The sequence below is a fragment of the Nocardioides nanhaiensis genome (assembly GCF_039542785.1).
Taxonomy (GTDB): Bacteria; Actinomycetota; Actinomycetes; order Propionibacteriales; family Nocardioidaceae; genus Nocardioides; species Nocardioides nanhaiensis.
On the sequence record NZ_BAABIM010000004.1, the window covers coordinates 225,703 to 281,815 of the forward strand.

Annotated in this window: 56 protein-coding genes and 1 riboswitch (2 of these 57 running past the window's edge); of the genes, 27 read left to right on the plus strand and 29 right to left on the minus strand. The window is 71.4% G+C overall.

Features of this window, described 5'->3' with window-relative positions; all coding sequences use genetic code 11:
• The 7 genes from ABD948_RS18120 to ABD948_RS18150 all read left to right on the plus strand — a co-directional run.
• Positions 1-270, plus strand: partial view of a TadA family conjugal transfer-associated ATPase gene (locus tag ABD948_RS18120; protein ID WP_345268477.1) — the end only. It extends 1,368 nt beyond the left edge of the window; 270 of the gene's 1,638 nt are visible here — the last part of the coding sequence; the start codon falls outside the window, past its left edge; it ends in the stop codon at positions 268-270.
• Positions 271-278: 8 nt separating this feature from the next.
• A complete protein-coding gene (locus ABD948_RS18125; protein WP_345268480.1) occupies positions 279-2,180 on the plus strand; it encodes a type II secretion system F family protein in 1,902 nt (633 codons plus the stop codon).
• A gap of 1 nt (position 2,181) precedes the next feature.
• Positions 2,182-3,099: a type II secretion system F family protein gene (locus ABD948_RS18130; RefSeq protein ID WP_345268482.1), complete on the plus strand. Its 918-nt coding sequence runs from the start codon at positions 2,182-2,184 to the stop codon at positions 3,097-3,099.
• 25 nt (positions 3,100-3,124) lie between these two features.
• Positions 3,125-4,702: a sensor histidine kinase gene (locus tag ABD948_RS18135; RefSeq protein ID WP_345268484.1), complete on the plus strand. Its 1,578-nt coding sequence runs from the start codon at positions 3,125-3,127 to the stop codon at positions 4,700-4,702.
• Positions 4,699-5,358 carry a response regulator gene (locus tag ABD948_RS18140; RefSeq protein ID WP_345268486.1) on the plus strand — a complete coding sequence of 220 codons (660 nt, stop codon included), beginning with the start codon at positions 4,699-4,701 and terminating at the stop codon, positions 5,356-5,358. The genes ABD948_RS18135 and ABD948_RS18140 overlap by 4 nt, the downstream gene beginning before the upstream one ends.
• A gap of 389 nt (positions 5,359-5,747) precedes the next feature.
• Positions 5,748-5,966, plus strand: coding sequence for a Flp family type IVb pilin (locus ABD948_RS18145; RefSeq protein ID WP_345268488.1), 219 nt, complete (start codon positions 5,748-5,750; stop codon positions 5,964-5,966).
• Positions 5,967-5,987: 21 nt separating this feature from the next.
• Positions 5,988-6,209, plus strand: a complete 222-nt coding sequence (locus ABD948_RS18150; RefSeq protein ID WP_345268490.1) for a Flp family type IVb pilin — start codon at positions 5,988-5,990, stop codon at positions 6,207-6,209.
• Positions 6,210-6,341: 132 nt separating this feature from the next.
• Here the strand turns inward: ABD948_RS18150 and ABD948_RS18155 are convergent, their stop codons facing one another.
• From ABD948_RS18155 to ABD948_RS18170, 4 genes are all read right to left on the minus strand, one after another.
• Positions 6,342-7,595 carry a M48 family metalloprotease gene (locus tag ABD948_RS18155; protein WP_345268492.1) on the minus strand — a complete coding sequence of 418 codons (1,254 nt, stop codon included), beginning with the start codon at positions 7,593-7,595 and terminating at the stop codon, positions 6,342-6,344.
• Positions 7,592-8,800: a hypothetical protein gene (locus ABD948_RS18160; protein ID WP_345268494.1), complete on the minus strand. Its 1,209-nt coding sequence runs from the start codon at positions 8,798-8,800 to the stop codon at positions 7,592-7,594. The genes ABD948_RS18155 and ABD948_RS18160 overlap by 4 nt, the downstream gene beginning before the upstream one ends.
• A 62-nt stretch (positions 8,801-8,862) precedes the next feature.
• Positions 8,863-9,873, minus strand: a complete 1,011-nt coding sequence (locus ABD948_RS18165; RefSeq protein WP_345268496.1) for a C40 family peptidase — start codon at positions 9,871-9,873, stop codon at positions 8,863-8,865.
• A gap of 26 nt (positions 9,874-9,899) precedes the next feature.
• Positions 9,900-10,078, minus strand: a riboswitch (cyclic di-AMP (ydaO/yuaA leader).
• A gap of 134 nt (positions 10,079-10,212) precedes the next feature.
• Positions 10,213-10,419 (minus strand): hypothetical protein, encoded by a 207-nt coding sequence (locus ABD948_RS18170; RefSeq protein ID WP_345268498.1) that lies wholly within the window; start codon positions 10,417-10,419, stop codon positions 10,213-10,215.
• Positions 10,420-10,576: 157 nt separating this feature from the next.
• Between ABD948_RS18170 and ABD948_RS18175 the strand changes: the two genes are divergently transcribed.
• Complete coding sequence (locus ABD948_RS18175; RefSeq protein ID WP_345268500.1) at positions 10,577-12,550, plus strand: LTA synthase family protein; 1,974 nt, start codon at positions 10,577-10,579, stop codon at positions 12,548-12,550.
• Here the strand turns inward: ABD948_RS18175 and ABD948_RS18180 are convergent.
• From ABD948_RS18180 to ABD948_RS18195, 4 genes are read right to left on the minus strand one after another with little or no spacing between them, the layout of a single operon-like run.
• Complete coding sequence (locus ABD948_RS18180) at positions 12,511-13,461, minus strand: lysylphosphatidylglycerol synthase domain-containing protein (RefSeq protein WP_345268502.1); 951 nt, start codon at positions 13,459-13,461, stop codon at positions 12,511-12,513. The genes ABD948_RS18175 and ABD948_RS18180 overlap by 40 nt on opposite strands.
• Complete coding sequence (locus tag ABD948_RS18185) at positions 13,458-14,156, minus strand: O-methyltransferase (RefSeq protein WP_345268504.1); 699 nt, start codon at positions 14,154-14,156, stop codon at positions 13,458-13,460. The genes ABD948_RS18180 and ABD948_RS18185 overlap by 4 nt, the downstream gene beginning before the upstream one ends.
• 11 nt (positions 14,157-14,167) lie before the next feature.
• Positions 14,168-16,237, minus strand: a complete 2,070-nt coding sequence (locus ABD948_RS18190) for a hypothetical protein (protein WP_345268506.1) — start codon at positions 16,235-16,237, stop codon at positions 14,168-14,170.
• Positions 16,234-17,157, minus strand: a complete 924-nt coding sequence (locus tag ABD948_RS18195) for a glycosyltransferase family 2 protein (protein WP_345268508.1) — start codon at positions 17,155-17,157, stop codon at positions 16,234-16,236. Before ABD948_RS18195 ends, ABD948_RS18190 begins: the two co-directional genes overlap by 4 nt.
• A gap of 128 nt (positions 17,158-17,285) precedes the next feature.
• Between ABD948_RS18195 and ABD948_RS18200 the strand changes: the two genes are divergently transcribed.
• Positions 17,286-19,058, plus strand: coding sequence for a DEDD exonuclease domain-containing protein (locus ABD948_RS18200; RefSeq protein ID WP_345268510.1), 1,773 nt, complete (start codon positions 17,286-17,288; stop codon positions 19,056-19,058).
• Here the strand turns inward: ABD948_RS18200 and ABD948_RS18205 are convergent.
• Complete coding sequence (locus ABD948_RS18205) at positions 19,048-20,160, minus strand: acyltransferase family protein (RefSeq protein WP_345268512.1); 1,113 nt, start codon at positions 20,158-20,160, stop codon at positions 19,048-19,050. The genes ABD948_RS18200 and ABD948_RS18205 overlap by 11 nt on opposite strands.
• A gap of 51 nt (positions 20,161-20,211) precedes the next feature.
• Here ABD948_RS18205 and ABD948_RS18210 point away from each other — a divergent pair, with 51 nt between their 5' ends.
• The 3 genes from ABD948_RS18210 (at position 20,212) to ABD948_RS18220 (ending at position 23,885) form a co-directional block, all read left to right on the plus strand.
• Positions 20,212-20,490: an Lrp/AsnC family transcriptional regulator gene (locus ABD948_RS18210; RefSeq protein ID WP_345268514.1), complete on the plus strand. Its 279-nt coding sequence runs from the start codon at positions 20,212-20,214 to the stop codon at positions 20,488-20,490.
• Between the two features lie 181 nt (positions 20,491-20,671).
• Positions 20,672-23,215 (plus strand): fibronectin type III domain-containing protein, encoded by a 2,544-nt coding sequence (locus tag ABD948_RS18215; protein WP_345268516.1) that lies wholly within the window; start codon positions 20,672-20,674, stop codon positions 23,213-23,215.
• Positions 23,216-23,261: 46 nt separating this feature from the next.
• On the plus strand, positions 23,262-23,885 hold the full coding sequence (locus ABD948_RS18220) for a YgjV family protein (protein WP_345268518.1): 624 nt from the start codon (positions 23,262-23,264) through the stop codon (positions 23,883-23,885).
• Between the two features lie 12 nt (positions 23,886-23,897).
• On the opposite strand, the gene trpD is transcribed toward ABD948_RS18220, so the two are convergent.
• Positions 23,898-24,929 (minus strand): anthranilate phosphoribosyltransferase, encoded by a 1,032-nt coding sequence (gene trpD / locus ABD948_RS18225; RefSeq protein WP_345268520.1) that lies wholly within the window; start codon positions 24,927-24,929, stop codon positions 23,898-23,900.
• A 7-nt stretch (positions 24,930-24,936) separates the two neighbouring features.
• Positions 24,937-25,347: an Rv3143 family two-component system response regulator gene (locus ABD948_RS18230; RefSeq protein ID WP_345268522.1), complete on the minus strand. Its 411-nt coding sequence runs from the start codon at positions 25,345-25,347 to the stop codon at positions 24,937-24,939.
• A 99-nt stretch (positions 25,348-25,446) separates the two neighbouring features.
• Here ABD948_RS18230 and ABD948_RS18235 point away from each other — a divergent pair, with 99 nt between their 5' ends.
• The gene (locus ABD948_RS18235) at positions 25,447-26,823 is read left to right on the plus strand and encodes a hemolysin family protein (RefSeq protein ID WP_345268524.1); all 1,377 of its coding nucleotides are present in this window, start codon (positions 25,447-25,449) and stop codon (positions 26,821-26,823) included.
• 12 nt (positions 26,824-26,835) lie between these two features.
• Here ABD948_RS18235 and ABD948_RS18240 read toward each other — a convergent pair whose 3' ends face one another.
• Positions 26,836-27,852: a cytochrome c oxidase assembly protein gene (locus tag ABD948_RS18240; protein ID WP_345268525.1), complete on the minus strand. Its 1,017-nt coding sequence runs from the start codon at positions 27,850-27,852 to the stop codon at positions 26,836-26,838.
• A 73-nt stretch (positions 27,853-27,925) separates the two neighbouring features.
• On the opposite strand from ABD948_RS18240, the gene ctaE reads away from it, so the two are divergent.
• The 4 genes from ctaE (at position 27,926) to qcrB (ending at position 32,394) form a co-directional block, all read left to right on the plus strand.
• Positions 27,926-28,564 (plus strand): aa3-type cytochrome oxidase subunit III, encoded by a 639-nt coding sequence (gene ctaE / locus ABD948_RS18245; protein ID WP_486348262.1) that lies wholly within the window; start codon positions 27,926-27,928, stop codon positions 28,562-28,564.
• 100 nt (positions 28,565-28,664) lie between these two features.
• Complete coding sequence (gene qcrC / locus ABD948_RS18250; protein ID WP_486348263.1) at positions 28,665-29,558, plus strand: cytochrome bc1 complex diheme cytochrome c subunit; 894 nt, start codon at positions 28,665-28,667, stop codon at positions 29,556-29,558.
• Entirely contained in the window at positions 29,555-30,640 is a 1,086-nt protein-coding gene (gene qcrA / locus ABD948_RS18255; protein WP_345268529.1) for a cytochrome bc1 complex Rieske iron-sulfur subunit, read from the plus strand. The genes qcrC and qcrA overlap by 4 nt, the downstream gene beginning before the upstream one ends.
• On the plus strand, positions 30,637-32,394 hold the full coding sequence (qcrB, locus tag ABD948_RS18260; RefSeq protein WP_345268531.1) for a cytochrome bc1 complex cytochrome b subunit: 1,758 nt from the start codon (positions 30,637-30,639) through the stop codon (positions 32,392-32,394). The genes qcrA and qcrB overlap by 4 nt, the downstream gene beginning before the upstream one ends.
• Positions 32,395-32,680: 286 nt before the next feature.
• On the opposite strand, the gene ABD948_RS18265 is transcribed toward qcrB, so the two are convergent.
• The 5 genes from ABD948_RS18265 to ctaC form a co-directional block, all read right to left on the minus strand.
• On the minus strand, positions 32,681-33,532 hold the full coding sequence (locus tag ABD948_RS18265) for a hypothetical protein (RefSeq protein ID WP_345268533.1): 852 nt from the start codon (positions 33,530-33,532) through the stop codon (positions 32,681-32,683).
• Positions 33,533-34,056: 524 nt separating this feature from the next.
• Positions 34,057-35,289 (minus strand): L,D-transpeptidase, encoded by a 1,233-nt coding sequence (locus ABD948_RS18270; RefSeq protein ID WP_345268535.1) that lies wholly within the window; start codon positions 35,287-35,289, stop codon positions 34,057-34,059.
• A 201-nt stretch (positions 35,290-35,490) separates the two neighbouring features.
• Complete coding sequence (locus ABD948_RS18275; RefSeq protein WP_345268537.1) at positions 35,491-35,907, minus strand: cytochrome c oxidase subunit 4; 417 nt, start codon at positions 35,905-35,907, stop codon at positions 35,491-35,493.
• Entirely contained in the window at positions 35,904-37,700 is a 1,797-nt protein-coding gene (ctaD, locus tag ABD948_RS18280; RefSeq protein ID WP_345268539.1) for an aa3-type cytochrome oxidase subunit I, read from the minus strand. Before ctaD ends, ABD948_RS18275 begins: the two co-directional genes overlap by 4 nt.
• On the minus strand, positions 37,697-38,575 hold the full coding sequence (ctaC, locus tag ABD948_RS18285) for an aa3-type cytochrome oxidase subunit II (RefSeq protein WP_345268541.1): 879 nt from the start codon (positions 38,573-38,575) through the stop codon (positions 37,697-37,699). The genes ctaD and ctaC overlap by 4 nt, the downstream gene beginning before the upstream one ends.
• Positions 38,576-38,706: 131 nt before the next feature.
• Here ctaC and ABD948_RS18290 point away from each other — a divergent pair, with 131 nt between their 5' ends.
• Together ABD948_RS18290 and ABD948_RS18295 are read left to right on the plus strand one after the other, a co-directional pair.
• On the plus strand, positions 38,707-39,834 hold the full coding sequence (locus ABD948_RS18290; protein WP_345268543.1) for a cysteine desulfurase family protein: 1,128 nt from the start codon (positions 38,707-38,709) through the stop codon (positions 39,832-39,834).
• On the plus strand, positions 39,831-40,070 hold the full coding sequence (locus ABD948_RS18295) for a sulfurtransferase TusA family protein (protein WP_345268545.1): 240 nt from the start codon (positions 39,831-39,833) through the stop codon (positions 40,068-40,070). Before ABD948_RS18290 ends, ABD948_RS18295 begins: the two co-directional genes overlap by 4 nt.
• Positions 40,071-40,127: 57 nt before the next feature.
• Here the strand turns inward: ABD948_RS18295 and ABD948_RS18300 are convergent, their stop codons facing one another.
• Positions 40,128-41,108: a carbohydrate kinase family protein gene (locus tag ABD948_RS18300; RefSeq protein ID WP_345268547.1), complete on the minus strand. Its 981-nt coding sequence runs from the start codon at positions 41,106-41,108 to the stop codon at positions 40,128-40,130.
• A gap of 63 nt (positions 41,109-41,171) precedes the next feature.
• Between ABD948_RS18300 and ABD948_RS18305 the strand changes: the two genes are divergently transcribed.
• The gene (locus ABD948_RS18305) at positions 41,172-41,423 is read left to right on the plus strand and encodes a hypothetical protein (RefSeq protein WP_345268549.1); all 252 of its coding nucleotides are present in this window, start codon (positions 41,172-41,174) and stop codon (positions 41,421-41,423) included.
• A gap of 176 nt (positions 41,424-41,599) precedes the next feature.
• Here the strand turns inward: ABD948_RS18305 and erpA are convergent, their stop codons facing one another.
• Both erpA and ABD948_RS18315 read right to left on the minus strand, forming a co-directional pair.
• Positions 41,600-41,959, minus strand: coding sequence for an iron-sulfur cluster insertion protein ErpA (erpA, locus tag ABD948_RS18310; RefSeq protein WP_345268551.1), 360 nt, complete (start codon positions 41,957-41,959; stop codon positions 41,600-41,602).
• A gap of 83 nt (positions 41,960-42,042) precedes the next feature.
• Complete coding sequence (locus tag ABD948_RS18315) at positions 42,043-43,116, minus strand: glycerate kinase family protein (RefSeq protein WP_345268553.1); 1,074 nt, start codon at positions 43,114-43,116, stop codon at positions 42,043-42,045.
• Between the two features lie 44 nt (positions 43,117-43,160).
• Here ABD948_RS18315 and ABD948_RS18320 point away from each other — a divergent pair, with 44 nt between their 5' ends.
• Positions 43,161-44,051: a GNAT family N-acetyltransferase gene (locus ABD948_RS18320; protein WP_345268555.1), complete on the plus strand. Its 891-nt coding sequence runs from the start codon at positions 43,161-43,163 to the stop codon at positions 44,049-44,051.
• 53 nt (positions 44,052-44,104) lie between these two features.
• On the opposite strand, the gene ABD948_RS18325 is transcribed toward ABD948_RS18320, so the two are convergent.
• Both ABD948_RS18325 and ABD948_RS18330 read right to left on the minus strand, forming a co-directional pair.
• Complete coding sequence (locus tag ABD948_RS18325) at positions 44,105-44,959, minus strand: RCC1 domain-containing protein (protein WP_345268557.1); 855 nt, start codon at positions 44,957-44,959, stop codon at positions 44,105-44,107.
• Positions 44,956-45,504: a hypothetical protein gene (locus tag ABD948_RS18330; RefSeq protein ID WP_345268559.1), complete on the minus strand. Its 549-nt coding sequence runs from the start codon at positions 45,502-45,504 to the stop codon at positions 44,956-44,958. The genes ABD948_RS18325 and ABD948_RS18330 overlap by 4 nt, the downstream gene beginning before the upstream one ends.
• 74 nt (positions 45,505-45,578) lie before the next feature.
• Between ABD948_RS18330 and nadA the strand changes: the two genes are divergently transcribed.
• Together nadA and ABD948_RS18340 are read left to right on the plus strand one after the other, a co-directional pair.
• Positions 45,579-46,757, plus strand: a complete 1,179-nt coding sequence (nadA, locus tag ABD948_RS18335) for a quinolinate synthase NadA (RefSeq protein WP_345268561.1) — start codon at positions 45,579-45,581, stop codon at positions 46,755-46,757.
• Positions 46,758-46,831: 74 nt separating this feature from the next.
• A complete protein-coding gene (locus ABD948_RS18340) occupies positions 46,832-47,278 on the plus strand; it encodes a VOC family protein (RefSeq protein WP_345268563.1) in 447 nt (148 codons plus the stop codon).
• Positions 47,279-47,302: 24 nt separating this feature from the next.
• Here the strand turns inward: ABD948_RS18340 and ABD948_RS18345 are convergent, their stop codons facing one another.
• The 5 genes from ABD948_RS18345 to ABD948_RS18365 all read right to left on the minus strand — a co-directional run bounded on the left by ABD948_RS18345 (position 47,303) and on the right by ABD948_RS18365 (position 51,215).
• Positions 47,303-48,520, minus strand: coding sequence for a sensor histidine kinase (locus tag ABD948_RS18345; RefSeq protein ID WP_345268565.1), 1,218 nt, complete (start codon positions 48,518-48,520; stop codon positions 47,303-47,305).
• A gap of 79 nt (positions 48,521-48,599) precedes the next feature.
• Positions 48,600-49,175: a PspA-associated protein PspAB gene (gene pspAB, locus ABD948_RS18350; protein WP_345268567.1), complete on the minus strand. Its 576-nt coding sequence runs from the start codon at positions 49,173-49,175 to the stop codon at positions 48,600-48,602.
• Positions 49,175-50,089, minus strand: a complete 915-nt coding sequence (gene htpX / locus ABD948_RS18355) for a zinc metalloprotease HtpX (protein ID WP_345268569.1) — start codon at positions 50,087-50,089, stop codon at positions 49,175-49,177. Before htpX ends, pspAB begins: the two co-directional genes overlap by 1 nt.
• A 53-nt stretch (positions 50,090-50,142) precedes the next feature.
• Positions 50,143-50,427 carry a PspA-associated protein PspAA gene (gene pspAA, locus ABD948_RS18360; protein WP_345268572.1) on the minus strand — a complete coding sequence of 95 codons (285 nt, stop codon included), beginning with the start codon at positions 50,425-50,427 and terminating at the stop codon, positions 50,143-50,145.
• A complete protein-coding gene (locus ABD948_RS18365) occupies positions 50,424-51,215 on the minus strand; it encodes a PspA/IM30 family protein (RefSeq protein ID WP_345268574.1) in 792 nt (263 codons plus the stop codon). Before ABD948_RS18365 ends, pspAA begins: the two co-directional genes overlap by 4 nt.
• A 96-nt stretch (positions 51,216-51,311) precedes the next feature.
• On the opposite strand from ABD948_RS18365, the gene ABD948_RS18370 reads away from it, so the two are divergent.
• A complete protein-coding gene (locus tag ABD948_RS18370) occupies positions 51,312-51,893 on the plus strand; it encodes a DUF3043 domain-containing protein (RefSeq protein ID WP_345268576.1) in 582 nt (193 codons plus the stop codon).
• 126 nt (positions 51,894-52,019) lie between these two features.
• On the opposite strand, the gene ABD948_RS18375 is transcribed toward ABD948_RS18370, so the two are convergent.
• Positions 52,020-53,036 carry an aldo/keto reductase family protein gene (locus ABD948_RS18375; protein WP_345268578.1) on the minus strand — a complete coding sequence of 339 codons (1,017 nt, stop codon included), beginning with the start codon at positions 53,034-53,036 and terminating at the stop codon, positions 52,020-52,022.
• A gap of 62 nt (positions 53,037-53,098) precedes the next feature.
• Here ABD948_RS18375 and ABD948_RS18380 point away from each other — a divergent pair, with 62 nt between their 5' ends.
• The 3 genes from ABD948_RS18380 to ABD948_RS18390 are packed head-to-tail and all read left to right on the plus strand — an operon-like array spanning position 53,099 to position 54,650.
• Entirely contained in the window at positions 53,099-53,644 is a 546-nt protein-coding gene (locus ABD948_RS18380; protein WP_345268580.1) for a GNAT family N-acetyltransferase, read from the plus strand.
• Entirely contained in the window at positions 53,641-54,324 is a 684-nt protein-coding gene (locus ABD948_RS18385; protein WP_345268582.1) for an AzlC family ABC transporter permease, read from the plus strand. Before ABD948_RS18380 ends, ABD948_RS18385 begins: the two co-directional genes overlap by 4 nt.
• Complete coding sequence (locus tag ABD948_RS18390; protein ID WP_345268584.1) at positions 54,321-54,650, plus strand: AzlD domain-containing protein; 330 nt, start codon at positions 54,321-54,323, stop codon at positions 54,648-54,650. The genes ABD948_RS18385 and ABD948_RS18390 overlap by 4 nt, the downstream gene beginning before the upstream one ends.
• Before the next feature lie 141 nt (positions 54,651-54,791).
• Here ABD948_RS18390 and ABD948_RS18395 read toward each other — a convergent pair whose 3' ends face one another.
• Positions 54,792-56,113: the 3' portion of a M4 family metallopeptidase gene (locus tag ABD948_RS18395; protein WP_345268586.1), read on the minus strand. Its footprint extends 403 nt past the window's final position; 1,322 of the gene's 1,725 nt are visible here — the last part of the coding sequence; its start codon lies off the right edge, out of view; its stop codon occupies positions 54,792-54,794.

The following is a 56,113-nucleotide window of genomic DNA, read 5'->3' on the forward strand; positions in this document are numbered from 1 at the left end:
GTCGCCTCCGCCGTCGACCTGATCGTCCACCAGGCGCGCCTCAAGGACGGCTCGCGCCGGATCACCCACATCACCGAGGTGGAGCGCATGGAGGGCGACGTGATCACCCTGCAGGACATCTTCGTCTTCGACAGCACGCCAGGGTTCGACGCCGACGGCCGCAACCTCGGCCGGCTGCGGTCCACCGGGCTGCGCCCGAAGTTCCTGGAGAAGATGTCGCACTCCAACGTCACCGTGGACCCGATGCTGTTCCACACCGACCGGATCTGAGCTCCACGATGACCCGACTGCTCCCTCGCTGCGCGGCCGCCCTCGCCGCGGCCGTGCTGCCCGCGCTGCTGCTGGCCGCGCCCGCGCACGCCGTCGACGGCGCCCTGGACTACGTGGAGCCGACGCCCGAGGGTGTGCGGCTGCTGATGTCGGTGCCGCCGGACGCCGACCTCGACCTGGCCGGCGTCACGGTCACGATCGCCGGCCAGGACGCGGAGGCCGTGGCGGTGCCCGCCAACACCGAGACGCTGGTGCGCCGCACCACGGTGCTCGCCATCGACACCAGCAACAGCATGCGCGGTGAGCGCTTCAGCGCCGCCAAGCGAGCGGCGGAGAGCTACATCAGCCAGCTGCCCGACGACGTCTACGTGGGTCTGGTGGGCTTCGCCGACGACGTCGAGGAGGTCCTGGCCCCCACCCAGGACCACGCAATCGCAGAAGCAGTGCTCTCGGACCTCGAGCTCTCCCGCCAGACCCGGCTCTACGACGGCGTGATCGCCGGCGTGCAGATGCTGGGTGAGGAGGGCCAGCGCTCGCTGCTGGTGCTCTCCGACGGCGCCGACACCAGCGAGACCCCGGTGGACGCGGCCATCGAGGCCGCCGCGGACGCCGGTGTGCTGGTCGACGTCGTCGCCCTGGAGCAGCGGCCCTCGCGCCTGGCCAACCTCGAGCGGCTGGCCGAGGCCGGTGGCGGCGTGGTGGTCAACACCGAGAGCGACGACCTCAGCGCCGCCTTCGCGGCGCGCGCCGACGTGCTGGCCACCCAGGTGCTCGTCACCGCCGACCTGCCCGAGGGCGTGACCGCCGAGCAGGCCGAGGTCGCCGTCTCGCTGCCCTCGGACCAGGGCGAGATCACGGCTTCCGCGTTCACCACCGTGCGCGGCGCCGGCGGCCTCGGCGGCGGCGCGGCCGTCGCCCAGGACGACGCCGGCTGGTCACCGCCCGGCTGGGCCATGTACGGCGGCGTGCTCGCCATCGGACTCGGGCTGGTGGTGCTGCTGGTCTCGCTGGTGCCGCGCAGCGCCGTGCCGGCCAGCGCGGAGGAGCGGATCACCGCCTACACGCGCGCCGGCGCCGGACCGAACCCCGAGGGGTCCGAGAGCACCGAGGCGCTGACCACGGCACGCGAGGCCGTCGAGGGCGTGCTCAGCCGCAACGAGAGCCTGGACGCCAAGATCTCCGCGCGGCTCGAGGGTGCGGGCAGCCGCCTGAAGTCCGCCGAGTGGGTGCTGGTGCAGGTGGCGATCTTCCTGGCCGCGGGCGCGGCCGGTCTGCTGCTCGGCGGCGGCAACCTGGTGCTCGGGCTCGTGTTCTGCGCCGTCGGCGCCGTCGGCCCCTGGCTCTTCCTCGGCTTCAAGCGCTCGCGGCGCCGCAAGGCGTTCAACGCCGCGCTGCCCGACACGCTGCAGCTGATGAGCGGCTCGCTCTCCGCCGGCCTCTCGCTGGCCCAGTCGGTCGACACGATCGTGCGCGAGGGCACCGAGCCGGTGGCCAGCGAGTTCCGCCGCGTGCTCGTCGAGACGCGCCTGGGCGTGCCGCTCGAGGTGGCCTTCGACGGCGTCGCCGAGCGCTTCGGCAGCAAGGACTTCGAGTGGGTGGTCATGGCCATCCGCATCCAGCGGCAGGTGGGCGGCAACCTGGCCGAGCTGCTCGACACCGTGGCCGCCACCATGCGCGAGCGCGAGTACCTGCGCCGCCAGGTCAACGCCCTCGCGGCCGAGGGCAAGCTCTCCGCCATCGTGCTCTCGGTGCTCCCGCCCGGCTTCCTGCTCTACCTGCTGGTGGCCCAGCGCGACTACGTGATGCCGCTGTTCACCGACGTGCGCGGCATCGTGATGCTCGTGGCCGCCACGGCGTGGCTGCTGGTCGGCATCTTCTGGATGAGCAAGCTCGTCAAGGTGGAGGTCTGAGATGACGATGCTCTTCGTGATGGGCCTCGGCCTGGTGGTGGCCTCCCTGGTGCTCGTCGCCATGGCGGTCGGCCCCCGCGAGACCGCCGGCGTCAGCCGCTCGCTGGCCGTGCTCGAGGCCATGGACAACGCCCCGGCCGAGATGACCGTCGAGCTCGACCCGCCGTTCGCCGAGCGCGTCGTCGAGCCGCTCCAGCAGCGCGCGCTGGCCATCGGACGCCGCCTCTCCGGCGGCAACGCGGCCGAGCGGATCCGCCGCAAGCTCGACCTGGCCGGCAACCCGCGCGGCTGGACCGTCGACCGCGTGGTCTCGGCCAAGGTGATCGCCGCCGTAGCGCTGGCGCTCGTGGCACTCGCCCTGACGACGGTGATGGGCACGGCCGTGGGCCTGCGCGTCCTGGCCGTGCTGGTGGGTCTCGGCGTCGGCTTCTTCGGCCCTGACCTCTACCTCTACCAGAAGTCCTACGACCGCTCCCAGCAGATCAAGCGCAGCCTGGCCGACGCCGTCGACCTGATGACGATCTCGGTGGAGTCCGGCCTGGGCTTCGACGCCGCGGTGCAGCAGGTCGCCCGCAACACCGAGGGCCCGCTGGCCGAGGAGTTCTCCCGGATGCTGCGCGAGATGCAGATCGGCCAGGGCCGCGGCGAGGCGCTGCGCAACATGGCCGACCGCACCGACGACGCCGACCTGCGCTCGTTCACCAGCGCCATGGTGCAGGCCGACGTGCTCGGCATCCCGGTGGCCCAGGTGCTGCGGGTCCAGAGCAAGGAGATGCGCATCAAGCGGCGCCAGTACGCCGAGACCAAGGCGCAGCAGGTGCCGGTGAAGATCACCGTGCCGCTGATCTTCTGCATCCTGCCGTGCCTGTTCATGGCGGTGATGGGCCCCGCGGTCATCACCATCCTCGACGGTTTCTGATCCAGCGGGCATCCTCGGGGGCACCATGCGCGCACGCCAGCTCTTCAAGCTCACCGCCTCGGCGCGGGGATTCGTCCTCGGCAGCGTCGCGGTCGGAGCACTGTTCGCCTCGCGCGACACCGTCACGCTGATCTGCCTGCTGATGCTGGCGATCTTCTTCGGGCTGGGGCAGTACGCCGCCTGGCGGCCGCGGTTCGGCGTCACCTACACCCCCGCCGTCGAGGCCTCGTTCGTCGGTCTCGTGGCCGGTCTCGCGCTGGAGAGCACCGAGCTGCTGCTGGGAGCGCTCACCGTGGCGCCGTTCGTGGCGGCCCTGCAGTACGGGTTGCGCGGGCTGGCCGCCGCCGCCTCCGCCGGCCTGCTCACCGTGCTGGTGGGCTCGGTCTTCGCCGACTCCTTCGCCCAGGGCGCGCAGGCCATGCTCACGTGGACCGTGGCCGGTATCGGACTGGGCCTGATCGCGGAGTTCCTGCGCGGCACGCTCGGCCGTGTCCCCACGGAGGTGGCGCCCTACCTGGCCGCCCAAGAGCTGTTGCGCGAGCTGATCTCGCTCTCCTCCGGCCTCAGCTCCGGGCTCGACGTCAACACCCTCGGCGGCGAGATCCTCTCCGCGGTGCGCGACGAGATCCCGGCAGACGCGCTCGCGCTCTACGTGCCCGGCGGCGACTCGGTGGTGCCGGTGATCAGCAAGTCCTCCTCGGGCGAGGAGCTGCTCGGCCCGGAGGAGCACCGGATGACCTCCGAGGCCTGGCTGCGCTCCGACGTCGTCGTCCTCGACCGGTTCTTCGCGTTCCGCGTGGGCGACCGGGCCATGGTCAGCGGCCTGCTCTCCGACCGCGTCGACCCGCACGGGCTCGACCTGCCCGGCACCATCGGCGGGCTGCGCGCCTCGCTCGAAGTGCGCTCGGTGCAGCTGGACACCGCCCTGCTGTTCGCGCGCTTCCGCGACACCGCCACCGCCGACGAGCGGCAGCGGCTCGCCCGCGAGATGCACGACGGCGTCGCCCAGGACATCGCCTCGCTGGGCTACCTGGTGGACGCGCTCGCCGCCAAGCCGGCCACCGAGAAGCAGGCCGAGCAGTTCGGCGTGCTGCGCACGCGCATCACCAACATCGTGGCCGAGGTGCGCAGATCGGTGCTCACGCTGCGCACCAGCATCGGTGAGAACGAGAGCCTCGGCGCGGCGATCGGCTCCGTGGCCCGCCACCTCAACGAGCGCTCCGGCGTCCCGATCCAGGTGACGCTCGACGAGCACCCCGGCCGGCTGCGCGAGGAGGTGGAGGCCGAGCTGTTCCGCATCGCGCAGGAGGCCATGAACAACGCCATCAAGCACGCGCACGCCTCCGTCATCGACGTGCACTGCCGGGTGCGGGCCCCCGCCGCCAGCGTCACCGTGAGCGACGACGGGCGCGGGCTCGGGCAGGCGCGCTCGGACTCCTACGGCCTGCGGATCATGCGCGAGCGCGCCAGCCTGGTGGGTGGGCGGCTCAGCATCAGCGAGAACGAGCGGGGCGGGGTGACCGTCCACGTCGAGATCGCCGATCACGAGGCAAGCCCCTCCCCTTCCACCACACCCACCTCTCCTGCGACACTGGGCACATGAGTGCTACGCCGGTGCGCGTTCTGCTGGTCGACGACCACGAGCTGATCCGCAGCGGCCTGGGTGCCGTGATCGACATGGAGGACGACCTCGACGTCGTCGGCACCGCCGCCACCGTGGCCGAGGCGGTGGCCCAGTACGAGGCGCTGCAGCCCGACGTCGTCGTCGCCGACCTGCAGCTGCCCGACGGCACCGGCCTCGACATCGTGCGCACCGTGCGCGCCAAGAGCGAGAAGACCGGCCTGATCGTGCTCACCATGCACTCCGGCGACGACCAGATCTTCGCGGCCATGGAGGCGGGCGCCTCCGGCTTCGTGGGCAAGGACGCGCCTTCCGGCGAGGTGGTCAAGGCCGCCCGCCACGCCGCCATCAGCCCCCGCTCCTTCATCTGCACCGGTCTGCTGGGCGCCATGATGCGCCGCCAGAGCGGCGAGAGCACCCGTCTCAGCGAGCGCGAGCACGACGTGCTCCTCCTGCTCGCCGACGGCCTCGGCGCCGCCCAGATCGGTGAGCGGCTCTACCTCTCCGAGAGCACCGCCAAGAGCCACATCGCGAAGATCTACCAGAAGCTCGGCGCCGCCAACCGCGCCCAGGCCCTGGTCACCGCCATGCGCATCGGCCTCCTCAGCTCCGTCCAGCGCGCCCAGCCCTCCGCCTGACACACCCCACCGCTGGTCGAGTAGCGCCGTCGCGAGCCTGCGAGCGACGGCGCGTACCGAGACCTCGTAAGACGAGTGCCCTCCCGCCCCACGCTGGTTGAACCGTGAGGCGCCCCTGCGCCGAGCCCGTCGAAACCCCGTGAGCCGACCGCCCTCCGGCGACTACGCAGCTCACCCGATCGCACCCGCAGCCGCCTTCTGGTGCTGCCCTACCGACGTGCGCACGACCGGATCTCGCCGTCCCCACATAGTCCGAAAGGACTACGTCACTCGACACGAACTCCCGATCCCCCCTGGGTATGCCAGGCGAGAGTATTTCCCACGTGAGGTTCCCGCCTCACGGAGGGAACCGCCCCCCACTCACATTCCGATTCCCGGAGGAAAACCCCATGATCGAGCAGCTCATCGCCCAGTTCCAGGCCCGCCTCGCCGCCCGTCGCGAGGAGCGCGGCGCCAGCGCCGTCGAGTACGGCCTCCTCATCGCCGGAATCGCCGCCCTGATCGTGGTCGCGGTCTTCGCGCTCGGCCCGATCATCCGCGAGGCCTTCGAGGACACCTGCGACGAGATCACGTCCGGCACCTCGACGATCTCCAACACCTGCTCCTAAGCCCGTTCGGCGATCAGCAGCATGACCGAAAGCCAGGCTGGTCGCGCTTGTGCGACACAGTCGGATTCACGCGCTGGCTTTGAGCGCGGGGCTTCTGCGGTCGAGTACGGCCTGTTGATCGCCGGCATCGCGATGATCGTCGTCCTGGCGATCTTCGCCCTCGGCCCTGTGACCGACGAGCTGTTCACCGACACCTGTGACGAGCTCGACGCTCAGAGCACGGTGTCTGCCGGCTGCTCCTAGCGTCACCCAGACCGGTCACCGCCATCAGGCGCTCCCCCCTTCGCATGGCGGCGGCGGCCAGCACCACCCGCGTTACACCAGCGGCACCAACGCACCACAGATCAACGGACGGCCCTCGCGCGCCAGGACTCCTCAGTCGGGGAGGACTCGGAAGGCGAGGGCCGTTCGTGTGAGCACCCCCGGGTGGCTGCCGAACCAGAACTGCGACCACGCCGGTGGCGACGGGTCGGCGAGGGAGCGCACGGCCAGCTGCTGCTGCACATCCACGAACGCGTCGCGGTCGCCGGTGTAGCGCAGCGCGTCCACGTCGGCGCGCAGCTCGATCTGGCGACTGATCCCGTTCTGGATCGGTGAGACCAGGAGCATCGCCACCGCGGCGAGCGCCAGCAGCACCGGCACCACCGAGGCGTCCTGTGCACCCGGCCAACCACGACGCCGTCCCAGCGCCAGCACCAGCCCGAGCAGGCCCATCGACGCCAGCGCGCCCGAGGCACCGAGCACGGTGCCGACCACCACGTCGTCGTGCCGTGCGTGCGCCAGCTCGTGCGCCACGATGCTGAGGGTCTGGCTCTGCGGCACGTCCTCGACGAGGGTGTCGTAGAGCACCACGCGGCGGGTGCCGCCGAAGCCCGAGACATAGGCGTTGAGCGTCGTCGTGCGTCGCGAGGCGTCCGCGACGAGCACGTCGTCCACCGGCACGCCCTCGGCGTCGGCGATCGCCAGCACCTCGGTGCGCAGCTCCCCATCGGGCAGCGACGTGAAGGAGTTGAACAGCGGCTCCACGACGACGGGGTAGGCGAACGAGCCGCCGAGCACCAACGCGGCCAGCAGTCCCCCGGCCACCGCAGGCCAGGCGCGGCGCCAGCGCCGCGCGCAGGCGAGCACGGCCAGCACGGCGGCCGAGGTGACGGCTACGGTCACCAACTCCCCCAACAGCACATCACGGGCAAAGCCCGACCACGTCTGGGTGCTGAGCCCGGCATCGAGCAGCAGCTGACGACGCGCAGCGGCGAGCGGCAGCGTGAGCAGGCGCCCGGCCAGGGTCAGCAGCACGACCGCCAGGACCGCCTGCACCCACCAGCGACGACCGGCCAGCCGCCCGACCACCCGTGCCACGACGCCGCGGCCGCGGCGGGTGAACCCGAACCAACAGGCCAGCGCCAGCGAGAGCACCAGCGCGCTCCAGCTCCACACCCGCGACCAGGTGGCGAACGACTCCGCCCGGGCCACCTGCTCGGCAGTCAGCACGCTGCCCACGGGCGCGGGGTCGAGCGGGCCACCCGGGACCGGGTCCCACGGCACCAGCCACCAGGCGAGCACCACGAACAGCAGGCCCCCGACCCCGGCGGTCACGGCCGAGACGCGCAGCGAGCCGGCGTCGCTCACGCGGTCAGCCGTTCCAGCTCGGCCTGCCAGGCGTCCACAAGCTGCTCCTCGCTCCAGCCGAACAGCTCTCGCAGCTCGGGCTGCAGGCGGCCGCTGCGGCTGGCGTCGTCGTAGAGGCGGACCAGCGCCTCCTGGTCGCCCCGCTCGGCGAGCACCCGGCACACCAGCCAGGCGGCCTCGTACACCGAGCCCAGGTACGTGCTCGTGCTGTCGAAGTCTGCGCTGCTGGGCAGCGCCTCGGGCAGGCCCTGGCGTCGCACCTCGCGGATGATCTGCCCCGCGGTCACGGTGTCGGGCAGGTCAACGTCGCGCAGCGCCACAAAGTCGGCGATGCCCTCCACCAACCAGGCGGGGGCCAGCGAGCTCGGCGCGGAGGTCGCCACGTGCGTCGCCTCGTGGCTCATCACCACCTGCGACTCGGTGGGGCCGAGCTGGTCGTAGACCTCCCGGTTGAGGAACACGTGCACGGGCGCCTGCGGTGCCAGCGTCCCATCCGGTGAGGTGGCCAGGGCGGCGATGCCCTCGTAGTCGGCCGGCTCCACGTCGAGCGCCGCGCCGAGCTGGTCCAGGTCGGCGGCCACCTCCACCACCAGGCCGGTGCGCCACTGCGGCAGCACACGCCGTACCACGGGCACCGCGGCCCGGGCGGCACGCGCGTAGGCGTCGACGCTGCCGGGTGAGCCGGCCACTAGGACCAGGGCGTCCTCGGTGCGATCGACGGTGAGCGGACCGGTCATCCAGATCGGCGTGCGGCGATCGCCGCCGCCGACCGAGGTGATCCACAGGTCGTCCGCGGTGGCCCGGAACCCCACCAGCACCTCGGTGCGCGCGGGGTCGGGGTCGAAGCCGCCGAACGCCCAGGCGGCGTCGACGGCCGCCGACCACCGGCCGGCGGCCACCCCGGTGACCTCGTCCACGTACCGCAGCTCGAGACCCTCCACCTGCAGCTCGGCGCCGTTCTGCGCCAGTGCACCGAGCTGGGCGACGGCCTGCGCGTCGTCGGGGTCGGCGAGCGCCTCGGCGGCCTCGACGTCACCGGACTGCACCGCCTCCACGAGACGGTCGAGAGCAGCAGCTGCCTCACCGGCCTGCGGACCGGTGGCCACCGGTGCGGGCGCCTGCGCGGTGTAGGGGTCCTCGGGGCGGGTGAGCACCCACGCCGCACCCGCGACGGCGAGGACCAGGAACAGCGAAAGGCCGGCCACCCACCAACGTGGGCGACCGGCCTTCGGCGTGGTCGTGGTGGCCAGCGGAGGCCTGCGCTGCCTCAGCCCGGCCGGACGGCGCCGACGTAGGGCATGGCGTTGACGCTGTCGACCTTGACGCCCGCGCCGGGGTTGGCGGCGTGGACGATCATGCCGTTTCCGATGTACATGCCCACGTGGCTGATCGGGCTGTAGTAGAAGACCAGGTCGCCGGGCTGCAGGTCGCTCTGCGACACCCGGGTGCCGCTGCTGTACTGCGCGCTCGAGGAGTGCGGCAAGCCGACACCGGCCTGGGCCCAGGCCATCATCGTGAAGCCAGAGCAGTCGAAGGCGTCGGGGCCGGCGGCGCCCCACACGTAGGAGTCGCCCACCTGCGCCATGGCGTACTGGACGGCGGCGGCGGCGCGGCCCGAGGCCGGCACGTTGGTGGGCACGGCGGAGGTGTCGCCGGCCAGCAGCTTCTCGCGCTGCTCCTCCTCGAGGCGCTCCAGCAGGGCCTCGGCCTCGCCGTGGCGCTCCTCGATGGTGGCCTTCTCCTCGGCGAGCTGCTCCTCGAGCGTGGCCACCTGCTGGGCGCGCTTCTCGGTGGCGGAGAGCCGCAGGTCGAGCGCCTCGGCCTCGGTGGCGTAGTCGGTGTAGAGCTGGTCCTGGAAGTCGCTGTAGGCCGACATCGTGGAGAGCTGGCTCAGGAAGGCGCCGGGGTCGTCGGAAAGGAAGGCCTGGCCGGCGGCGGAGATGTCGTTGCCCTCGTACTCGCTGACGACGGAGTCGGCGAGCCGCTCGCGGACGACGTCGAGCTGGTCGTCCTGGCGCTCGCGGTCGGCCTCGAGCGAGGTCATCTCCTCGCGGAGTCCCTCCAGCTCGAGCTCGACGTCGTTGTAGCGCTCCGAGGCCTGCTCGGCCTCGTGCCACAGGCGGTCGACGGTGGCCTCGACGTCCTCGATGTCGGGCTCGGCCTGGGCCGGGCTGCCGGGGAGGATGCCGATGCTGGTCGCGAGGGCAAGGGCCGCGAGGCCCGGAACGAGGCGGCGACGGCGGGTCGCGCGACGGTGGGCGGGCCTGTCCAGCTGCACGAGCGGGGGTTCTCCTCGACGAGTCGTACGCCTACCGGGTGAGCTGACGGATTCGGGCACGACTTGCCCTACCCCCGCTCCCACCACCGACGTGCGGCGGCGCCTCGCGGAGGATTCACCCCAGGTGGCGCGGCGCGGGCGCTGGGCCCCCGCTGCACCGGATGGTTCCCCGGTTCCGGTCACCTCGCGGTGCCCGGACTCAGCGCGGTGCCCGCGCGGGTCGGCTGACCCACTCCCACGAGCACCAGGGGGCAAAGGTAGTCCGCCGCCCCACACCGCTCCAACTCGGGCGGCCATGGTGTGGACAGACGCTGGTCGACGCGCCCTCGGCCAGCGTCCTCAGGCCGACTCGACCTCCGGGCCGTCCACCGCCTCCACCAGTCTCAGCGGCGGCACCAGCCCGCTGTGCGCCAGGACGTCGAGCGCCTGGCGCTCGTCGTCGTCGAAGACCAGCTCGGGTGGGGGGCCGAGCAGCACGGTGACCACGCAGTCGTGGCAGGACCAGCCCCGGACCACACAGGTGTCGCAGTCGATTCTCGTCGTCATGCCGTGAACCTCTCATCCGCCACCGACAGTCCTCCGCCGATGAGCGTCCACGGTCGGTGCGTGCACCGGACGAGGGGGATGACTAGTCCTTTCGGGCCGTCACATCTTGCCCCCGCGGGCGAGGTCGTCGCAGCGAGTCGACACCTACGCTCGCGGCGTGACTCCCCCGTCCAGCGCCCCCTCGATCTCCCGTGAGGTGACGGCGACCGACGACGACAGCCTGGAGCGGGTCACCGGCGGGCGAGCCACCGGGGAGATCTCCGCGGCGAGGCGACTGCGCATCCTGGTGATCGCTCTCGTGTACAGCGGGCTGTGGGCGGTGCTGTGCAACGTCGTGCTCGAGCTCTCGGTCTGGATCGGCGAGCCCGGGCCGGCCCTGTGGAAGATCCCCGTTCACAACAAGGCCATGTACCTCGGCGCCGCCGTGATCTGGATCGTCATCATGCTGGCGATCGCGGTGAGCAACAGGTTCTGGGCATCCCTGGGCACCACCCTGGCGCTGACGGTCCTGGTGGCGGTGGTGAACCACGTGAAGATGGGTGTGCGTCGAGAGCCGCTGTACCCGAGTGATGTCGCCTTCCTGAGCGAGCCCCGGTTCCTGTGGGCGATGGTCAGCCCCTGGCACGTTGCGGTGATCCTCGCCGTCATGGTGCTCATCGTCGCGGCAGCCCTCTGGACGGGGCGTCGCACGTCGCGCCTCTTCCCCCGCACCCGGCGGCGTGAGTCACCCCGCTGGTGGTGGGGCCTCCTCGTCGTACGAGGTGTGGTCGCTGCCTCCTGCCTCGCGCTGTTGGTCTCGGCGTCCCACTTCAACCAGCCGGGCAACCCGTGGCGGAATGCGTACGAGAACCAGGGCGCCGCCTGGCGCTTCTGGTACCAGATCCTCAACTATCGCGACAACGGATTCGTGGGGGGCTTCCTCTACAACACCGACGTTCCGGCCATGTCGCGTCCGCCTGGTTACAGCGAGACCGCCATGGACGCGATCGCTGCCCGCTACCGGACCGCCGCGGACCGGATCAACTCCGAGCGTGATTCTCGTGTGCTTGCCGACACCAACGTGATCGTCATCCTCAGCGAGGCTTTCAGCGACCCGACACGCTTGGCTGGCTTCGAGCTGGCGGAGGACCCCATCCCGCGGACCCGCGCAACGATGGCTGGGACCACGTCCGGCAGCATGCTCGCGCAGCTCTACGGCGGCGGCACGGCCAACATGGAGTTCGAGGCACTCACCGGCCAGTCCCTCAAGCTGTTCTCACCCCAGCTCAACACGCCGTACCAGCAGCTGGTCGCCGACCACGTCACCTACCCGTCTGCCGTGGGCTGGTTGGCTGACACGCACAGGCGCATCGCCGTGCACCCTTACTTCACGGGCATGTACAAGCGGAACAAGGTCTACGACACCCTTGGTTTCGAGGAGTTCGTCCACGACACGACCATGCAGCGTTCGGACAAACTCGAGGACGGCGACTTCATCTCCGACCAGTCGGCCTTCGACGAGGTGCTGCATCAGGTCGAGCGATCGGACGACCCACTTCTGGTCAACCTAGTGACCATGCAGAACCACGTGCCGATGTCAGGGTCCTACCATGACCCCGTCGACGTCGCCGGAGTCGAGAAGGACCAGGCTCAGCCCATCGGCGCCTACGCCCGTGGTCTCTCGTACACGGACGCCGCGTTGGCGGATCTGCTGGATTCGCTCGAATCCCAGGAGGAGCGCACCGTGGTGGTCTTCTACGGCGACCACCAGCCCGGGATCTACGGTGACGAGATCATCAGCGCCAACCCGGCGCTGGCGCCCTACCGGACAGAGTTCTTCCTCTGGGACAGCGAAGGCAACTCGCCTGCTCCTCAGCCGTTGACGAGCCCGATCCACTTCCTACCGATGGCGATGGACATGCTCGGGGCCGAGATCCCTCCTTACTACGTGCTGCTGAAGCGATTGCGGGAGGAGATTCCGGCCATGGAGGGAGAGGCCTTCTACACACCCGACGGTCGACCGCACACGGATATCGAGACGCTGAGCCCGACCGCACAACAGCTGCTCGAGGACCTGCAGATGGTCCAGTACGACTTCTCGGTCGGCGAGCGCTACGCCCTCGACGACATGTGGTACTCGAGCGCGGACTGACCATCGGTGCCGACACGGCGTCTCCGCGCCACCGACCACGCCGCGAGCGCCAGCAGGAGGTCGCCGACGGTGTGCAGCACGCGGGTCACGAGCGCGACGGCCGTGGCGGTCGGCAGCCCGAGCACGGGCGCCAGCAGCGCCACCAGCGTGACGTCGCGAGCCCCGAGACCGGCGGGCGCCACCACGACCAGGACCCCGATCGCGTAGGACGCGGTGAAGGCGCCGGCCGCCAGCCCGAGAAGCTGCCAGTCGGGCGAGGGCGCCAGCACGGTCAGGGCGGCGGCGTAGCAGCTCCAGGTGAGTGTCTGGACGGCGGCGATGCGTGCGAGGACCCCGACCGTCACCCGCAGGCCGTCAGCGCCCGCGAGCAGGGACCCACCCCGGTTGACCACCGGCGGGGTGAGCGCCACCAGCGCGCCGACCAGCACGCTCCAGAGCACCCACCGCGGCACGTCCACCGTGGTGGCGCCCAGCAGCGCGCACACCGAGGCCACCAGCCCGCCGGTGGCCAGGTTGACGCCGAGGAAGACCAGCGAGGTGCTCACCGTGGTGCGCACCGGCACGTCGTGGGCGCGCGCGAGCTCGGCGTGGGCGCCCATGGACCACACGCCGCCGGGGATGTACTTGCCCAGCTGGCCGAGGAAGAAGACGGCACGCCCCGCAGTGCCGGGCAACCGGCGTCCGAAGGCGCCCAGCAGCGCCAGCCACGCCGAGCCCGTGGCGGCGATGCCCACCAGCACCAGCGCCAGGGCCGCCAGCACCCGCCAGGGAGAGATCGAGCGCAGCGCCTCCAGCAGCTCGTCCTCGCGCCCCCACAGGCCCCACCAGGCGAAGGCCACCACCAGCGCGAGGAAGGCCCAGCGCGCCACCCGCATCCAGCGACGACGGGCCGCGGACTCCGCCTGCCTCACGCGGCCCTCGCATCGGCCGGCCGCACACGCACGAGCGCGGTGCGCGTGGGGTAGGGCAGCGCCGGCGTGCGACCGCGCGTCCACTCCACCTGCAACCGCTGACCGTGCCGGGCCAGCGCGTCGCGGTAGCGGGCACGGTCCACGTTGTCCACGACAAGCAGCCCTCCGGCTGCCACGTGGTCCAGCGCCCGGTCCAGGCAGGCCTCCCGGGCGCGGCCGTCCACCACCACGACGTCGAAGAGCCCGTCGGACGGCGTCAGCGCCGCCACGTAGTCGGTGAAGTCCAGACCCTCGAAGCCGGGCTTGGCGGAGCGAGCGCCGCCGGGTCGACGCACCGGCTCGACGACGCGCAGCTCCGCGTTCGCGGGCAGCACGCGGCGCATCTGTTCAGCCCAGGCGACGTCGTGCTCCACGCTGGTGACGGACCCGGCACGTGCGGCCAGCCAGACGGTGGAGGCGCCGGAGCCCCACTCGAAGACGCGCGCCCCTGGACGTTGCCGCAGCAGCACCTCGACGCCGTCGGCGGCCTCGAAGGTCCACCAGGGCACGTCGAGCCGCAGCATGTCGTCGAGGTCGTAGACCGCCAGCCACGAGCGCACCCACAGCGCCGTGCGCGAGCGGCGGGCAGCACGGTCCAGCAGCGCGACGACGCCCAGGCGCCCCAGCACCGCGCGCACCAGCCGCACGCATCGCACGTAGAGATCCTTCACGAGGCTCCTCCTGCCAGAGATGTCGGTGGTGGCGCCGGAGCCGCCGCCAGCGAGAGCAGCCGCACGCCTGGGCCCTCCACGTCGACGACGACCCGGCCCTCCCCGTAATGGGCTGCCACGGGCGCCGGCACCGACGCCGTCCATGACTCACCCGTCGACTCCGCGGGCAACGGCGTGCCGTTGACGCTGAGCCGCAGCGCCCCGGCACCCTCCGCGGTGCCGCTCAGCACGAGCCCGGCCCCCTCGGCCACCTCCAGCGTGAAGCCCAGCGACGGGGTGTCGTCCTCCCCCGCGGGCTCCGTGCCGAGGCCGCGGCGCGAGGGGTGGATGTCCCAACCGCCCAGCAGCGTCTCCCCACCCTGCGTCGAGCCGTCGGCGTCGTCGAAGTCCAGGCCGCCCGCCGGGTAGGCAGGCAGCACCAGGTCGCACGTGGCCACGAAGCCCATCTCCACCTCGCGCCAGTACAGCCAGCGACGCACGGTGCTGTGCTTGGTGCAGTTGCTGCCCGCCGCGTCGCTGCCGGTCTGCACGGCCAGGAAGCGGGTGGGCGTGGGCTGCCAGCCGGCCGCCCACGAGTCGTCGCCATCGCGGCGCTCCGCGTAGGCGCTCAGCGGGCTCACCACCTCACCGGCGCAGTCGTCGTGGGTGTCGCGCGACCAGCGGTACCACCGACCCTGCTCGTCCATGGTCGGCGAGCACGTCACCCAACCGTCGGCGGGCACCTCCGGGGCCAGCTCCCGCACGCTGGTGCGCCAGTAGTCGGTCTGGACGCCGTAACCGGTCAAGCGCTCGACGGTCGGCGAGGCCGCCGAGGCGAGCACCGTGGAGTAGGCGTAGGAGTAGGGGAAGAGCTGCAGCTGCACCACCAGCGGCCCCACCAGCCCGACGACGACCGCCACGGGCACGACCGCCCGCAGGACGGGCCGGCGACGCCACGATGCCCGCGAGGCCAGCAGCGCCGCCACGCCCACGGTGGCAAGCACCGCAACCGCCGGCGCCGCGAACAGCATCTGCCGTACGCCGGTGTAGATGTTGGACTGGCGCACCACCGCCAGCACGGGCAGCACGAAGGCCTGTGCCAGCACCAGCGCCAGCACCACCTCGCGGGGATCCCAGCGGCGCGAGTGCCGCCACGAGCGCCAGGCCAGACGCACGCCGACGACGGCGCCGGCCAGCGCGGCCACCAGCACCAGCGTGGGCACCTCCACCAACGTGAACAGCGGCAGGTACCACCAGTCACCGCTGCGGCCGTCGAACCGCGAGGACTCCAGGGCCCCACCCACCAGCGCCTGCAGCGGCGTCGCGAATGCCGACGGGTAGCTCACCAGCAGCAGCAGGTAGGCCACGCAGAGCGAGCCGAGCACGGCGGCGATCCGCACCCGGTCCCGTGTCACCAGCACCAGCGCGACTCCGAGCGCGAGCCCAGGCCAGATCCCTGGCCGGGTGCCGACGGCGAGCACGACACCCGCCACCAGCGCCGTGCACCCGCTGAGCAGCCGCAGGCCCGGTCGCACGGGCCGACGCGCGTCGTCGTCGGCGCGCAGCACCAGCAGGGCGAGGCCGAGCGTGGCCAGCGTGTAGCCGGTCGCGACCGGGACGTCCTTGACGTTGAACATCGAGTGCCCGGCCCACACGGGCAGCGCCAGCAGCACCGCCGCCGTCACCAGCCCCCACGTCCAGCGACGCAGCAGCAGCCGGCTCAGGCCGGCGGCCGCGGCCACCCCACCCAGCCCGATCACACCGACGCCGAGGTGCCGCACCGCGTAGGCGTGCGCCGAGGCCGAGACGGCGCCGGGGTCGCCACCCCACAGCACCGACCAGCCCTGCAGCAGCTGCATGGTCAGCGGGCCGTACACGTAGCGCTGCTCCTGCCAGGGCCCGGGCTCGTCGCCCAGCAGGTCGCCGTCGAGCAGGTACCAGCCGTGGTCGAGCCAGCTGCGCATGCGCAGCACGTGGTAGCTCTCGTCGTAGCTGACGCCCGTGCGCCACCCGCCGAGCAGCACCACCACCACCCCGACGACGACGACGCCGCCGGCCAGCGCCACCAGCGGGCGCGGCGGTCTCACGCGCGACGACCCGGATCGCGGTTGCGGGCGTTGACCACCAGCTCCGCGAGCAGGCCGAAGAGGGTCAGCTGCAGGCCCACCATCACCAGCAGCACGCCGGCGATCAACAGCGGGCGGTCGCCGATGGCCAAACCGGCCACCAGCTTCAGACCGGTCAGCCACACGAGGCACACCATGCCGGCCAGGAAGCTCAGCACGCCGATCCCGCCGAACAGGTGCGAGGGGCGGTGCTCGTAGCTCAGCAGGAAGCGCACGGTCACCAGGTCCGACATCCCACGCCAGAACCGGTTGAGGCCGTACTTGCTGCTCCCCCGCATCCGCGCGTGGTGCTGCACGGGCACCTCTGCCACGCGGTGGCCCAGCCCGTGCGCGATGACGGTGAGGTAGCGGTGCATCTCGCCGTAGAGCATCGGCGAGACGTCGCGCGCCACGTCGGCGCGCATGGCCTTGAAGCCGGAGTTGAAGTCACGGCCGGGGGCACCCGAGAGGAGCCCGGTCGTGCGGTTGTAGAGCCGCGAGGTGGTGCGCTTGACGAAGCGGTCATGGCGCTCGAGTCGGGCGCCGGTCACCAGATCGGCTCCGTCCTCCAGACGGGCGAGCAGGCGCGGCAGCTCGGCCGGGTCGTCCTGGCCGTCGGCGTCCATCATCACGACGACGTCCGCGCCCCCGTCGAGCGCGCGGGCAAACCCGTGCTGCAGCGCGGCGGCCTTGCCGAGGTTGTGGCGGTGCGTCTCGAGCTCGACGCACGGCAGGTCGCCCATCAGCCGCGCCATCACCTTGCCGGTGTCGTCGGTCGAGCCGTCGTCGACCACGAGCACGCGGCCGAGCGGGTCGAAGGCCAGCACCTCCGCGGCGATGCGCGGCACCAGCTCGACCAGGTTCTCCGCCTCGTCGAGCGCCGGCACGACCACCCAGATCATGCCGGGATGCTCACGGCGGCAGGTGAACCGCGCGTGAGGCGCACGCGGACGTGCCGTGTCCACTGGACGGAGACTCCTCGCCGCGCGCCTCGCCCGGCCTGTCGGTGGCCCCGCCTAGCGTCCCTGCTGTGAGTGCAGCACCCGTCCCACCCCCGCCCCGTTGGGAGTCCCAGCGCAGCTTCGACCAGCTCGGCCGCCCGCTGAGCGGGGTCACCTTCACCGTCGTGGACCTCGAGACCACCGGCGGCTCGGCCGCCGCAGGGTCGATGATCACCGAGATCGGTGCGGTCAAGGTGCGCGGCGGGGAGGTGCTCGGCGAGTTCCAGACGCTGGTCAACCCGCACACCGCCATCCCGGCCTTCATCGCGGTGCTCACGGGCATCAGCAACTCGATGGTGGTCGACGCGCCCCCGATCGAGAGCGCGCTGCCGGCCTTCCTCGAGTTCGCCGCCGGCACCGTGCTGGTGGCCCACAACGCGCCCTTCGACGTCGGCTTCCTGCAGCACTTCGCCGAGCAGCAGGGCCGCCCCTGGCCCGGCTTCGAGGTCGTCGACACCGCCCGGCTCGCCCGGCGCGTGATCACCCGCGACGACGCCCCCAACTGCAAGCTCTCCTCGCTCGCACGGGTCTTCCGCTCCAGCACCGAGCCCAACCACCGGGCACTCTCCGACGCGCGCGCCACCGTCGACGTGCTGCACGGCCTGATGGAGCGTCTCGGCGGGCAGGGCGTTCAGACGCTGGAGGAGCTGCAGACCTTCACCGGCCGCGTCACCGCCGCGCAGCGCCGCAAGCGGCACCTGGCCGACGGGCTGCCGCACGCCCCCGGCGTCTACCTCTTCCGCGACGAGCAGGAGAAGGTGCTCTACGTCGGCACCTCCAAGGACCTGCGCACCCGGGTGCGCAGCTACTTCACCGCCTCCGAGACCCGCTCGCGGATGGGTGAGATGGTGCGCCTCGCCGCCCGGGTGGAGGCGATCGAGTGCGCGACACCTCTGGAGGCGCAGGTACGCGAGCTGCGGCTGATCGGGCAGCACAAGCCCGGCTACAACCGGCGCTCGCGGCACCCGGAGAAGCAGACCTTCGTCAAGCTCACCCGCGAGCCGTGGCCGCGGCTCTCGCTGGTGCACAAGGTGCTCGACGACGAGGCCGACTACCTCGGCCCGTTCGGCTCCAAGCGCACCGCCGAGCGCTGCCTGGCCGCCCTGCACGAGACCTTCCCGGTGCGGCAGTGCTCCGACCGGTTCGGCCAGCGCCCCTCCCGCACGCCCTGCGTGCTGGCCGAGCTGGGCCGCTGCCTCTCCCCCTGCGACGGCTCCACCGACCACCTCACCTACGGGGCCGTCGTGCGTCGACTCCGCGACACCCTGCTCGAACGACCCGACGACGTCGTCGAGGTGGTCAACGCCCGCATGGCGGCCCTGGCCGCCGACGAGCGCTTCGAGGAGGCCGGCACCCACCGCGACCGGTTGGCCGCGTTCGTTCGCGCCTCCGCGCGCACCCAGCGGCTCACGTCTCTCACCGCCTGCGCCGAGGTGGTGGCGGCCCGCAAGGAGGACGACGGCCGCTGGGCGGTGCACGTGGTGCGCCACGGCCGCCTGGCCGCGGCCGGCGTCATCCCGCCCGGCGCCGAGGCGCACCGCTTCGTCGACCACCTGCGCGCCAGCGCCGAGACCGTCATCCCCGGCCTGGGCCCGGTGCCCGCCGCCTCGGCGGAGGAGACGGAGAAGGTGCTGAAGTGGCTGGAGTCCCCCGGCGTGCGCCTGATCGAGGTCGACGGCAGCTGGACCTGCCCGGTCGGCGGCGCCACCCGCCACCTGGCCACCGCGGTGGTGGAGCCGGCCCCGTTCGACGAGGACGGTGGCCCTCCCGCGCGGTCACGCAGGCAGCACATCACGTGCTGAGTCCAGAGGGCTCCCTTCGTCTAGGGCGCCGATGCTCCTGCATCCACCTCAACGCGGGCGCCTCGCAGGCCTTCCAAGAGATCCACGCCATCGCTGTTGCAAGCGGTGCGGCAGCCAGGGTTAGCGGGACCCAGTGATCCACGCCGTGGCGCACGAGCACGACCTGCAGCGGAAATCCGTACAGGTAAGTGCCATACGACAGGTCCACGTTTGGTCGCGCCCATCGGCGCGCACCCACGGCCAAGCTGGCCCACAGACACAGGTAAGCGACTGAGGGAGCCCCGAGGAGGTGGTAGTTGGGCATCAGCAACGACGAGAAGAGAACCACAGAAGCGACGGCGGCGAGATTCCCCGACACCGGCACCCTGGCCCTGACCAGCCAGATCAGCGCTCCGAGCGCGAACATGAGACCCAAGCGCGGCACGGCGCTGACCCACAACGTACCGGGGATGGCGGACCACACCCCAGCGACAGTCAACACCAGCAGCCAGGACCACAGCACGCACGCGATCGCGGCCACCGTCGCCGCAGTTAGCGCCCTCCGAGAGCCCAGCACAAGCATCGACGCGTAGCAGCAGCACTCCCACCACAGTGACCACAACGAGAGGTTGAGGTACTGACCGTCCTCAGCGAGTCCTCGGTGGCTCATGTAGACACCAGCGTTCCCCAGCGCGTATGTCGCGCGGTCGCGCAACGTCGACTCGGGCGCGACCACGGGTGCGATGACCGCGGCAGTGAGCGCTAGGCAGAGCCAAAGCCCGGGCAGCAGCCTGCTGGCCCGCGCAAGAGCGAATTCCAGCGCTCGTGGGCGCTTGGTCCAGGATCGGGCCAGTAGGAAGCCGGAGACCGCGAAGAATGCGTCGACCGGCACCTCCTCTAGCAGCTGGTGCAACGGCCAACTGAGCCACGAGCGGTCCGTCAGCAGGATTGAGTGCCATAGCAGGACGACCAACGCAAGACCCAGCCGGAGACCGTTGAGAGCGTTCGGCCGGCGCTCGAAGGCCTCGCCCATGGATTGCACGCCGAACAGCATCGACCCATTCGCGATAGCCCGGACTTGAACCAGAGACGGCGGCACGATCATCTCGATGCTGTGGTCCATCCGGACCACGGAGAGCCCCCCGTCAGGACCATGGCGGACTAGTCTCTGGCCATGATCACCGCCATCGTCTTCGTGAAGGCCGACGTCGCCCGCATCCCCGAGGTGGCCGAGCAGATCGCGGCCCTCGAGGGTGTCAGCGAGGTCTACTCGGTGACCGGCCAGATCGACCTGATCGCGCTCGTGCGGGTGCGCAACCACGACGACGTCGCCGCGGTGGTCGCCGACCAGCTGAACAAGGTGCCCGGCGTCGCCGCCACCGAGACCCACATCGCCTTCCGGGCCTACTCGCGGCACGACCTGGAGTCAGCGTTCTCGCTCGGGTTGGACTGACTCCGCCGATCGGTCACTTCTCGTAGTCCCCCGGGGCTATAGCCCACCGATGGCGCCACTGCCGGCGATGGCATCTGCCTACGGTGACGCGACTCCGGGGTCCGTCGAGGGAATGGACTGCACCTGATCCGGGGCGACCTGGGAGGCCCTGGTGCGGAGAGCAGTAGATCGAGCACGTCCGATGGCAGGAATCCGGCTGTGCGCGGTCGGGGCGACCACGGCCCTGCTGCTGTCTGTGTTGGCCACCACGACACCTGCCGAGGCGGCCACTGCCAAGCCCGGCGGGCTGAAGGCGACCGGGGTCTCCACCACCGCGCTCGCCTTCGCTTGGAAGCCGGTGAAGAAGGCGCAGTCCTACGACGTCGAGGTGGCACGCACGGCTTCGTTCGACAAGCTGGTGCTCGACGAGAACACCGAGAACACCGTCGTCACGCCGACCGATCCTCTGCCCCCGGGCCGCCTCTACTGGCGGGTTCGCGCCGAGGTCAACGGCAAGACGGGCAAGTGGGCGACCTCGAGCATCGTCCAGCAGCAGCGGCCCGGCCCCGTCCAGCTACTCCCGGCGCACGCCTCGACCCTCGAGCAACCCGCCTCGCCGCCGACGCTCATCTGGCAGCCCGTCGCCGGAGCGGAGGAGTACATCGTCGAGATCGACGGCGGTGAGCGCGACTGGGTCGACACCGAGGTGATCCGTACCGACACCACCTCCACCGTCGTGAACGAGCCGCAGCCCAACGGCACCTACTGGTGGCGGGTTCGTGCGCTGCTTGACCGCGACGTGCTGACCCGTCCGTCGTCCGAACGCAGCTACACCATCGGCGCCCTCCCGCTGGTCGACCTGGACGAGATCCAGTCGCCGATGGAGGAGGTCGTGCTCTCCTGGCAGCCCGTCGCGGGCGCGGCCGACTACGAGATCCGCGTCAGCACCGACGACGGCTTCAACAACATCGTCTACAAGTCCTTCGTCGACGGCACGCGCTACTCGCCACCCAAGACCTACGACAATGCCTCCTACTGGTGGCAGGTCCGTGCACGGAACTCGTTGGGACAGACCGCCGAGTGGGACTCCGCCGAGGTCGGGCTCTTCCGGCGTGCGTGGAACGTCAAGCCCGAGCTGACCTACCCGGCTGACGGCGGCTCGGCCAATGGTGACCTGTTCTTCCAGTGGGAGCCGGTCCGGCTGGCGTCCCACTACCGGCTGTTCGTGAGCACAGAGCCCGGCTTCTCCAACAACACGACGACGAACGACTGCGTCACGGAGCAGACCACGTTCACGCCGTTGGGCTCGCAGTTTCCGGGTGCAGACCAGGATTGCTTCCCCTGGAAGGGGAGCGGCACCTACTACTGGCGCGTGCAGGCGCTGGACCAACCCACCGAGGTGCAGAGCGTCTTCTCTGCGGTTCGTTCCTTCGACTTCGTTGCGCCGTCGACCCCACCCCGGGGATCACTCGGGTCTGTGACCGGGCAACGCCTGACCTTGCACGGAACGGGATCCTCGGCGTGCACCAAATCACTTCAGTCGGGCACCGGCACATGCGGTGTGAGTGCCACCCCACTCTTCCGCTGGAGTCCTACGCCCGGAGCTGCGAGCTACCGCATCTATCTTGCTCACGACCCGGACATGACCAACATGGTGACCGGATACGGCAACGCCAGTTTCCCCGACAGACTCCCCACGACCACCGCAACCCAGTGGATTCCGCCGAGGTCGCTTCGGGACACCCAGGCCGGCGAGGCGTACTACTGGTTCGTCCGAGCATGTGACCACGACCGGCTCTGTGGCCCCACTCCGGAGCGTGCCAGCAACTCCTTCGAGAAGACCTCGCCGAAGGTCGAGCTCCTCACCCCGGCCGCGACCGCCACCGTGTCGGACAGCGTCACCTTCCGCTGGACCGACTACCGCGAGAGCAACCTCTCGGTCACCGACGCGGACACCCGCGAGCAGCCTCACCAGACTGGAGAGCAGTACCGAATCCAGGTCTCGGACACCGAGACCTTTGCCAAGAAGGTCGACGAGATCGTCGTCGACCAGACCACCTACACCGCGTTCTCGAAGATGTACCCCGAGGGGCAGCTGTGGTGGCGCGTCCAGGCCATCGACGGCAACGGCAACGACCTCACCTGGAGCACGCCTCGTCGTTTCACCAAGGCGTCTCCCCCGCCCACCCCTATCGGTCCCATCAACGGGCAGGTAGTGACCGGGATCCAGCCCTTCCGCTGGCTACCGGGGACCTTCGCGAAGTACTACGACCTCGAGGTCTACCGCAATGCCGACACCACCGCGTCGAGCAGCAACCTGGCGGCTCGTGCGAGCAACATCCGTCAGACGGCCTTCTCGTTCGACAAGCCCTTGGAGGCACTCGGCACTGACTTCGTGTGGCGCCTGCGCAAGAGCGACGCCTCCGGCAACAAGTCGGCGTGGGGCGCGTGGCAGCGATTCCGCGTAGGAGCAACCGTTCCGGTCCTGGCGTCCCCGGCATCGGGGCGCGAGGTGACCAACACGAAGCTCCTGTTCTCGTGGCGTGCCCAGCCCCAGGCCCTGAGCTACCTGGTCCAGCTGCGACGCGGCAACGAGATCGAGGAGTCGGTCAGCACACGGGCAACCGTCTTCGCTCCGACCGACGGCCTCGACAAGGGCACGTGGAGCTGGCGTGTGACCGCCCTCGACGCCGGCAAGGACACCCTGCGAGCCAGCGCGTGGCGCAAGTTCACCGTGAAGCGCTGAGCTTCACGATCGCGGCACCGCGGGAGGACTCGGCTAACCTCCCGCGGTGACCTGGCTGACCGACCACTGGATCGACGTCCTGGGCTGGGGCGGCAGCGCCCTGCTCGTGTTCTCGCTGCTCCAGGCGCGGGTGCTGCGCTTCCGGGTGCTCAACCTGGTCGCTTGCGTCGTCCTGGTCGGCTTCAACGCCCTGGTCGGCGTGTGGCCGATGGTGGCGATGAACGCCGTCCTGTGTGCGATCAACGTCTGGTTCATCGTGCGACTGGTCCGCGAGCGGCACGATGACGCTGCGTTCGAGGTCATCGCCGTCGGCACCGGCGACCAGTACCTGCGCCACGTGCTCACCACCCACGCCGCCGACATCCGCCGCTTCCAACCGGACTTCACCTGGCAGCCCGGCGACGAGGGGCACGCGTTCGTGGTCGCGAGGGGCGACCAGACGGTCGGCGTCGTCGTGGTGCGTGGTGAGGGCGACGTCGCCCGGGTCCTCCTGGACTACGTGACGCCCAAGTACCGCGACTTCTCTCCCGGCGAGTTCGTGTGGCGGCACAGCGGCGCCCTGCGCGACCTCGGGTTCCGCCACGTGCTCACCTCCGACCAGATGGTCGGCGCCTACTACGCACGCATCGGCTTCCGGCCCAACGGTGGCGAGTTCGTCCTCGACCTGTAGGCCGGCGTCGCGCTACCCCGCGGCCGCCGCCACCCACCGCTCGAGCGCAGCAGCCGCCGCACCCGAGTCGACAGCGTCCGCAGCGCGCGCGTAGCCGGCGGCGAGAGCCTGCTCGAGCGACTCGCCGGGCGCCTCGTGCACGGCCAGGGCGGCACCCGCGTTGAGCAGCACGGCGTCGCGCACGGGGCCGCGCTCACCGTCGAGGGTCCGCCGGAACACGTCGGCGTTGAAGGCCACGTCGCCGCCAGCGAGGTCCGCAGGGGTCGCTGGCGCGAGGTCGAGCACCGCGGGGTCGAGCGAGCCTTCGGTGACGACGCCGTCGTGCACCACCCACACCGACGACGTCGTGGTCGTCGTCAGCTCGTCCAGGCCGTCGTCGCCGCGGAACACCCAGGCGTCCACGCCGCGCGCGGCGAACACGCCGGCCATCATCGGGGCGGCGCGACGGTCGGCGCAGCCGATGGCCTGCGCGGCCGGGCGGGCGGGGTTGGCGAGCGGGCCGAGGAAGTTGAAGGTGGTGCCGATGCCGAGCTCGCGGCGCACCCCGGCGGCGTGCCGCATGGAGGGGTGGAAGGCCGCGGCGAAGCAGAACGTGATGCCCGCTTCCCGCGCGACCTCGGCGACCCGCGCCGGGGGCAGGTCGAGCCGGATGCCGAGAGCCTCGAGCACGTCGGCCGAGCCGGTCATCGAGGAGGCCGAGCGGTTGCCGTGCTTGACCACGGTCGCTCCGGCGCCCGCCGCCACCACCGCCGCCATCGAGGAGATGTTCACCGAGTTGGAGCGGTCGCTGCCGGTGCCGACGACGTCGAGCAACCGGCCCGGTACCGAGATCGGCGTGGCGACCGCGTACATCGCCTCGATCAGGCCGGTGACCTCCGCCACCGTCTCGCCCTTGGCGCGCAGCGCGACGGCGAAGCCGGCCACCTGCGCGGGAGTGGCGTCACCAGCGAGGATCTCGCCCATCGCCCAGGTCGTCTGGGTGGCCGTGAGGTCCTCGCCCTGCACCAGGGCGCCCAGCACCTCCGGCCAGGTCGGCGTACCCACGCCGCGGCTAGCGGGTGACGGGCACGCGGCTGCGCAGCAGCGCCACCGCGGCCTCGGCCAGCTGGATCGGGTCCAGCGGGTGCGGCACGGCCGCCTCGGCCCGCGACCACGTGGCCAGCCACGCGTCCTGCGGGCGGCCGGTGAGCACCAGCACCGGCGGGCAGTGGTAGATCTCGTCCTTGAGCTGCTTGGCGATGCCCATCCCGCCGGCGGGCGTGGCCTCGCCGTCGAGGATCACCAGGTCGACGCCGCCGGCGTCCATCACCTGGATGACGACGGGCTCGGTGGCGACCTGCACGTACTCGACCTCGGGGAGGTCGGGGTGGGGGCGGCGGCCGAGGGCGAGGATCACCTGCTCGCGGGTGGAGACGTCGTCGCTGTAGACCAGCACCTTGAGGGTTGCCTTCGACTCGCTCACGGCGGCGATGCTACCGCGGCTCCCCCTCGCTACCCTCGTGGCCATGGATCGCCCGCGAAGTAGCTACCGCTCCCCCGTGCCCGCCCGGGGTGAGCGGTCGTGATCGACACCCAGTTCTTCCTCAACTTCCTCCTGGTCCTGGTCTTCGTCCTGGTCGGTGGCGTCTTCGCCGCCACCGAGATCGCCCTGGTCTCACTGCGCGAGAGCCAGGTCTCGCGCATCGAGCAGCGCGGCGCCCGCGGCGCCCGCGTGGCCTCCGTGGCCCGCGACCCCAACCGCTTCCTCGCCGCCGTGCAGATCGGCGTCACCGTGGCGGGCTTCTTCTCCGCCGCCTACGGAGGCTCGACCCTCGCCCCCGACGTCGCGCCGTACCTGGTCGACCTCGGGCTCACCGACTCCGCCGCCGACGCCATCGCGCTCGTGGCGATGACCCTGGTGATCGCCTACCTCTCGCTGGTGCTGGGCGAGCTGGTGCCCAAGCGCCTGGCGCTGCAGAAGTCCGCGCAGCTCTCCATGCTCACCGCGCCGCCGCTCGACCGCTTCGCCACGCTGATGCGCCCGGTGATCTGGCTGCTCTCCATCTCCACCAACGCGCTGGTGCGCCTGCTGGGCGGCGACCCGAACGCCACCAACGACTCGGTCAGCGACGAGGAGCTGCGCGACATCGTCTCCACGCACGAGGGGCTGGGCGAGGACGAGCGGCGCATCGTCACCGACGTGTTCAACGCCACCCGCAGCACCCTCAAGGAGGTGATGCGCCCTCGCGGCGAGGTCGACTTCATCGAGGGGCGCCTCACGCTCGCGGAGGCCGCCTCCTGGGTCAGCGACCGCTCGCACTCGCGCTACCCCGTCATCGCCGGCAGCTTCGACGAGGTCACCGGGTTCCTGCACGTGCGCGACCTCATCGAGGTCGACGACCCGCAGCGCACGGTCGCCGAGGTGCAGCGGCAGATCCTGCTGCTGCCCTCCACCAACCGGGTGCTGCCCTCGGTGCGCGTCATGCGCGAGGCCAGCACGCACCTGGCCGTCGTCGTCGACGAGTACGGCGGCACCGACGGCATCGTCACGCTGGAGGACCTCGTCGAGGAGATCGTCGGCGACATCCGCGACGAGTACGACGACGAGGAGCCCGACCGCGTCGACCTGGTCGGCACCACCGTGCTGGCCGGCGGCCTGACCATCGAGGACTTCGCCGAGGAGACCGGCGTCGAGCTCGAGGACGGCGACTACGAGACCGTGGCCGGCTACGTGATCGCCCAGATCGGCCGGATGCCCGAGATGGGCGACTCGGTGGAGGTCGGCGAGACCCGGATCGAGGTGGTGGCCATGGAGGGACGCCGCGTCACCGAGGTCGCCGTGACGCAGGTGACCCCGCACGACCCCGACCAGCCCGACCAGCCCGACGGGTCCGACCAGCCCGACGGCGACCGCGCGGCCGCCGACGCGGCGACGACGTCGCCCTCGTCCGGCAGCTGACCCGGCGCGGGGTCAGCCCCGGGAGGCCTTCTCCGCGTCGCGGGCGTCCCGAGCCTCCCGCGCCTCCGCGAGGTCCAGGCGACGGTCCTCGCGCTGGGCCTCCTTCATCGAGGAGCGCACCCACTGGGTGAAGAGCACCACGAAGAACACGATGCCGATCAGGTCGCCGGCCCCCCAGAGCAGGCCGCCTGCCAGCTGCTGGTCCTCCAGCGGGTCGGGCAACCACGCGCCCAGCGGCCCCTCGCTGAGCGCGGGGTACCAGTCGCCGCCCAGCAGGGTGGACTGACCCATGATCGTGACGCCGAGGAAGGCGTGGAACGGCAGCGTCAGCACTGTGAGCAGCACCCGGAACGGGTAGCCCAGGCGCCCCGGCAGCGGGTCCACCCCCACGAGCGGCCAGAAGAACAGCGCCCCCACCAGCACCAGGTGCACGTGCATCATCTCGTGCACGTAGACGGAGCGGAGCGAGGCCTCGTACCAGCCGGAGAAGTAGAGCGCCCACGGCGAGACGATGTACAGCGCGAAGGTCAGCGGCGCGAAGGTGAGCACCGTGGCGACCTTGGAGTGCAGCACCGCCAGCAGCCAGCGCCGCGGCGAGCCCGGCAGGGTGCGCAGCGCGAGCGTCACGGGAGCGCCGAGCGCCAGGCTCAGCGGCACCAGCATCGAGAGCACCATGTGCTGCACCATGTGCACGCTCAGCAGCACCGTGTCGTAGGCGGCCAGCCCCGAGGAGGTCGCCACGTAGAACGACCCCATGCCCAGCACCACGAAGGCCAGGGTGCGGCCCACCGGCCAGTGGTCGCCGCGACGGCGCAGCGTGCGCACGCCGAGCAGGTACAGCCCGACCGCCCAGACCGTGGCCACGAGCGGCAGCGGAGCCACGTGCCACTCGGTGAAGAAGGTGTCGAACCCGAACGGCGGCAGGCTCTCCAGGTCGCCCGCAGGCGCCGCGCGCACGACGCCGTCCCGCGCCGGGTCGGCGAGGTCGCCCAGGGTGTCGCTCAGGGTCTGAAAGGCTGCTGAAACCACGCTGTGAACTTTATGACGTCGTCCATGAGGGGGTCGGGGTGGTCTCCGCCCGCAGGCGGGCCATAATGGTCATGTGGCGACCACAGCAACCATCCCGGCTTCCCGCCTGCACGGGCACCACGACCGCCCGAGCATGGTCGCGGTCGGCACGATCATCTGGCTCTCCAGCGAGCTGATGTTCTTCGCAGCCCTGTTCGCGTCCTACTTCACGATCCGGGCCGTCAGCCCCGACCTGTGGGCGATCAACACCGAGCTGCTGAACGTCCCGTTCGCCTCGGTCAACACCACGATCCTGGTGCTTTCTTCCCTCACCTGCCAGCTCGGCGTCTTCGCCGCCGAGCGCGGCCAGGTCGGGCGCTCCGGCTCGCTGCTGAACTTCCGTCAGTGGGGCCTGCGCGAGTGGTTCATCCTCACCTACATCATGGGCGCCATCTTCATCGGCGGTCAGGCGCTCGAGTACGCCGAGCTGCTGCACGAGGGCGTGACGATCCCGAGCTCCGCCTACGGCACGATGTTCTACCTGACCACCGGGTTCCACGGCATCCACGTGACCGGCGGCCTCATCGCGTTCCTGCTCGTCCTCGGCCGCACCTACCTGGCCAAGCGCTTCACGCACGAGCAGGCCGTCAGCGCCATCGTCGTCTCCTACTACTGGCACTTCGTCGACGTCGTCTGGATCGGCCTGTTCGCCACCATCTACCTGATCAAGTAGCCGACTCGGCCGCCGCCACCACGGTCGGCCGACACCGGCTCCCCGCCCCCGCGGCACCCCTCGCTCCACCCGGCAGCACCGAACGACGAAGGACCGAACCTTGCGCCTCCTGAACCGCTCCGCAGGACGAGTCTCCCGGCACCGCCGGGGGCCCCTCGCCGGGCTCGTCATGCTGCTGTTGGGCCTGCTGGTCACCGGCGGCCTCTACGCCACCCTCGCGCCCGCCACCGCCGAGGAGACCTCCAACCAGGAGGACCTCGTCGCCGAGGGCCGCGAGCTGTTCCTCCTGGGCTGCTCGTTCTGCCACGGCCAGAACGGCGAGGGCGTCCTGACCCAGGAAGGCGCCCAGCTCGGCCCCGCCCTGGCCGGCACCGGCGCGGCCGCGGTCGACTTCCAGGTCGGCACCGGCCGCATGCCGTTGGTGCAGACCTCGGCCCAGGCCCCCAGCAAGCCCGAGATCTACAGCCAGGACCAGATCGACGCCCTCGCCGCCTTCGTCGCCTCGCTGGGCCCCGGCCCCGCGATCCCCGAGGAGAGCGACTACAGCACCGAGGGTCTCTCGCCCGAGGAGCGCGCCGAGGCCGAGGCCCGCGGCGGTCAGATCTTCCTCACCAACTGCACCGCCTGCCACAACTTCGCCGGCAGCGGCGGCGCCATGCCGCGCGGGGGCTACGCGCCCACCATCCGCGGCGTGGACCCCAAGTACATCTACGAGGCGATGCTCACCGGCCCGCAGTCGATGGACAACTTCTCCAACGGCAACATCCCGCCGGAGTCCAAGCGCGACGTCATCGCCTACATCGAGTCGCTCGAGGAGAAGCCCGGCTACGGCGGCTTCGGCCTCGGCGGCCTCGGCCCCGTCGCTGAGGGCCTCTTCGCCTGGGTCGTCGGCGTAGGCTCACTGGTGGGCTTCGCCATCTGGATCGCGGCCCACACCACCCGTACGTCTCGCAAGAAGAAGAGCGAGCTGGCAGCAGAGGGAGCAGACGCGTGAGCACCCTGGAGGAGCGCGGGTCCGACAACACCCCCGCCGTCCCCGAGCCGATCCCCAACCCGGGTCTGCCTGCACACACCTGGCGCCCCACGGACGTCGACCCGGCCAAGGAAAAGCGCGCAGAGCGCCAGGTCGCGGCCTTCTTCCTGGTCTCGGCCATCTGCTCGGTCCTCTTCGTCGTCAGCTACTTCGCCTTCGATGTCGGCGACAACTGGACCACCTTCGGCGGCCTCGGCGCCTCCACCCTGTTCCTCGGCCTGACGCTCGGCATCGGCCTGATGAGCATCGGTGTCGGCGTCATCCACTGGGCCCGCAAGCTCATGGCCGACCACGAGATCATGGAGATGCGCCACCCGGCCGCCTCCTCGGTCGAGGACCGCGAGGCCACCGTCGAGGCGCTCAACACCGGCATCGAGGAGTCCGGCATCGGCCGCCGCCCGCTGGTGCGCAACTCGCTCCTCGGCGCCGTCGGCCTCATCGGCATCGCCCCGCTGGTCGCGCTGCGCGACCTCGGCCCCACCCCCAACGAGGTCGCCGAGGACGCCGACTACCCCGGCGCCGGTCTCTACCGCACCGTCTGGCAGCAAGGCATGCCGATCGTGCGCGACGCCATCGGCACCAAGATCAAGGCCGAGGACCTCGAGGTCGGCGACCTCGTGAACGCGGCCCCCGAGATCCTCTACCCCACCGAGGAGAACGGTTGGGAGGGCGCCCTCGAGGGAGTCGAGGTCCAGATCACCAAGTCCAAGGCCGCGCTGCTGCTGCTGCGCATGGACCCCGCCGAGATCCAGGCGGCGCCAGGTCGTGAGAACTGGACCGTCGACGGGATCATCGCCTACTCCAAGATCTGCACCCACGTGGGTTGCCCGATCTCGCTGAACGAACGCACCACGCACCACCTGCTGTGCCCGTGCCACCAGTCGACCTTCGACCTCGCCGACGCCGGCAAGGTCATCTTCGGTCCGGCGGCACGGCCCCTGCCCCAGCTGCCCATCGAGGTGGACTCTGAGGGCTACCTGGTCGCCGTGAGCGACTTCGATGAGCCGGTTGGACCGAGCTTCTGGGAGCGGAACAAGGGATGAGCAACTCCTCCTTCGACACCAGCAAGGTGGCCAGCACCAACGCCACCGCTGCTACTGCCGCCAAGCCGACCAAGGCCGGCGTCGTCGCCAACTGGGCTGACGAGCGTCTGGGCCTCGGTACGGCGATGAAGAAGAACCTGCGCAAGGTCTTCCCCGACCACTGGTCGTTCATGCTCGGCGAGATCGCCCTGTGGAGCTTCGTGATCCTGCTCCTCACCGGTGGCTTCCTGACCCTGTGGTACGACCCCTCGATGGCGGAGGTCACCTACGAGGGTGCCTACGACCCCATGCGGGGCGTGCACATGTCGGCCTCGTACGCCTCGACGCTGCACCTGTCCTTCGACGTGCGCGGCGGCCTGCTGATGCGTCAGATCCACCACTGGGCGGCGATGCTCTTCATCGCCGCGATGCTGGTGCACATGATGCGGGTGGCCTTCACCGGCGCCTACCGCAAGCCCCGCGAGCTCAACTGGGTCATCGGCTGCATCCTGCTGCTGCTGGGCACCATCGAGGGCTTCACCGGCTACTCGCTGCCCGACGACCTGCTCTCCGGCACCGGCGTCCGCGCCGCGGACGGCTTCATGAAGGCCTCGCCGGTCATCGGCTCCTACATGTCGTTCTTCATCTTCGGTGGGGAGTTCCCCGGCGAGGCGGTCATCCCGCGGTTCTACGTGGCCCACGTGCTGCTGATCCCCGGCATCCTGCTCGCCCTGATCGCCGCCCACATGCTGCTGCTCGTCTACCACAAGCACACGCAGTGGCCTGGCCCCGGCCGCACCAACGACAACGTCGTCGGCTACCCGATGCTCCCCGTGTACGCCGCGAAGGCCGGTGGTTTCTTCTTCATCGTCTTCGGCGTCACCGCCGTCATGGGTGCGCTGCTCACCATCAACCCGGTGTGGCAGTACGGGCCCTACGACCCGACCAAGGTCACGGCCGGCTCGCAGCCCGACTGGTACATGGGCTGGCCCGACGGTGCCCTGCGCATCATCCCGGGCTGGGAGTCGGAGATCTTCGGGTACCTCATCTCGTGGAACGTGATGATCCCGATCCTGATCCTGCCGCCGCTCATGCTGATGGTGCTGATCCTGCTGCCGTTCATCGAGTCCTGGGTCACCGGCGACAAGCGGGAGCACCACCTGCTGCAGCGCCCGCGTGACGCTCCGACGCGCACCGCGGTGATGGTGGCCCTGATGACGTTCTACGGCGTCCTGTGGGCCGCCGGCGGCAATGACATCATCGCCATCAAGCTGCACCTGTCGATCAACCAGATCACCTACGCGTTCCGCGTGCTGACGTTCCTGGGTCCGATCATCGCGTTCATCATCACCAAGCGCTGGTGCATCTCGCTGCAGCGCCACGACCGCGAGAAGGTGCTGCACGGCTACGAGACCGGCGTCATCATGCGGTCTCCCGAGGGCGGCTACAGCGAGCGTCACCTGCCGATCAGCGAGGAGAAGGCCTACTCCCTCACCGCACGCGAGCGTGACGAGGTCTGGAGCCCGGAGTCGGAGACCGACGCCAACGGCATCCCGGCCCCCGGCACGCGCGTCAACCGCCTGCGGGCCCGGCTCTCGGCCAACATGTTCGGCGACAACGTGCAGCCCCCGACCCGCGAGGAGATCGAGGCTGCGCACCACCACGCCGAGCACGAGCACCAGCTGCAGTCGGCGCTCGACGGTCGCTCGGCCGACGGCCACCAGTTCGACGGCCACCACTCGGTCGAGGGCGAGACCCTGAGCCGCGACGACTGAGTCGCAGCACCGCTCCACCAGCACGACCTCGAAGCCCGCTGGACCCGCACCCGGGTCCGGCGGGCTTCGGCTTTGCACCCCCCTCCCCACCGACCCGGCGCGGCTGCGCACGGGTGGGACGCCGACCCGGCGCGGGTGCGCACAGGTGGGACGCCGACCCGGCGCGGCTGCGCACGGGTGAGACGCCGACCCGGCTTCAAAGCGCACGGGTGAGACGCCGACCCGGGCTGGTACAGGCCGGGTCGGCGGGCCGCCCTCGCCGAGACAGCGCTGGTACGGCTCGAGATCAGCTCACGCGATCCTGACCGTGCCACGCCCGCTGACCCGCCCGTTTCCGTGCGCGGGCGACGCCTTCGCGCAAACGCCACGGTGCGGTCTGCTGCTGGCCATAGACATCCGCAGCCGTGAAGACGTCGATCTCCCACCCCTCGTGCTGCTCGAGCCACCTGCGCCGCTCCAGGTCGTGCTCCCATCTCTCGGGGCCGTGCCACCGCGGACCGTCGTACTCGGCCGCGTACTTCAGGTCGGGGCATCCGAGGTCGAGGTAGAGGGTGTGGCCACGAGGACCCGGCACAGGGACCTGGACGCTCGGATAGGGCAGGTCCGAGCAGTCGATCCAGTGCCGGAGCAGCCCGCACTCCCCCGACGACTGGGTGCCACGCACGACGTGAGGCGCCCACGCGCGCAGCGTGCGCACCCAGCGGTAGCCGTGGAAGCGCGGAGAGTCCACCTCGCGACGGAACGCCCCGAGGTCCAGCTCGGGGACGTTCGCCATCGCGCACATCGCCTCGAAGGCCTGGCCCGGGTGACGTCGACGTCCGAGGTCGCAGGTGGTTCTGACCAGGGAGGTCACCGCGATGCCGTCCACCACCGTGATCTCGTGCGCCAGCAGACTCCGTTCCCCGCTGTCTGCGAGCTTGCTGCGCAGCCGACGACCCGGCGGCAGGTAGATCGCCACTGGAGGCACCTCGAGGTGGGCGTTCGCGGGCAGCACCATGGGGGCGCCGTGCAACCAGGCAGCTGTGTGGTCGGTGACGACGGCGTCCTCCGGCGCCGTCAACCGCAGGCAGGCCGCGCGAAGCGCGAGGCCGTCCTCGAGCTGGGTCACGTGGTAGGCGCCGCGGACCGGGCTGATCACCAAGCCCTGCTCGCGCCAGCGTTGGAGTCGTCGGCCATCCACTCCTGCCTGCTGCGCCTGCGCCGCAGTGAACGGACGATCGAGAGGCAGGTTGCTACTGGCGCCCAGGAAGGCCGGCGGGCGCTCCGGATTGACTGTCACGCCTTCAACCCTGCACCGGGACGGGCAGGATCCGCGCCGTCGATCCTGGACCTGTGGAAAACCCGTGGGGAGGCACAGACCTGCCCCGCCGACCCGTGCGCTCCACGGCCGGGTCGGCGTCTGACCTGTGCGCTTTCGGGCCGGGTCGGCGTCCTACCTGTGCGCTTTCACGCCGGGTCGGCGTCCTACCTGTGCGCTTTCACGCCGGGTCGGCGTCCTACCTGTGCGCTTTCGGGCCGGGTCGGCGTCCTACCTGTGCGCTTTCCGGCTGGGTCGGCGTCTGACCTGTGCGCACTCACGCCGGGTCGGCGTCCTACCTGTGCGCTTTCCGGCTGGGTCGGCGCCCCACCCGTGCGCACTCACGCCGGGTCGGCGGGAGAGGGTCAGCTGAGGGCGGACCCGGTCTGGTACTCGGGCCAGGAGACGTTCCAGTCGGTCCAACCGTTGCCAGGCTCCATGGGACGGTCCGAGCCGGTGTACTCGACGACGTCGCCACGCTTGGACATGGAGTACAGCCAACCGGCGTCCTCGGTGGAGAGGCCGGTGCAGCCGTGGGAGACGTTGGCGTTGCCCTGCGAGGAGACCGACCAGGGGGCGGCGTGGATGAATTCACCGGAGTTGGTGACCCGCATGGCCCACTGGACGTTGTCGATGTTGTAGCCGTCGGCGCTGTCGTTGGGGATGCCCACGGTCTCGGAGTTCATCGTCTTGGAGTCGAACATCTCCATGATGACCTTGACGCCCGTACGGGTCGTGAACTTGGGCTGCTCGCCCGTGGTGATCGGGAGGGTGCGCAGCAGCTCACCGTTGCTGAACACCTTCATCTCGTGGCTGACCATGTCGACCTTGTAGATGTTGGCGTCACCGACGGTGAAGTCGACGTTGCGGCTCTCCTGGCCGTAGAGGCCGTTGCCCGCCTCGACGCCGTTGACGTCGACGTCGACGCTGACCTGGGTGCCGGGCTTCCAGTAGGTCTTCGGGCGCCAGTGCGCGATGTTGTCGCTGAGCCAATACCAGCTTCCGGCCTGCTTCGGCGTGGTCTGCACGCTCATGTGGCGCTCGAAGCTGGCGCGGTCGGTGACCGGGAGGTCGAAGTTGACGATGACCGGCATGCCGACGCCCACCTCCTCGCCCTGGAGCGGGGAGACAGACGGGTAGACCTGCTGGTCGAGCGTCAGGGCCTGGGTGCTGAAGCGCGAGGAGGCGCGCACGCTCTCGCCGTCCTCGCCGGTGGCGACGCTGCGGACGGTGTAGGTGACGCCGGGCTCGAGACCGCCCGTGGAGGACCAGGCGGCGCCGCCGTCGGCCATCTCGCCCTGGACGGCGCCGGCGGGCGAGGTCACCTTGACCGAATCGAGGGTGCCGTCGGCCACCTCGACGGTGACGACCTTGCTGACGGGCACGTCGCTGGCGTTCTGGCGCACGTTGGTGCTGACGACGGCCGCGCCCGCCTCGGCGCCGCTCCCGCCGTCGGCACCGGCACTGCCCGCCGCAGCGGTGGTGTCGTCGGGACCAGCACCGGGCAGCGCCGAACCTGCATCGCAGGCCGTCAGGGCGAGAGTGGTCAGCAGGAGGGAGACGGCGGCAGCAGCCGGCCGCAGGTGCCGGGAACGCATGGGTGCTCCAAGAAAGACTCGAGAGACTGGTGCGACCGAGTGGCCGCTCGCCCAGGGTAACCGCTGGTACGGACCATTCCGATTCGGCACGGCGCGGGGTATCTCACCCGCACCGGAGGCAACCTTCGGCCCCTCTCGCGCGTCGTGCGCAGACCGGGACCCGGTCGGCGCACGATCAGCGGCGGTGCAGCAGGAGGAGCCTCAGTGGGCGTGCTCGCCGCGGTAGTACTCGAAGACGAGACCGCACAGGGCCAGTGCACCGGGCACCGAGGCGATGATGAACAGCCACCACGCGCCGGCAGCGATGCCGAAGACCATCGTGGCGAGCGCCGCGGCGCACCACAGCGGCCACCACGAGTACGGCGGGAAGAAGCCGAGCTCGCCGGCGCCGTCGGCGATCTCGGCGTCCTTGCGGTCCTCGGGCCGGGGGTCCATGCGCTTGGCGTGGAACCCCAGGTAGAGGGCCACCATCGCGGTGAGCAGCGTGGTCATGACCAGCGCCGAGGTGCCGGTCCAGTCACCGCCCTGCTCGGTCGCGTCCGTCACCAGCCAGTAGGCGGGCGTGACCAGCACCAGGAACACGGTGCAGACCACGAAGATCCAGGCTTCCGCCTTCATCGGTCGTCGTCTCCCTTGCTGTCGCGGTTGTCGGTGCCACCGGTGGTGTCCGTGCCATCGTGGCCGCGGACGACCTCCTCACGGCCCTCCATGTCGGGGGCGTCGGCGAAGCCGCCACCCCGCATGCCGGGGTTGTCGTCGAGCTCGATGGCGGCGATCTCCGGGTGGTGCAGGTCGAAGGCCGGCGACTCCGAGCGGATCCGCGGGATGGTGACGAAGTTGTGGCGCGGCGGCGGGCACGAGGTGGCCCACTCCAGCGAGCGGCCCCAACCCCACGGGTCGTCGACCTCGACCTTGGGGGACTTGCGGGAGATGTAGACGTTGTAGAAGAACGGCAGCGTCGAGGCGCCCAGCAGGAAGGCACCGATGGTCGAGACCTGGTTGAGCACGGTGAACCCGTCCTCGGGCAGGTAGTCGGCGTAGCGACGGGGCATGCCCTCGACGCCGAGCCAGTGCTGCACCAGGAAGGTGAGGTGGAAGCCCACGAACAGCACCCAGAAGTGCAGCTTGCCGAGCCGCTCGTCGAGCATCCGCCCGGTCATCTTCGGCCACCAGAAGTAGAAGCCGGCGAACATCGCGAACACCACCGTGCCGAAGACCACGTAGTGGAAGTGCGCCACCACGAAGTAGGAGTCCGAGACGTGGAAGTCCAGCGGCGGGCTGGCCAGGATGATGCCGGTCAGACCACCGAACAGGAAGGTCGTCAGGAAGCCGATCGACCACAGCATGGGGGTGTCGAAGGACAGAGATCCCCCCCACATCGTGCCGATCCAGTTGAAGAACTTCACTCCTGTCGGCACCGCGATCAGGAACGTCATGCCCGAGAAGAAGGGCAGGTTGACCGCACCGGTGACGAACATGTGGTGCGCCCACACCGCGACCGAGAGGATCGCGATGCCCAGGGTGGCGCCGACCAGGCCGACGTAGCCGAACAGCGGCTTGCGGCTGAAGACCGGCAGGATCTCGGTGACGATGCCGAAGAACGGCAGCGCGATGATGTACACCTCGGGGTGCCCGAAGAACCAGAACAGGTGTTGCCACAGGATCGCTCCGCCGTGGGCGGTGTCGAAGACGTGGGCGCCCAGCTGGCGGTCAGCCTCCAGGGAGAGCAGCGCACCGGCCAGCACCGGGAAGGCGATGAGCACCAGCAGGCTGGTGACCAGCGTGTTCCAGACGAACAGCGGCATCCGGAACATGGTCATGCCCGGGGCGCGCATGCACACGATCGTGGTGATGAAGTTGACCGCGCCGAGGATCGTGCCCAGGCCGGCGAGCCACAGACCCATGATCCACAGGTCGCCCCCGACGCCCGGCGAGCGGACGGCGTCCGACAGCGGCGTGTAGGCGAACCAGCCGAAGTCGGCCGCACCCTGCGGGGTGAGGAAGCCGGAGGCGGCGATCAGGCTGCCGAACAGGAACAGCCAGTAGCTGAACATGTTCATGCGCGGGAACGCGACGTCGGGCGAGCCGATCTGCAGCGGCATGATCACGTTGGCGAAACCGAAGAACAGCGGCGTCGCGAACAGCAGCAGCATGATCGTGCCGTGCATGGTGAACAGCTGGTTGTACAGGTCGTCGTTGACGACCTGCGAGCCCGGGTAGGCCAGCTCGGCGCGGATCAGCATGGCCATCAGGCCGCCGATCATGAACCAGGCGAACGAGGTGACCAGGTACATCTTGCCGATCAGCTTGTGATCGGTGGTGGTCATCAGCCGCACGAGCTGCTGGCCCAGCGGCTTGCGGCTCGGCAGCACCGTCTCGGTGGGAGTGGGCTGCGGCGCGGTGGTGGTCATCGGCACTCCTCAATGAACTCCTGGGAGGCCTCCTCGGGAAGACCCACCTGGGTGCAGACAAGGTCAGGCCCGAGCAGGGGCTCGTCCGAGATGTCTCCACGCTCGGCCATCTCGTCCAGGCGCAGCTGGTACTCCGCCTCGGAGACGACCTCGACGTTGAAGAGCATGCGCGAGTGGTAGATCCCGCACAGCTCGTAGCACTTGCCCGCGTAGGTGCCCTCGGTGGTGGGCGTGACCTGGAAGTGGTTCTTCTGGCCCGGCATGACGTCCATCTTCATCAGGAAGCCGGGGACGCCGAAGTCGTGGATCACGTCGGGGGTGCGGAGCTCGAACCGCGTGGTCTGGCCGACCGGCAGGTAGAGCGTCGGGATGATGTTGCCCGTGCCGGCGGTGTAGACGTTCTGGCCGTCGACCGACTCGGGGTAGTTGAAGGTCCAGGACCACTGCTGGCCGACCACGTAGACGACGTTGTCGGGCGGGGAGTCGTCCAGGACGATGTTCTGCACGCGCACGGTGTGGGAGAAGAACACCACGACCATGATGATGGGGAAGATCGTGTAGAAGATCTCCAGCGGCAGGTTGTAGCGCGTCTGCACGGGGATCTCGTCGTCGCTGCGACGACGGAACCGCACGACGGCGTAGAAGATCAGGCCCCACACGAAGACGCCGACGACGAGCGCGGCGATCCAGGCACCCTGCCACAGCGACAGGATGTGAGTGCCCTCCTCGGTGACCGGCTCGGGCATGGCGAAGCGCTTGCCCTCCTCGGAGCACCCGCTCAGCACCAGCACGGCCGTGAGCGGCAGTGCGGTGAGGGCGAGGCGGCGCAGGCGACGCGTCTTCTCGACGGGGCGCTCGGCGAGCTGCAGACCCACGGACGAGCCTTCCTCTCAGACGGCGGGAGAACCACGGTGTTCAGCGACGTCTCAGGACGATCTCAGAACACGGCCAGCGTATCCGAGTGCACCCCGCAACCGGGGTCCGGGTGGGCACTAACGTCGCAGTTGTGACAAATGCCGCGACGCTCCTGGACGCCGCCTCCGGCGAGCCGCTGCACCCGGCCGCTCGCGAGACCTTCGCCGCGGCCCTCGACCAGGGCTGGTCGGACCCGCGGCGGCTGCACCGCGAGGGGCGCCGGGCCCGGCTGCTGCTCGACAACGCCCGCGCGGTCGTGGCCGAGTGCCTGGAGCTGCGCGACGACGAGGTGGCCTTCGCACCGACGGGCACCGAGGCCGTGCAGCGGGGACTCCTGGGGCTGCTGGAGGGGCGTCCCGGGGCCGCGCGGGAGATGGTGCACGGCGCCGTCGAGCACTCCGCGGTGCTGCACACCGCCGCCTGGTCGGCCCGGCGCGAGGGCACCAGGCACCACAGCGTCCCGGTGGACGCCCTCGGACGGGTGGACGCCGCCGCCTTCTGCGAGGCGGCCCGCTCCCCCGGCGTCGGCGTCGCGGCGCTGCAGAGCGCCAACCACGAGGTGGGCACCCGTCAGCCCGTCGACGACCTCGACCTGCCCGCCGGGCTGCCGCTCCTCGTGGACGCCACGAACACCATCGGTCGCGACCCGCTGCCGCGGCAGTGGGCCGTGCTCACCGCGCCGGCCCGGGCGTGGGGCGGTCCGGCGGGGGTGGCGCTGATGGCGGTGCGTCGACGCGTGCGGTGGAGCAACCCGTGGCCGGGCGACGACGAGCGCGACGGCCCGGGACCGGTGGACGTGCCGGCCGCGCTGGCAGCCGCCGCGGCGCTGCGGGCGACCCTCGAGGAGCAGCCCGAGCGCGACGCGCGCCACCGACGGCTCGTGGACCGGGTGCGGGCCGCCGCGGCGACGCTTCCCGACGTCGACGTGGTGGGCGACCCCGTGGACCGCGCCCCACACCTGCTGACCTTCTCGTGCCTCTACGTGGACGGCGAGGCGCTCGTGCACGCCCTGGACCGGCGCGGCTTCGCCGTGGCCAGCGGCTCGGCGTGCACGTCGTCGACGCTCGAGCCCAGCCACGTGCTCTCCGCGATGGGGGCGCTGACGCACGGCAACGTGCGGATCTCGCTGCCGCGCGAGGTGCGCGAGGAGCAGGTGGAGGCGTTCTGCGCGGCGCTCCCCGAGGTGCTCGTCGAGCTCCGAGCCGGGCTGGAGCTGTGAGCGAGCAGCCCCTCCTCGAGCTGGACTGCCGGGGCATGCCCTGCCCCCGGCCGATCATCGAGCTCGCGCGACACCTGGCCGATGTGGCTCTCGGCGGTCTGCTGGCCGTCGTGGCCGAGGATCCCGCCGCCCGCGCCGACGTGCCGGCCTGGTGCCGGATGCGCGGCCAGGAGTACGTGGGCGCCGACACCGCCGCGGACGGCGTCGCGCGCTACACGGTGCGTCGCCTCTCCTGACGTCGACCCGCGCACGCTGCGCCGGGTCGACGTCCACCCGGCGCAGCGAACGACAGGTCAGTGCACGTGGGCGGCGACCTCGGCGGAGGCTTCGGCGCCGTAGGAGTCCTCGACGCGGGCCACGAACTCGGCGGGCGTGAAGTCGTACTCCTGGGTGCCGACGGTCTCGACCACGTAGGCGGCCAGCACGCAGCCCACCTGGGCGGCGCGCTCGTCGGAGAGACCCCAGGCGAGCGCGGCCAGGAAGCCGGCCCGGAAGGCGTCGCCGACACCGGTGGGCTCGAGGGCGGCGACGTCGCGGGCGGCCGGCACCTCGAAGCTGGCGCCGTCGCGGCGGGTGACGCGCACGCCGTCCTTGCCCAACGTGGTCACCTGCAGCTCGACCTTCGAGAGCACCTCGTCGGCCGACCAGCCGGTCTTCTGCTCGATCATGTGCGACTCGTACTCGTTGGAGAACAGGATCGCGGCGCCCTCGATGAGGTCACGGATCAGCTCGCCGTCGCTGAAGGCCAGCTGCTGGGAGCAGTCGGCGATGAAGCGGTAGCCCCGCTGGCGGCACTCGTGGGTGTGGCGCTTCATGGCGTCGGGATCGTCGGCGCCGATGAGCACGTAGGCCGGCTCGCCGACGCGCGCGACGATCGGGGCGAGCTCGATCTGGCGCGCCTCGCTCATGGCACCGGGGTAGAACGAGGCGAACTGGGCCATCGTGGAGTCGGTGGTGCACACGAAGCGGGCGGTGTGCAGGGTCTCGGAGATGTGGACGGCGTCGCAGTCGACGCCGTGGCGCTCCAGCCAGGAGCGGTAGTCGGCGAAGTCCTCCCCCGCCGCGCCCACCAGCACCGGGCGCAGGCCGAGCCGGCCCAGCCCGAAGCACATGTTCGGCGCCACTCCGCCGCGCCGGATCTCCAGGTCCTGGACCAGGAAGGAGACCGAGAGCTTGTCGAGCTGCTCGACGACGAGCGAGTCGGCGAACTTGCCGTGGAAGGACATGAGGTGGTCGGTGGCGATCGAGCCGGCGACCAGCAGGGGGGCAGACATGGCGCGAACACTACCGAGCGGTACCGGTACGACTACGCGTCAGTAGCCCCTAGCGTCGATCACATGACCGCCTACGACGACCTGGCCACGCCCGCCCAGATGGCTGCCGACTGCGCGGAGGTCGGCCGCAACCTGGGTCTGCCCACCGCCGAGCAGCGCCACGAGGCCCGCCTGGCACGCGCCGCACGCGCCGCCACCCGGCCCGCGCCGAGCATCGCCTACGACGACTTCCCGCGCGAGGTCGTCAAGCGCGACATCGCCGTCAGCGACGCCGCCAAGCGGCTCGCCGACGCGCTGCACCTGCACCTTGACTGAGGTCCGCGCAGGACTCCTGACGACGACGAAGCCCCGGTCCGTGAGGACCGGGGCTTCGTCGTGCTTGATGCTGCGTATGCGGCTGCGGGGGTTTCGACGCGCCCGTCGCGGCTTCCCGAGCTCAGCCGCGGGGCTTGCTCAACCACCGACAGTCACGTCGGCTGCGCCGCCGTGACTCAGTGGAAGGAGTCTCCGCAGGCGCAGGAGCCGGTGGCGTTCGGGTTGTCGATGGTGAAGCCCTGCTTCTCGATGGAGTCGACGAAGTCGATCTCGGCACCGTTGAGGTAGGGGACGCTCATCCGGTCGACGACGACGGCGACGCCGTCGAAGTCGGTGAGGACGTCACCGTCGAGGGTGCGCTCGTCGAAGAACAGCTGGTAGCGCAGACCGCTGCAGCCACCGGGCTGCACGGAGATGCGGAGCTGGAGGTCGTCGCGACCCTCCTGCTCGAGGAGGCTCTTCACCTTGGCGGCAGCCACCGAGGAGAGGTTGATCTGGTCGGTGCGGCGCTCGGTGGTCTCGACCTGCTCGGTCATGCGTGCTCCCTGGGGTCGCTGGTCGTGGATCGTTCCTACGGTTCAATCGTCGCACACGGCGGGGTATTCCCCGATCCCCCGGCTCAGCGCGACCAGGTCCGTGCCACCCGCTCCGCCAGCGCGGCGAGCGAGCCCGCAGGATCGGCGAACGCCTGTTCCTCGCCCACCAGGTCGACCAGCGAGTAGGCCGACTCGACGCCGAGCGCGCGCATCTCGCGCGACCCGACGAGCACCTGGCCGGCCAGGGCCACGCAGGGCCGGACGGCGGCGGCGGCCACCTCGGCGACGCCGTAGGGAACTTTGCCGCTGCGGCTGGAGAAGTCGAAGGCGCCCTCGCCGGTGAGCACGAGGTCGGTGGCGCGCGCCCGGTCGGCCAGCCCGACGGCGTCGGCCACCACGTCGAGGCCCGGGCGGCGGGTGGCGCCCAGGCACAGCAGGGCGTACCCGAGGCCGCCCGCGGCACCAGCGCCCTTCTCGAGCGAGGTGCGCCGGTCGGTGGCGACGGCGAAGGCCTCGAGCCAGCCGTCGACCTCGGCGATGCGCTCCTCGGCCACGCCCTTCTGCGGCCCGAAGACCTTGGTGGCCCCGAAGAGCCCGGTGAGCGGGTTGTCGACGTCGGAGGCCACCACCAGCGTGGCGTCCGGTGCAGCGGGCAGCTGCACCGCGGTGACACCGCCGAGCCCGCGGGCGCCCTGGTCGAGCGGCCGGTCTGCGGTGGCCCCGAGGGCGGCCAGCAGCCCGGCCCCGCCGTCGTTGCTGCCGGAGCCGCCGAGACCCACCACCACCGTGCGTGCGCCGGCCTCGAGCGCCCGCGCGACGAGCACGCCGACGCCGTAGGAGGTGGCCTCCTCGCCGCGCTCGCCACCGGTGAGGTGGACCCCGCAGGCCTGGGCGCTCTCCACGTACGCGGTGTCGCCGACCATCAGCGTCGTCGCCGGCACCTCCTCACCGAGGGGCCCCGGTACCACCGAGGCCATCAGGTCGCCGCCGAGCGCCGCGTGCAGCACGTCGACGAAGCCCGGGCCGCCGTCGGCCATCGGCGCGAGGTCGAGCTCGTCGTCGGGGGCGCGACGGCGCCATCCCTCGGCGATGGCCTCCGCGGCCTCGACCGCGGTCAGCGTGCCGGCGAACTTGTCGGGGGCCACGAGAACGCGCATGCCGACCATCCTCGCGCACCCCCGTCGCCCTAGGGTCGGGGCCCATGAGCCCCGCGAGCCCGATGGTGCGCCCGATGCGTCCCGACGACGTCGCGACCGCCGAGCGGCTCAGTGCCGAGGCGTTCCTCGACGTCGACCGGCGGATGCTGCGGGCCGGCGATCCCGAGCCGGCTCTGCGACCGGCGACCCGTGCGGGCGACTGGCGCTCGCGCACCGAGCACCTGCTGCGCACCGACCCCGGGGGCTGCTGGGTGGCCGAGGGCGAGACCGGGATGCTGGGCTTCGCCACCAGCCTGGTGCGCGAGACCACGTGGGTGCTGGCCACGTTCGCCGTCCGGCCCGAGCACCAGGGCCAGGGGCTCGGCCGGGCCCTGCTGGGTGCCGCGCTCCACCACGGCCGGGGCTGCCTGCACGGCATGCTGGCTGCCTCCGACGACCCGCGGGCGGTCCGCACCTACGCGGCGGCGGGCTTCTCGTTCCACCCGCAGATGACCCTCGAGGGCACGGTAGACCGCTCGGTGATCCCCGTGGTGAGCAAGGTGCGCGAGGGATCGGCCGGCGACACCGAGCTGCTGGACTCCGTGGACCGTCGAGCCCGCGGCGCCGCCCACGGACCCGACCACGCCTGGATGCAGGACGCGTGGCGGCTGATCGTCTCCGACACCAGCACCGGGTCGGGCTACGCCTACCTCTCGGGCGGGGGCCGGCTGGAGCTGCTGGCGGCGACCAACAGGCGCACGGCCACCCGGATGCTGTGGGCAGCCCTGGCCGACGGGCCCGCCACCACCGCGGTGCGTCACGTGACGGCTGCCAACGCGTGGGCGGTCGAGGTGGGTCTCGCCGCCCGCCTCGCGCTGCGCACCGAGGGCTACCTGGCCCTGCGCGGCGTGCCCAGGCCGCCCGCTCCCTACGTGCACCACGGCGCCCTGCTCTGAGGGCCTGACCTGAGAGGGCTGCTCTGAGAGGGCTGCTCCGAGAGGACTGCCGCTCAGTCGGTCTGGTCGGTCTCGGGCGTCCTCAGCCGCCAGGGCCCCACGCGGCACTGGCCGTGCTCGTCGCCACCCGCGGCGACCACGGTGCCGTCGGCGCGCAGCCCGAGCGTGTGCCGGCTCCCCGCGGCCACCGCGACGACGTCGCGCCAGGATCCCGTGCGGCACTGGCCCGCGGAGTCGTCGCCGGCCGCGAGGACAGTGCCGTCCGCGAGCAGCGCGACTGCGTGCCGGCTCCCGGAGGTCATCGCCCGCACGCCGCGCCACTCCCCCACCTGCTCGTGCGCGGGCAGCTCGCCGGCCACGAGCACGCGTCCGTCGTCGGTGAGGCCGAGGGTGTGCAGGTAGCCGGCGGAGACCGCGGTCAGGTCGCTCCACCCCGCGACGCCGCACTGGCCGCGTCGGTCGCTGCCCGTGGCGGAGGCGGTGCCGTCGGCGTGCACGGCCACCGAGTGCCAGTCACCGGCACTGACGTCCACCACGTCGCGCCAACCCTCGACGTCGCAGGCGCCCTCGGCCCGGCGGCCGGCGACGAGCACCGTGCCGTCGCGCCGCACCGCCAGGGTGCGCCGCCACCCCGCGGCAGCGACGACGACGTCGCTCCAGTCGCCGACCTCGCACTGCCCGTCCTCGTTCCAGCCCGCAGCGGCGACCGTGCCATCGGCCAGGAGGCCCACGCTGTGGGAGCGGCCGGTGTTGTCGGCGGCGTGGACGCTGCCCGCGGTCACCGCGACCACCTCGCGCCAGGCGCCCACCTGGCTCTCGGGGGACCGAGGCGCGCCGGAGGCCAGGACGGTGCCGTCGGGGCGCAGGCCGAGTGAGTGACGGCGTCCTGCCGCGATCACGCCGCTCACGCCACACCACCCAGGGCGGTCCGCACCAGCTCGAGGTCGCTGCGCCGCCACGGCCACCCGCTGATGCGCAGCTCGCCCACCGTGGTGCCGAGCAGCAGCGTCGGTCGCCAGCGACCTGAGAGCGGCGGCACGGCGACGACGTCGCGGCGCGGCACCCGCTGGAGGACCGAGGACTCGTCCACCTCGCCCCGCAGGGCGCGACCGAGTCCGCGCAGGTGCGAGCGGGTCTCACTGCGACCCCGCCGGCTCAGCGCCGAGCGCGCAGCCATGGCCGTGGCGCCCACGTGCAGTGCCACGTAGGCCACGAGCGCGACCACCAGCAGCCCTGCGGCCGCGTAGCTGAGCACCGCCTGCGCGCCGCCGTCTGCGTAGGCGGAGGCCACGAAGGCGCACACCGCCAGGACGACCGGCGCGGCGACCACCCACTCGACGTCGTCGCGCCAGGAGGCGTGCTCCACGAGCAGCAGCCCCTCGGCGTCGACGTGCAGGGCGACGCGGCCGTGCGCCGAGCGCACGGGACCGGTCTGCAGGGTTCGCTGGCGCACACGCCCACCGTGGCACACCGTCAGCCGACCGACACCACGACCCGCCCGGACGGCGGGGCTCCTAGGATGAGGACATGACGACTGTCGACCTGCCCCTGCTGCCGCTCGGCCGGGGGCGCGACGTCGCCTCGGAGCGCGGCGTCGAGTGCCCTGGCGACCTGCCGGCGGCCTCCGACCCGGGCCTCGTGGCGCGCGCCCGCGCCGCGAAGGAGGCGCTGGGCGAGCGGGTCTTCGTGCTCGGGCACCACTACCAGCGCGACGAGGTGATCGAGTTCGCGGACGTGACCGGCGACTCCTTCAAGCTGGCGCGCGAGGCGGCGGCGCGCCCCGACGCCGAGTACATCGTCTTCTGCGGCGTGCACTTCATGGCCGAGTCGGCCGACATCCTCACCGCTCCCAGCCAGCGCGTCGTCCTCCCCGACCTCGCCGCCGGGTGCTCGATGGCCGACATGGCGCGCCTGAACCAGGTGGAGTCCGCCTGGGAGGCGCTGGCCGAGGCCGGCGTGCAGGAGCAGGTCGTCCCGGTCACCTACATGAACTCCAGCGCCGACATCAAGGCGTTCTGCGGCCGCAACGGCGGCGTCGTGTGCACCTCCTCCAACGCCGAGGTGGCGCTCGAGTGGGCCTTCGGGCAGCGCGGCGAGGGCGAGGGCAAGGTGCTCTTCCTGCCCGACCAGCACCTGGGCCGCAACACAGCCGTGCTCAAGATGGGCCTCGAGCTCGGCGACTGCGTGGTCTGGAACCCGCTGCTGCCCGGCGGCGGCCTCACCGAGGCGCAGCTGCGCGACGCCCGGATGATCCTGTGGAAGGGCCACTGCTCGGTGCACGGGCGCTTCTCGGTCGACGTCGTGCGCGAGCTGCGCGCTCGCGACCCCGAGATCCAGATCCTCGTGCACCCCGAGTGCCAGCACGAGGTGGTGCTCGAGGCCGACCTGGTGGGCTCCACGGAGTTCATCATCGCCACCATCGAGGCGGCCCCGGCCGGCTCGTCGTGGGCGATCGGCACCGAGCTCAACCTGGTCAAGCGGCTGGCCGACGCGCACCCGGACAAGAAGATCGCCTTCCTGGACCGCAACGTCTGCTACTGCTCCACGATGAACCGCATCGACCTGCCGCACTTCGTGTGGGCGATGGAGTCGTTGGTCCGCGGCGAGGTGGTCAACCAGATCACCGTCGACCCCGAGACCGAGCGCGAGGCGCTGGTGGCGCTCGAGCGGATGCTGGCCCTGCCGGGCAAGACCCACCGCGACTGAGCAGCACCGGCCACGTCCGCACGTCCGTGGCACTGCGGACAGGAACTGACCGGATGGCGCGACAGGCTGCGGGCATGACCACACCCGCACGCACCGTCCAGATCACCCTCGACTGCCCCGACCCGCACGCCCTCGCGCTGTTCTGGGCCGCCGCGCTCGGCTACCAGCTCGAGCCGCCGCCGCCGGGCCACGCGTCGTGGGAGGACGCGCTGGAGGCGTTCGGCGTGCCGCCCGAGCGGCGCAACGACCGCTCGGCGGTGGTGGATCCCGCCGGCCAGGGCCCGCGCCTGTTCTTCCAGCGCAGCGAGGGACCCGTCCCCTCCGGACGCCGGGTGCACCTCGACGTCCGGGCCGCTCCCGGCCTGCTCGACGAGGAGCGGATGGCGGCGCTCGAGGCCGAGTGCCGCAGGCTCCAGGCGCTCGGCGCCCGCCTGGTCGAGCGGCACGAGCCGTCACCTCCGCTCGAGCGCGGGCACCTGGTGCTCAGCGACCCCGCCGGGCACGTGTTCTGCCTCGACTGACCGGCTCGGGGCACGGCTGGCGGATCAGACGGGCAGCTCGAACCACACGGTGGTGCCGTGCTCGCCGTCGGAGAGCACGCCGATGGTGCCGGCGTGCGCCTCGACGACGCGCCGGCAGATCTCCAGCCCGATCCCGGCGCCCGCGAGCCCGCTCCCCTCGGGAACGCCGCGCACGCCGTGCTGGAAGATGCGGTGCTGACGCTCCACCGCGATGCCGGTGCCGTTGTCGGAGACCGTCACGTGCTGCATGAGGCCACGCTGCTCGGCCTGCACGCAGATCCGCAGCGGCCGGTCGGGGTGGCGGTAGCGCGCGGCGTTCTCGACCAGGTTCTGGACCAGGGTGCGCAGGTGCGCCGGGTCCCCGAGCACCGTGGGAAGCGGCTGCACCTCGACGGTCGCGTCGGTCAGCTCCACGCGGAGGTCGTCCAGCACCTCGTCGACCAGGCGCTGCAGGTCGACGTTGGTGCGCTGGAGCTGGCCGTCGATGGTGGCGTGGCTGAGCACGCTGTCAACCATGTGGGCCAACCGCTCGGAGGCCGCGACCGACTTGTCGAGCAACCAGCGGACCTCCTCGGCGTCCGCGCCGGACCGCTCCTCGACGTCCATCTCGTCCCGCAGCAGCTGCAGCGTCATGGAGATGCTGGTCAGCGGGGTCTTGAGGTCGTGGCTCACCCGGCTGGCGAAGCCGCCCAGCCGCGCGTTGGAGCCGTCGAGCTCTCGGTTGCGCAGGCTCAGCTCGAGCACGTCGACGACGCTGTCGGCCACCGTGCGCAGGTCGTCGAGGCGCACCTGGTCGATCTCGCGCGGCTCGGTGTCGAAGACGCACAGGCGCCCGATGACGACGCCGCGGGCCGTGACGAGCTGCTGGGAGGCGTAGAACCGGATGGCGGCACGGGTGCCGTCGACGAAGGGGTTGCCCGCGAACCGCGGGTCGAGGGCCATGTCCTCGACGACGACCGCGCCGGGCTCCTGGAGCACGACGTCGCACAGCGAGTCCTCCCGCGCGCAGACGTCGGCGGTGAAGCCCACCGTCGCCAGCTGGTACTGCTCGTGGTCGGTCACCAGGTCGATGGCCGACAGCGGCATGCCGGTGACCGAGGCGGCCAGCCGCGCGAGGCCCTGCAGCGCCTCGCTGGGCGGCCGGCCGACGACGTCGTAGCGGGTGATCGAGGCGAGGCGGGCCGAGTCCTCGGCCCGCTCGTCCTCACTCGCACCGGGTAGAACCGGCTCGACAGACCGCACTTGGAAACGGTAACCCACGACCTGTCACGACGCGGCCGAACACGGGCGAGCACGGGCGAACACGGGCGAACAGCGCAGGTCACAGGCCCGGCGCGCCCCAGACGGCGAGCCAGCGACCCAGGTCCTGCTCGAGCGGCAGCTCACCGGTGAGCGCGTCCTTCGCCTGCACCTCGAGCATGTTGTCGCGCTGCCGCTCGCCCACCGGCGCGAAGGGGTAGAAGGTGCCCTGCTTGTAGAGGTACACCAGGCCCAGGCGCCGTCCGCCCGGCCCCTCGAAGCCCACCACCGTGCACAGCAGGCCGGAGCCGAAGCCCTGCGCCTCCAGGGCGGTGTTGACGGCGTGCAGGCCCGTGCACAGACCCTCGGTGCCTGACCCGGGTTCGCGGTCGATCTCGATCCAGCTGTAGCCGAAGCCGTCGTCGCTCAGGCGCACGTCCGGCGCCTCGCCGGTGCCACGGAGCAGCTCCACCACCTCGGCGCGCGTCTCCTCGAAGGCTGCTCCCGCGGCGGCCCGGAAGCACACGGCCCCGTCGCCCGTGGGGCGGTAGCCCAGCGTGGTCTCCAGGGCGATGGCCGCGCTGGGCACGAGGAACAGCGAGTCGAGGTTGGCCTGCTTGGGCTTGCTGCGCCCGAGGATGGAGTCGAGGAAGCCCATCAGCGCGTGGGCCGGCCCAGCTCGGTCTGGATCTTGGCCAGCTGCTCGAGCCGCTGCTCGAGGGAGGGGTGCGTGGAGGTCAGCGTCTTGAGCGAGACACCCTTGACGGCCGGGGCGATGCACAGGGCGCTGGCGGCGCTGACCTGGCGCAGGTCGCGGTCGGGGATCTGGTTCATCCCCCCGCTGATCTTCTGCAGGGCCGAGGCGAGGGCGGCGGGCTTCATCGTCAGGTAGGCGCCGGCCCGGTCCGCGGACATCTCGCGGTAGCGGGAGAGCAACCGCAGCAGCACGAAGCTGACCGCGTAGACGACGACGCTGATCAGGAGCACGACCAGCCAGACGGGCAGGCCGCTGTTGTTGTCGCGGCTACGGCCACCGAACATGGCGCCGTACTGAGCCCCCTGGGTGAGCATGCCGGCGGCGATGCCTGCCGAGGACGCGACGGTCATCACGAGCACGTCGCGGTGCGCGACGTGCGAGAGCTCGTGCGCCAGCACACCCTCGAGCTCCTCGGCGGTGAGCAGGTTGAGGATGCCGGTGGTCACGCACACCACCGAGCGGTCCGGTGAGCGACCGGTCGCGAAGGCGTTCGGCACCGAGGTGTCGGCGATGCCGACGCGCGGCTTGGGCATGTCGGCCATCGCGCAGAGCCGGTCGATCATGCCGTGCAGCTCGGGCGCCTGCTCCGGCGTCACCTCGCGCGCCCGCATCGCCTTCATGGCGATCTTGTCGGAGGAGGACCACTGGTAGACGGCCACGCCGATGCCGACGATGCCGACGAGCACACCGAGGCCACCGCCCACCGCGGCCGCGATGCCCACCACGAGGACGACGAACACCAGCCCGAGCAGGAACATCACCAGCGTCATGCGCGTGGTGAGACCTCGGTCCGGGATGAAGCGACTCTGTGCCATGACCCCAGTCTGTCCGGTCTTCCCAAGAGGTTCCTGTGAGCCGACCGTCAGGATCAGCCGGGGATCAGCCCGTCGTCCTCGAGGAGGTGGCGGACGTCCTCGAGGTCGGCGTCGGCCGGCGGCAGGATCAGGTCGGACTCGTCGAGGGAGTCCAGCGCGTGCGCCACACCGACCGTGCGCACACCCTCGTGCAGGGCGTGCAGCGCCGCGGTGAAGGCCGCCTCGTCGCCGGCCTCCACGGCCGCCTCGACCGCGTCGTCGAGCTGGTTGAGCCGGTCGAGCGCGTCGTCCGCGACGTCGTACTGCCCCTCGCCGAGGATCCGGATGATCATCGTCATCGCGGCTGCTCCCCCTCCGCCTGGGTCTGGCCCTCGACGACGGGCTCGCCCGCGCCGGAGCCGGCCTGCAGCGCGTCCGGGCTCTGCGGGGCACCGAGGCCCTTGAGCCGGGCCAGCTCGAGCTCGACGTCGGACTGCGAGCTGAGGTTCTCCAGCTCGCGGGCGATGTCGTCACCGCTGTTGGTGGAGCTGACGTCGTCGAGCGCGCCAGAGGCGATCAGCTCGTCGATGGCACCCGCGCGTGCCTGCATCTGGGCGGTCTTGTCCTCGGCGCGCTGCACCGCCAGACCGACGTCGCCCATCTCCTCGCCGATGCCCGACATCGCCTCGCCGATGCGCGTCTGGGCCTCGGCGGCGGTGTAGGTGGCCTTGATCGTCTCCTTGCGGGTGCGGAAGGCCTCGACCTTGGCCTGCAGCCGCTGCTGGGCCATCGTCAGCTTCTCCTCCTCGCCCTGCAGCTGCGCGTGCTGGGCCTTGAGGTCGCTGATCTGCTGGGCGAGGGCGGACTTGCGCGTGAGCGCCTCGCGGGCGAGGTCCTCGCGCTCCATCTGGATCGCCTTCTCGGCCTGCCCCTGCAGCTTGGTGGCCTGCTGCTCGAGCTGGTTGACCTGCAGCTCGACGCGCTTGCGGCTGGTGGCCACGTCGGCCACCCCCCGGCGTACCTTGGAGAGCAGGTCCAGCTGGCGCTGGTAGCTGTAGTCCAGGGTCTCGCGCGGGTCCTCGGCGCGATCGAGCGCGCTGTTGGCCTTGGAGCGGAAGATGAGGCTGATGCGCTTGGCGAGGCTCATGGCCCCACCTTAGATCGCGACGGCAACCCGCCGCGAGCGCGCCGGTAGGCTGACGGCGTCCGCCCGTCGTCCCCGCACCGCGAAGGTCCACCACCCGTGTTTGGTCGCAAGTCCGCAGAGCCCGAGCCCGCACCCCAGCCGGTCAAGCAGGGGGGCAAGGGTCGCCCGACCCCGACCCGCAAGGAGGCCGAGGCCGCCGCGAAGGCGCGGGCCAAGGTGCCGCGGACCCGCAAGGAGCAGGCGGCCCAGCGCCGGCTCGAGCGCTCGGAGTCGAGCCAGAAGGTCCGCCAGGCCATGAAGACCGGCGACGACCGCTACATGCTGCCGCGCGACAAGGGCCCGGTGCGGCGCTTCGTGCGCGACTACATCGACAGCCGCTTCTCCTTCGTGGAGCTGATGATCCCGATCCTGATCGTCACGATGATCCTCGGCTACTCCGGCAGCCGTCAGCTCGCCACGATCGGCAACACCCTGCTGCTCGGCATGCTGCTGCTGGTGGTCTTCGACATGGTGATGCTGCGCCTGCGGGTGCGCCGCGAGGTGACCCGGCGCTTCCCCGAGGCCCCGCTCAAGGGCCTCACCTACTACGCGATCACCCGCTCGCTGCAGATGAAGTTCATGCGGATGCCCAAGGCCCAGGTCAAGATCGGCCAGGAGCTGCCCGAGCACTACAGGTAGCGCTGGCGCTTGCCTGTAGTGCTCGGGTAGCGCTGCTGGTTGAGCAAGCGACCGCGGGTGAGTGACGAACCCGCGCGGAGCGCGTCGAAACCCTCGAGCTCACGGACCGGGGCGGCCCGGGGAGCCTCAGCGCGAGAACTGCGCGATCCGGCTCTCCGGCGACTGCGTCTTGCCGGCGTCGCGCTCGACCACGTCACCGACCACCTCGTCGATGGCGGCCAGGGCGGCGTCGTCGAGCTTCACACCGGCAGCCTTGACGTTCTCGGTGACCTGCTCGGGGCGGCTGGCGCCGATGATGGCGCTGGAGACGTTGGGGTTGGCGAGCACCCAGGCGACGGCGAGCTGCGCGAGGCTGAGGCCGGCTTCGTCGGCGATCGGCGTGAGGCGCTGCACGCGCTCGAGGACGTCGTCGCGCAGCCAGCGGCTGATCATGTCGGCGCCGCCCTTCTCGTCCGTGGCGCGCGAGCCCGCGGGGTGCTCCTGGCCGGGCTGGTACTTGCCGGTGAGCACGCCCTGGGCGATCGGCGACCAGACGACCTGGCCGAGCCCGAGCTCCTCGCAGGTGGGCACCACCTCGGGCTCGATCACCCGCCAGAGCAGGTTGTACTGGGGCTGGTTGGAGACCAGGGGCACGTGCAGCTCGCGCGCCATCGCGTGGGCGGCGCGGATCTCCTCGGCGCGCCACTCCGAGACGCCGATGTAGAGCGCCTTGCCGGCGCGGACGACGTCGGCGAAGGCCTCCATCGTTTCCTCGAGCGGGGTGTCGTGGTCGTAGCGGTGGGCCTGGTACAGATCGACGTAGTCGGTGCCGAGCCGGCGGAGCGAGCCGTTGATGGACTCGTGGATGTGCTTGCGGGAGAGGCCGTGGTCGTTGTGCCCGCCGGGACCGGTGGGCCAGAAGACCTTGGTGAAGATCTCCAGGCCCTCGCGGCGCTCACCGGCGAGTGCCTTGCCGAGCACCGTCTCCGCCGCGGTGTTGGCGTACACGTCGGCGGTGTCGAAGGTGGTGATGCCCTCCTCCAGCGCCTGCCGCACGCACGCCAGCGCGGCGTCCTCCTCGACCTGGGATCCGTGGGTCAGCCAGTTGCCGTAGCTGATCTCCGAGACCTGCATGCCGCTGTTGCCGAGACGTCGAAACTCCATGCCTCCGAACCTAGCCCCCGCCCCCACGCCGGCTCGAGGCGAACCCTTGCGAGGATGGCGTCATGTCCCGACCCGAGGCCGACGTCAGCGTCCGGGTGGCGTGGGCGGACGACGCCGCCGCCATCGCCGCCCTGCAGGTGCGCGCGTGGGCCGAGCAGTACGGCGAGCTGCTGCCGGCCGGGGCCCTGCCCGACGAGGAGCAGGCCGCCGCGCGCTGGCACGCCTCGCTGCAGCGACCGCCGGACGCGCGGGTGCGGGTGCTCGTGGCGCTGGAGCGCGCGCGGGTGGTGGGCTACGCGATCACGGCGCCGGCCACCGACCCCGACCGCGACCCCGTCTCCGACGGCGAGGTGCTCGACCTCACCGTGGCACCCGCCGAGCGCGGCCGCGGCCACGGGTCGCGCCTGCTGCAGGCCTGCGCCGACACGCTGGTGGCCGACCGGTTCTCCCGCGCCGTCACTTGGGCCATCGCCGGCGACGACGCCCTGCGAGCCTTCCTGACGTCGGCCGGCTGGGAGGTCGACTCCGCCCACCGGGCTCTCGACCTCGACGGCTCGGGCGAGGTCGTCGTCAAGCAGGTGCGCCTGCACACCGACCTGGGGTCGTGAGCACCCTCCCCGCCGCCGAGCGGCGCGCGGTAGTGCGCGACTCCCTCGGTGTCGCGCTCGCCACCGGCACCTACGGGGTCTCCTTCGGCGCGGTCTCGGTGGCGTCGGGACTCGACGTGTGGCAGACGTGCACCCTCTCACTGCTGATGTTCACCGGCGCCTCGCAGTTCGCGCTCGTGGGGGTGCTGGCCGGCGGGGGCAGCGCGTGGGCCGGCGCGGCGACCGCACTCCTGCTGGGCACCCGCAACACGCTCTACGGGCTGCGGATGGCGCCGCTGCTGGCGTGGCGCGGGTGGCGGCGCGCCGGGGCGGCGCACGTGCTCATCGACGAGTCCACCGCCATGGGTGTCACGCGTGGCAGCACTGCGGCAGCCCGGCTGGGGTTCCTCACCACCGGCGTGGTGATCTTCGTGCTCTGGAACCTGATGACGCTCGTCGGCGCGCTGGCCGGCGAGGCGATCGGCGACCCGCGCACGTACGGCCTGGACGCCGCCGTGGGTGCCGCGTTCCTGGCGCTGCTGTGGCCGTGGCTGACCCGTTCCCGCCTGCGCGCGGTCGCCGCGCTCGGTGCCGTCGTCGCCCTGCTGGTGGTGCCCGTGACGCCGTCCGGTGTGCCGGTGCTGGTGGCGGCGGGGGTGGCGCTGCTGGTGGGCGTGCTCGACCGCAGGCCCCTGCCGTGAGCGCCGCGACCGCCACCTGGCTGGCCGTCCTGGGAGCCGGGCTGGGCTGCTACCTGCTCAAGCTCGCCGGCCTGGCGGTGCCGGCGCGGGTGCTCGAGCGCCCCGGGGTGGCCCGGGTCGCCGCCCTGCTGCCGGTGGCGCTGCTGGCCGCGCTGGTGGCGGTGCAGGTCTTCACCGCGCCGGGCCAGGACGGCCCACGGCTGGTCGTGGACGCCCGGGCCGCCGCGCTGCTGGTGGCGGCGGTGTTGCTCGTGCTGCGGGCGCCGTTCCTGGTGGTGGTGTTCACCGCGGCGGCCGTGGCGGCCGGCCTGCGGCTGGTCACCTGACCGGGGGCAGGCACCACGACTAGACGACGACGGGGCCCGCGCCGACGGTGGGCGTCGACGCGGGCCCCATTCCCCCGGCGCTCCCCCAAGACACCGGTGGTCTGTGCCGGGCACTCGGGCCCGGCGTGAGTGTCAGCCGAGTCAGCCGACGGCCACCGCGCTCCAGGCGGCCGCGACGGTCGTGGCCTGGGTGCTGCCGGCGCCGAACAGGTCGGTGGCCGCCTGCACCGTGGCCGTGCGTGCCTGCGCGTAGGTGGTGCCCGAGGTCATGTAGACGTCGAGCGCACGCCACCAGATCGCCGCGGCGTCGTCACGACCGATGCCGGCCACCGTGGACCCGTCGCAGGTGGGCGAGGTGTGCACCTTGCCACCGATGGTCTTCGTGCCCGACCCCTCGGCCAGCAGGTAGAAGAAGTGGTTGGCCACGCCGGAGGTGTAGTGCACGTCCTGCTCGCCGAGCCCCGCCTCGTAGCAGCTGAAGGAGGAGCCGTCGAGCTGCGGGTCGTCCATCCGGCGGAAGCCCTCGCCCGAGGCGAGGTCGAACTCCTCGCCGATGTAGTAGTCGCCGGGGTCTGCGTCCGTGGCGGCGTAGAACTCGACCATCGTGCCGAAGATGTCGGAGGTGGCCTCGTTGAGCCCACCGGACTCCCCGGAGTAGGTGAGGTTCGCGGTGTTCTCGGTGATGCCGTGGCTCATCTCGTGCCCGGCGACGTCGAGCGAGACCAGCGGGCCGAACGAGCTGCCGTCGCCGTCGCCGTAGGTCATCTTGGTGCCGTCCCAGAAGGCGTTGACGTAGCCGTTGCCGTAGTGCACGCGGCTGGGCACGCCGCGCCCGTCTCCGAAGATGCCGTTGCGACCGTGCACGTCCTTGAAGTAGTCGAAGGTGGTCGCCGCACCGAAGTGCGCGTCGACGGCCGCGGACTCGCGGCTGCTGGTCGAGCCGTTGCCGAACCGGTTGTCGGGGCTGGTGAACGCCACGCCGACGCCGCAGCTGCGCAGCAGCTGGCACAGCACGTTGTCCTGCTTGTTCTGCATGTCGGTGGTGCGCCCGTTGCCGTGGTCGACGTCGGTGAGGGTGAAGGTCGAGCTCGACTGCTGCACCGAGAGGGGCACGGTGCCGCTGTAGAGCGACTCACCCTCGCCCTCGGCGGTGTGGATGCCCTCCTCGCGTCGCAGCACCGCGCCGGTGCGGGCGTCGACGTAGCTGGTGAGCCGGCTCGGCGTGCCGTCCTCCTGGCGACCCAGGGTCTGGACCGCGAACGCGAGCCGCGCGGGGCCGGCCAGCGTGTCGACGACCAGGCGCGGCGCCGCCTCGGCGGCACGCAGGTTGAGCAGGTCGGCCGTGGCGGCGGCGGGGGCGAGCGCGCGGGTGACCGCCTGCTGGCGGCCGATGCCGGGCTGCACGCCGAGGGTGAGCGGGCGCCGCAGGGTCTGGCTCACACCCTCCCAGGCGCCCCCCGGAC

What these genes read in the sequence shown, in the direction of transcription:
- ABD948_RS18125 (WP_345268480.1), top strand. Translation starts at nt 279, where the DNA reads ATGACCCGACTGCTCCCTCGCTGCGCGGCCGCCCTCGCCGCGGCCGTG.
- ABD948_RS18130 (WP_345268482.1), top strand. Translation starts at nt 2,182, where the DNA reads ATGACGATGCTCTTCGTGATGGGCCTCGGCCTGGTGGTGGCCTCCCTG.
- ABD948_RS18135 (WP_345268484.1), top strand. Translation starts at nt 3,125, where the DNA reads ATGCGCGCACGCCAGCTCTTCAAGCTCACCGCCTCGGCGCGGGGATTC.
- ABD948_RS18140 (WP_345268486.1), top strand. Translation starts at nt 4,699, where the DNA reads ATGAGTGCTACGCCGGTGCGCGTTCTGCTGGTCGACGACCACGAGCTG.
- ABD948_RS18145 (WP_345268488.1), top strand. Translation starts at nt 5,748, where the DNA reads ATGATCGAGCAGCTCATCGCCCAGTTCCAGGCCCGCCTCGCCGCCCGT.
- ABD948_RS18150 (WP_345268490.1), top strand. Translation starts at nt 5,988, where the DNA reads ATGACCGAAAGCCAGGCTGGTCGCGCTTGTGCGACACAGTCGGATTCA.
- ABD948_RS18170 (WP_345268498.1), bottom strand. Translation starts at nt 10,419, where the DNA reads ATGACGACGAGAATCGACTGCGACACCTGTGTGGTCCGGGGCTGGTCC.
- ABD948_RS18195 (WP_345268508.1), bottom strand. Translation starts at nt 17,157, where the DNA reads ATGATCTGGGTGGTCGTGCCGGCGCTCGACGAGGCGGAGAACCTGGTC.
- ABD948_RS18205 (WP_345268512.1), bottom strand. Translation starts at nt 20,160, where the DNA reads ATGGACCACAGCATCGAGATGATCGTGCCGCCGTCTCTGGTTCAAGTC.
- ABD948_RS18210 (WP_345268514.1), top strand. Translation starts at nt 20,212, where the DNA reads ATGATCACCGCCATCGTCTTCGTGAAGGCCGACGTCGCCCGCATCCCC.
- ABD948_RS18215 (WP_345268516.1), top strand. Translation starts at nt 20,672, where the DNA reads ATGGCAGGAATCCGGCTGTGCGCGGTCGGGGCGACCACGGCCCTGCTG.
- qcrB (WP_345268531.1), top strand. Translation starts at nt 30,637, where the DNA reads ATGAGCAACTCCTCCTTCGACACCAGCAAGGTGGCCAGCACCAACGCC.
- ABD948_RS18270 (WP_345268535.1), bottom strand. Translation starts at nt 35,289, where the DNA reads ATGCGTTCCCGGCACCTGCGGCCGGCTGCTGCCGCCGTCTCCCTCCTG.
- ABD948_RS18275 (WP_345268537.1), bottom strand. Translation starts at nt 35,907, where the DNA reads ATGAAGGCGGAAGCCTGGATCTTCGTGGTCTGCACCGTGTTCCTGGTG.
- ctaD (WP_345268539.1), bottom strand. Translation starts at nt 37,700, where the DNA reads ATGACCACCACCGCGCCGCAGCCCACTCCCACCGAGACGGTGCTGCCG.
- ABD948_RS18300 (WP_345268547.1), bottom strand. Translation starts at nt 41,108, where the DNA reads ATGTCTGCCCCCCTGCTGGTCGCCGGCTCGATCGCCACCGACCACCTC.
- ABD948_RS18305 (WP_345268549.1), top strand. Translation starts at nt 41,172, where the DNA reads ATGACCGCCTACGACGACCTGGCCACGCCCGCCCAGATGGCTGCCGAC.
- erpA (WP_345268551.1), bottom strand. Translation starts at nt 41,959, where the DNA reads ATGACCGAGCAGGTCGAGACCACCGAGCGCCGCACCGACCAGATCAAC.
- ABD948_RS18315 (WP_345268553.1), bottom strand. Translation starts at nt 43,116, where the DNA reads ATGCGCGTTCTCGTGGCCCCCGACAAGTTCGCCGGCACGCTGACCGCG.
- ABD948_RS18320 (WP_345268555.1), top strand. Translation starts at nt 43,161, where the DNA reads ATGAGCCCCGCGAGCCCGATGGTGCGCCCGATGCGTCCCGACGACGTC.
- nadA (WP_345268561.1), top strand. Translation starts at nt 45,579, where the DNA reads ATGACGACTGTCGACCTGCCCCTGCTGCCGCTCGGCCGGGGGCGCGAC.
- ABD948_RS18340 (WP_345268563.1), top strand. Translation starts at nt 46,832, where the DNA reads ATGACCACACCCGCACGCACCGTCCAGATCACCCTCGACTGCCCCGAC.
- pspAB (WP_345268567.1), bottom strand. Translation starts at nt 49,175, where the DNA reads ATGGGCTTCCTCGACTCCATCCTCGGGCGCAGCAAGCCCAAGCAGGCC.
- htpX (WP_345268569.1), bottom strand. Translation starts at nt 50,089, where the DNA reads ATGGCACAGAGTCGCTTCATCCCGGACCGAGGTCTCACCACGCGCATG.
- pspAA (WP_345268572.1), bottom strand. Translation starts at nt 50,427, where the DNA reads ATGACGATGATCATCCGGATCCTCGGCGAGGGGCAGTACGACGTCGCG.
- ABD948_RS18365 (WP_345268574.1), bottom strand. Translation starts at nt 51,215, where the DNA reads ATGAGCCTCGCCAAGCGCATCAGCCTCATCTTCCGCTCCAAGGCCAAC.
- ABD948_RS18375 (WP_345268578.1), bottom strand. Translation starts at nt 53,036, where the DNA reads ATGGAGTTTCGACGTCTCGGCAACAGCGGCATGCAGGTCTCGGAGATC.
- ABD948_RS18380 (WP_345268580.1), top strand. Translation starts at nt 53,099, where the DNA reads ATGTCCCGACCCGAGGCCGACGTCAGCGTCCGGGTGGCGTGGGCGGAC.